The sequence below is a fragment of the Devosia marina genome (genome assembly GCF_009758415.1).
Classification (GTDB): Bacteria; Pseudomonadota; Alphaproteobacteria; order Rhizobiales; family Devosiaceae; genus Devosia; species Devosia marina.
In genome coordinates this window covers 1-56620 of record NZ_WQRF01000009.1, presented here as the reverse complement: position 1 = coordinate 56620, position 56620 = coordinate 1, and the positions used below count along the sequence as shown (strand labels likewise).

At 61.8% G+C, this 56620-nt stretch carries 51 protein-coding genes, 1 tRNA gene and 1 riboswitch (1 of these 53 cut by a window edge); of the genes, 20 read left to right on the top strand and 32 right to left on the bottom strand.

What is annotated here, in order from left to right:
* The 3 genes from GO014_RS17120 to GO014_RS17110 form a co-directional block, all read left to right on the top strand.
* Positions 1 to 687: the 3' portion of a peptidoglycan-binding protein gene (locus tag GO014_RS17120; protein ID WP_157291548.1), read on the top strand. It extends 2904 nt beyond the left edge of the window; 687 of the gene's 3591 nt are visible here — the last part of the coding sequence; the start codon falls outside the window, past its left edge; it ends in the stop codon at positions 685 to 687.
* A 142-nt stretch (positions 688 to 829) separates the two neighbouring features.
* On the top strand, positions 830 to 1756 hold the full coding sequence (locus tag GO014_RS17115; protein ID WP_104894755.1) for a sulfite exporter TauE/SafE family protein: 927 nt from the start codon (positions 830 to 832) through the stop codon (positions 1754 to 1756).
* Entirely contained in the window at positions 1753 to 2514 is a 762-nt protein-coding gene (locus GO014_RS17110; protein WP_116589457.1) for a TIGR02186 family protein, read from the top strand. Before GO014_RS17115 ends, GO014_RS17110 begins: the two co-directional genes overlap by 4 nt.
* Here GO014_RS17110 and pdeM read toward each other — a convergent pair.
* On the bottom strand, positions 2511 to 3218 hold the full coding sequence (gene pdeM / locus GO014_RS17105) for a ligase-associated DNA damage response endonuclease PdeM (RefSeq protein ID WP_157291547.1): 708 nt from the start codon (positions 3216 to 3218) through the stop codon (positions 2511 to 2513). The genes GO014_RS17110 and pdeM overlap by 4 nt on opposite strands.
* Positions 3219 to 3323: 105 nt before the next feature.
* The gene (locus GO014_RS17100; RefSeq protein WP_157291546.1) at positions 3324 to 5810 is read right to left on the bottom strand and encodes a ligase-associated DNA damage response DEXH box helicase; all 2487 of its coding nucleotides are present in this window, start codon (positions 5808 to 5810) and stop codon (positions 3324 to 3326) included.
* Between the two features lie 33 nt (positions 5811 to 5843).
* Here GO014_RS17100 and GO014_RS17095 point away from each other — a divergent pair, with 33 nt between their 5' ends.
* Both GO014_RS17095 and GO014_RS17090 read left to right on the top strand, forming a co-directional pair.
* Complete coding sequence (locus GO014_RS17095) at positions 5844 to 6551, top strand: nucleoside/nucleotide kinase family protein (protein WP_179953002.1); 708 nt, start codon at positions 5844 to 5846, stop codon at positions 6549 to 6551.
* Positions 6552 to 6652: 101 nt separating this feature from the next.
* Positions 6653 to 7996: an MATE family efflux transporter gene (locus tag GO014_RS17090; protein ID WP_157291544.1), complete on the top strand. Its 1344-nt coding sequence runs from the start codon at positions 6653 to 6655 to the stop codon at positions 7994 to 7996.
* Here the strand turns inward: GO014_RS17090 and GO014_RS17085 are convergent.
* A complete protein-coding gene (locus GO014_RS17085; protein ID WP_157291543.1) occupies positions 7979 to 9085 on the bottom strand; it encodes a quinone-dependent dihydroorotate dehydrogenase in 1107 nt (368 codons plus the stop codon). The genes GO014_RS17090 and GO014_RS17085 overlap by 18 nt on opposite strands.
* On the bottom strand, positions 9082 to 9441 hold the full coding sequence (locus GO014_RS17080; protein WP_157291542.1) for a DUF952 domain-containing protein: 360 nt from the start codon (positions 9439 to 9441) through the stop codon (positions 9082 to 9084). Before GO014_RS17080 ends, GO014_RS17085 begins: the two co-directional genes overlap by 4 nt.
* Before the next feature lie 118 nt (positions 9442 to 9559).
* Between GO014_RS17080 and GO014_RS17075 the strand changes: the two genes are divergently transcribed.
* The gene (locus tag GO014_RS17075) at positions 9560 to 10210 is read left to right on the top strand and encodes a S24 family peptidase (protein ID WP_157291541.1); all 651 of its coding nucleotides are present in this window, start codon (positions 9560 to 9562) and stop codon (positions 10208 to 10210) included.
* Positions 10207 to 10659 carry an aminoglycoside 6'-N-acetyltransferase gene (gene aac(6'), locus GO014_RS17070; RefSeq protein ID WP_343031000.1) on the top strand — a complete coding sequence of 151 codons (453 nt, stop codon included), beginning with the start codon at positions 10207 to 10209 and terminating at the stop codon, positions 10657 to 10659. Before GO014_RS17075 ends, aac(6') begins: the two co-directional genes overlap by 4 nt.
* Positions 10660 to 10669: 10 nt before the next feature.
* Here the strand turns inward: aac(6') and GO014_RS17065 are convergent, their stop codons facing one another.
* Entirely contained in the window at positions 10670 to 11050 is a 381-nt protein-coding gene (locus GO014_RS17065) for a chlorophyllide reductase (RefSeq protein ID WP_157291539.1), read from the bottom strand.
* Positions 11051 to 11154: 104 nt separating this feature from the next.
* Here GO014_RS17065 and GO014_RS17060 point away from each other — a divergent pair, with 104 nt between their 5' ends.
* The gene (locus GO014_RS17060; RefSeq protein ID WP_157291538.1) at positions 11155 to 11721 is read left to right on the top strand and encodes a DUF2975 domain-containing protein; all 567 of its coding nucleotides are present in this window, start codon (positions 11155 to 11157) and stop codon (positions 11719 to 11721) included.
* A 2-nt stretch (positions 11722 to 11723) separates the two neighbouring features.
* Positions 11724 to 11945, top strand: coding sequence for a helix-turn-helix domain-containing protein (locus GO014_RS17055; RefSeq protein WP_157291537.1), 222 nt, complete (start codon positions 11724 to 11726; stop codon positions 11943 to 11945).
* Between the two features lie 18 nt (positions 11946 to 11963).
* Here the strand turns inward: GO014_RS17055 and GO014_RS17050 are convergent, their stop codons facing one another.
* A complete protein-coding gene (locus GO014_RS17050) occupies positions 11964 to 13610 on the bottom strand; it encodes a lysine--tRNA ligase (RefSeq protein ID WP_343030999.1) in 1647 nt (548 codons plus the stop codon).
* Positions 13611 to 13758: 148 nt separating this feature from the next.
* Between GO014_RS17050 and GO014_RS17045 the strand changes: the two genes are divergently transcribed.
* On the top strand, positions 13759 to 14169 hold the full coding sequence (locus GO014_RS17045; RefSeq protein WP_157291536.1) for a tellurite resistance TerB family protein: 411 nt from the start codon (positions 13759 to 13761) through the stop codon (positions 14167 to 14169).
* On the opposite strand, the gene GO014_RS17040 is transcribed toward GO014_RS17045, so the two are convergent.
* The gene (locus GO014_RS17040) at positions 14166 to 14765 is read right to left on the bottom strand and encodes a TetR/AcrR family transcriptional regulator (RefSeq protein ID WP_157291535.1); all 600 of its coding nucleotides are present in this window, start codon (positions 14763 to 14765) and stop codon (positions 14166 to 14168) included. The genes GO014_RS17045 and GO014_RS17040 overlap by 4 nt on opposite strands.
* Before the next feature lie 80 nt (positions 14766 to 14845).
* Between GO014_RS17040 and GO014_RS17035 the strand changes: the two genes are divergently transcribed.
* On the top strand, positions 14846 to 15478 hold the full coding sequence (locus GO014_RS17035) for a DUF2306 domain-containing protein (protein WP_210252474.1): 633 nt from the start codon (positions 14846 to 14848) through the stop codon (positions 15476 to 15478).
* Here the strand turns inward: GO014_RS17035 and GO014_RS17030 are convergent.
* Together GO014_RS17030 and metZ are read right to left on the bottom strand one after the other, a co-directional pair.
* A complete protein-coding gene (locus tag GO014_RS17030) occupies positions 15475 to 16293 on the bottom strand; it encodes a transporter substrate-binding domain-containing protein (protein ID WP_157291534.1) in 819 nt (272 codons plus the stop codon). The genes GO014_RS17035 and GO014_RS17030 overlap by 4 nt on opposite strands.
* 61 nt (positions 16294 to 16354) lie before the next feature.
* On the bottom strand, positions 16355 to 17563 hold the full coding sequence (gene metZ, locus GO014_RS17025; protein WP_157291533.1) for an O-succinylhomoserine sulfhydrylase: 1209 nt from the start codon (positions 17561 to 17563) through the stop codon (positions 16355 to 16357).
* 39 nt (positions 17564 to 17602) lie between these two features.
* Positions 17603 to 17678, bottom strand: a riboswitch (SAM riboswitch).
* A 77-nt stretch (positions 17679 to 17755) separates the two neighbouring features.
* Here metZ and GO014_RS17020 point away from each other — a divergent pair.
* Positions 17756 to 18862 carry a 2'-deoxycytidine 5'-triphosphate deaminase gene (locus GO014_RS17020; protein WP_157291532.1) on the top strand — a complete coding sequence of 369 codons (1107 nt, stop codon included), beginning with the start codon at positions 17756 to 17758 and terminating at the stop codon, positions 18860 to 18862.
* Between the two features lie 68 nt (positions 18863 to 18930).
* On the opposite strand, the gene GO014_RS17015 is transcribed toward GO014_RS17020, so the two are convergent.
* The 3 genes from GO014_RS17015 to GO014_RS17005 form a co-directional block, all read right to left on the bottom strand.
* Entirely contained in the window at positions 18931 to 19710 is a 780-nt protein-coding gene (locus GO014_RS17015) for an ATP-binding cassette domain-containing protein (protein ID WP_157291531.1), read from the bottom strand.
* Positions 19710 to 20768, bottom strand: coding sequence for an ABC transporter permease (locus tag GO014_RS17010; RefSeq protein WP_157291530.1), 1059 nt, complete (start codon positions 20766 to 20768; stop codon positions 19710 to 19712). Before GO014_RS17010 ends, GO014_RS17015 begins: the two co-directional genes overlap by 1 nt.
* 80 nt (positions 20769 to 20848) lie before the next feature.
* A complete protein-coding gene (locus tag GO014_RS17005; protein WP_207785266.1) occupies positions 20849 to 21820 on the bottom strand; it encodes a sugar ABC transporter substrate-binding protein in 972 nt (323 codons plus the stop codon).
* 239 nt (positions 21821 to 22059) lie between these two features.
* Between GO014_RS17005 and GO014_RS17000 the strand changes: the two genes are divergently transcribed.
* The gene (locus GO014_RS17000; protein ID WP_157291528.1) at positions 22060 to 23256 is read left to right on the top strand and encodes an ROK family protein; all 1197 of its coding nucleotides are present in this window, start codon (positions 22060 to 22062) and stop codon (positions 23254 to 23256) included.
* Positions 23257 to 23283: 27 nt separating this feature from the next.
* On the opposite strand, the gene GO014_RS16995 is transcribed toward GO014_RS17000, so the two are convergent.
* The 7 genes from GO014_RS16995 to GO014_RS16965 all read right to left on the bottom strand — a co-directional run bounded on the left by GO014_RS16995 (position 23284) and on the right by GO014_RS16965 (position 33227).
* On the bottom strand, positions 23284 to 24342 hold the full coding sequence (locus GO014_RS16995) for an ABC transporter ATP-binding protein (RefSeq protein ID WP_157291527.1): 1059 nt from the start codon (positions 24340 to 24342) through the stop codon (positions 23284 to 23286).
* Between the two features lie 9 nt (positions 24343 to 24351).
* Complete coding sequence (locus GO014_RS16990; protein WP_157291526.1) at positions 24352 to 26553, bottom strand: glycoside hydrolase family 2 protein; 2202 nt, start codon at positions 26551 to 26553, stop codon at positions 24352 to 24354.
* 8 nt (positions 26554 to 26561) lie between these two features.
* On the bottom strand, positions 26562 to 27380 hold the full coding sequence (locus GO014_RS16985; RefSeq protein WP_157291525.1) for a carbohydrate ABC transporter permease: 819 nt from the start codon (positions 27378 to 27380) through the stop codon (positions 26562 to 26564).
* Positions 27377 to 28273 (bottom strand): carbohydrate ABC transporter permease, encoded by an 897-nt coding sequence (locus tag GO014_RS16980; protein WP_157291524.1) that lies wholly within the window; start codon positions 28271 to 28273, stop codon positions 27377 to 27379. The genes GO014_RS16985 and GO014_RS16980 overlap by 4 nt, the downstream gene beginning before the upstream one ends.
* Before the next feature lie 91 nt (positions 28274 to 28364).
* Positions 28365 to 29639 carry an ABC transporter substrate-binding protein gene (locus GO014_RS16975; protein WP_157291523.1) on the bottom strand — a complete coding sequence of 425 codons (1275 nt, stop codon included), beginning with the start codon at positions 29637 to 29639 and terminating at the stop codon, positions 28365 to 28367.
* A 103-nt stretch (positions 29640 to 29742) separates the two neighbouring features.
* A complete protein-coding gene (locus GO014_RS16970; RefSeq protein WP_157291522.1) occupies positions 29743 to 30735 on the bottom strand; it encodes a LacI family DNA-binding transcriptional regulator in 993 nt (330 codons plus the stop codon).
* 56 nt (positions 30736 to 30791) lie between these two features.
* On the bottom strand, positions 30792 to 33227 hold the full coding sequence (locus GO014_RS16965) for an EAL domain-containing protein (protein WP_343030998.1): 2436 nt from the start codon (positions 33225 to 33227) through the stop codon (positions 30792 to 30794).
* Between the two features lie 160 nt (positions 33228 to 33387).
* Between GO014_RS16965 and GO014_RS16960 the strand changes: the two genes are divergently transcribed.
* Positions 33388 to 34110 carry a class I SAM-dependent methyltransferase gene (locus GO014_RS16960; protein ID WP_157291521.1) on the top strand — a complete coding sequence of 241 codons (723 nt, stop codon included), beginning with the start codon at positions 33388 to 33390 and terminating at the stop codon, positions 34108 to 34110.
* 3 nt (positions 34111 to 34113) lie between these two features.
* Here GO014_RS16960 and GO014_RS16955 read toward each other — a convergent pair whose 3' ends face one another.
* From GO014_RS16955 to GO014_RS16910, 10 genes are all read right to left on the bottom strand, one after another.
* The gene (locus GO014_RS16955; protein WP_157291520.1) at positions 34114 to 34758 is read right to left on the bottom strand and encodes a ThuA domain-containing protein; all 645 of its coding nucleotides are present in this window, start codon (positions 34756 to 34758) and stop codon (positions 34114 to 34116) included.
* Entirely contained in the window at positions 34755 to 36365 is a 1611-nt protein-coding gene (locus GO014_RS16950) for an acyltransferase (protein ID WP_157291519.1), read from the bottom strand. Before GO014_RS16950 ends, GO014_RS16955 begins: the two co-directional genes overlap by 4 nt.
* Positions 36365 to 37375: a hydroxyacid dehydrogenase gene (locus tag GO014_RS16945; RefSeq protein ID WP_157291566.1), complete on the bottom strand. Its 1011-nt coding sequence runs from the start codon at positions 37373 to 37375 to the stop codon at positions 36365 to 36367. Before GO014_RS16945 ends, GO014_RS16950 begins: the two co-directional genes overlap by 1 nt.
* Positions 37372 to 39225: a DUF2264 domain-containing protein gene (locus tag GO014_RS16940; RefSeq protein WP_157291518.1), complete on the bottom strand. Its 1854-nt coding sequence runs from the start codon at positions 39223 to 39225 to the stop codon at positions 37372 to 37374. Before GO014_RS16940 ends, GO014_RS16945 begins: the two co-directional genes overlap by 4 nt.
* On the bottom strand, positions 39226 to 40257 hold the full coding sequence (locus GO014_RS16935) for an ABC transporter ATP-binding protein (protein WP_157291517.1): 1032 nt from the start codon (positions 40255 to 40257) through the stop codon (positions 39226 to 39228).
* Positions 40254 to 41279 (bottom strand): ABC transporter ATP-binding protein, encoded by a 1026-nt coding sequence (locus GO014_RS16930; RefSeq protein WP_425482096.1) that lies wholly within the window; start codon positions 41277 to 41279, stop codon positions 40254 to 40256. Before GO014_RS16930 ends, GO014_RS16935 begins: the two co-directional genes overlap by 4 nt.
* Positions 41263 to 42399 (bottom strand): ABC transporter permease, encoded by a 1137-nt coding sequence (locus tag GO014_RS16925; RefSeq protein WP_210252473.1) that lies wholly within the window; start codon positions 42397 to 42399, stop codon positions 41263 to 41265. The genes GO014_RS16930 and GO014_RS16925 overlap by 17 nt, the downstream gene beginning before the upstream one ends.
* A 1-nt stretch (position 42400) precedes the next feature.
* A complete protein-coding gene (locus tag GO014_RS16920; RefSeq protein ID WP_157291514.1) occupies positions 42401 to 43393 on the bottom strand; it encodes an ABC transporter permease in 993 nt (330 codons plus the stop codon).
* 239 nt (positions 43394 to 43632) lie between these two features.
* Entirely contained in the window at positions 43633 to 45534 is a 1902-nt protein-coding gene (locus tag GO014_RS16915; protein ID WP_157291513.1) for an ABC transporter substrate-binding protein, read from the bottom strand.
* A 360-nt stretch (positions 45535 to 45894) separates the two neighbouring features.
* Positions 45895 to 46902: a LacI family DNA-binding transcriptional regulator gene (locus tag GO014_RS16910; RefSeq protein WP_157291512.1), complete on the bottom strand. Its 1008-nt coding sequence runs from the start codon at positions 46900 to 46902 to the stop codon at positions 45895 to 45897.
* A 188-nt stretch (positions 46903 to 47090) separates the two neighbouring features.
* Here GO014_RS16910 and GO014_RS16905 point away from each other — a divergent pair.
* A tRNA-Gly gene (locus GO014_RS16905) sits at positions 47091 to 47164 on the top strand.
* 241 nt (positions 47165 to 47405) lie between these two features.
* Here GO014_RS16905 and mmsB read toward each other — a convergent pair.
* The 3 genes from mmsB to chvE form a co-directional block, all read right to left on the bottom strand.
* Complete coding sequence (gene mmsB / locus GO014_RS16900; RefSeq protein WP_157291511.1) at positions 47406 to 48689, bottom strand: multiple monosaccharide ABC transporter permease; 1284 nt, start codon at positions 48687 to 48689, stop codon at positions 47406 to 47408.
* Positions 48686 to 50218 carry a multiple monosaccharide ABC transporter ATP-binding protein gene (gene mmsA / locus GO014_RS16895; RefSeq protein ID WP_157291510.1) on the bottom strand — a complete coding sequence of 511 codons (1533 nt, stop codon included), beginning with the start codon at positions 50216 to 50218 and terminating at the stop codon, positions 48686 to 48688. The genes mmsB and mmsA overlap by 4 nt, the downstream gene beginning before the upstream one ends.
* A 156-nt stretch (positions 50219 to 50374) precedes the next feature.
* Positions 50375 to 51451, bottom strand: coding sequence for a multiple monosaccharide ABC transporter substrate-binding protein (gene chvE, locus GO014_RS16890; protein ID WP_343030997.1), 1077 nt, complete (start codon positions 51449 to 51451; stop codon positions 50375 to 50377).
* Positions 51452 to 51888: 437 nt separating this feature from the next.
* Here chvE and GO014_RS16885 point away from each other — a divergent pair, with 437 nt between their 5' ends.
* The 5 genes from GO014_RS16885 to GO014_RS16865 all read left to right on the top strand — a co-directional run bounded on the left by GO014_RS16885 (position 51889) and on the right by GO014_RS16865 (position 56475).
* Complete coding sequence (locus tag GO014_RS16885) at positions 51889 to 52650, top strand: FadR/GntR family transcriptional regulator (protein WP_157291509.1); 762 nt, start codon at positions 51889 to 51891, stop codon at positions 52648 to 52650.
* 182 nt (positions 52651 to 52832) lie between these two features.
* Positions 52833 to 53606, top strand: a complete 774-nt coding sequence (locus GO014_RS16880; protein WP_246204704.1) for an ABC transporter permease — start codon at positions 52833 to 52835, stop codon at positions 53604 to 53606.
* Between the two features lie 26 nt (positions 53607 to 53632).
* A complete protein-coding gene (locus GO014_RS16875; protein ID WP_210252472.1) occupies positions 53633 to 54661 on the top strand; it encodes an ABC transporter substrate-binding protein in 1029 nt (342 codons plus the stop codon).
* Positions 54658 to 55524 carry an ABC transporter ATP-binding protein gene (locus tag GO014_RS16870; RefSeq protein WP_157291508.1) on the top strand — a complete coding sequence of 289 codons (867 nt, stop codon included), beginning with the start codon at positions 54658 to 54660 and terminating at the stop codon, positions 55522 to 55524. The genes GO014_RS16875 and GO014_RS16870 overlap by 4 nt, the downstream gene beginning before the upstream one ends.
* 99 nt (positions 55525 to 55623) lie before the next feature.
* Positions 55624 to 56475 carry an HNH endonuclease gene (locus tag GO014_RS16865; RefSeq protein ID WP_157291507.1) on the top strand — a complete coding sequence of 284 codons (852 nt, stop codon included), beginning with the start codon at positions 55624 to 55626 and terminating at the stop codon, positions 56473 to 56475.
* Positions 56476 to 56620: the final 145 nt, after the last annotated feature.

The window sequence follows — 56620 nt, the reverse complement described above, 5'->3', positions numbered from 1 at the left end:
TTCGTGCCCGCCCAGTATCGGCTGGGCAATCTCTACGAGATGGGCAATGGCGTCGAGAAGGACCTCGAGCAGGCGCGGCTGTGGTATCAGCGCAGCGCCGAAGCGGGCAATCGCATGGCCATGCACAATCTTGCCGCGCTTTACGCCGGTGGCGCCATGGGCGAGCAGGAATTCGAGCTGGCGGCCGAATGGTTTGCCCAGGCGGCCGCGCGCGGCATGACCGACAGCCAGTTCAATCTGGGCATGCTTTATGCCCGCGGGCTGGGCGTGGAGCAGGATTTCGAGCAGTCTTACAAGTGGTTCTCGCTGGCAGCGCTGAATGGCGACCAGGATGCGGCCAGGGCTCGTGAGGATATCGCCAAGTCCCTAACGGCCGAGGCGGTCAACCGGATTGGCGCCGAAGTGGACGCCTGGGCGATCGAGAGCGTTGATCTGGCAGCCAATTTTGCACCCATCGGCACATGGAGCGATGCGTTCGATCCGGGCGAGGACATTGGCAGTGGCGAGGTGATCGCCAAGGTGCAGCAGGCGCTTGGCAAGCTGGGCTTTGACGTCGGTACGGCAGATGGCGTGGTCGGACCAAAGACGCGCGATGCGATCAGGGCCTTCGAGCGGGCCACCGGCATGAGCGAGAGCGGCGCCATCAATCCGCGCCTGCTGGCCGTTCTGGGTAGCCAGCCGGTTTAATTTGGTCTCATCATTTGACAGCGTCATGGCCCGGACGTAAGCCCGGGCCATAATGTTTTTGCCCGTTCGCGCCGGGCCTTACCACTTATTGACGGACCGTCCTGTACGATGGCCCGTAACACCTAATTACGGGACCCTGGTCTTGCAGATCTATCTGCCAATAGCCGAGCTTTCCGTGAACCTCTTCTTTCTCGTGGGGATCGGAGGGGCCGTCGGCTTTTTGTCGGGTCTGTTCGGCGTGGGCGGCGGGTTTCTGCTGACGCCGCTGCTGATCTTTTCGGGCGTACCGACGGCGGTGGCGGTGGCCTCGGTGACCGGACAGGTAGTGGCGGCATCGACCTCGGGGGCGCTCAGCCACTACCGGCGTGGCGGCGTTGATCTGCACCTGGCGATGTATCTGGTACTTTCGGGCATTGTGGGCGCGTTTGGCGGCGTGGCGGCCTTCGACCTGTTGCGCGAAGCGGGCCAACTCGACCTCGTCATCTCGCTGGGTTTCCTGGTGCTGCTCGGCTTTGTCGGCGTGCTGATGCTGCAAGAATCGGTGCGCGCGCTGCTCAAGCGCCGCCAGGGCGTGGTGGTGCGCGAGCGTCAGGCCAATCAGCACAACTGGATTCATGGCCTGCCCTGGCGTGTGCGCTTCAAGAAAAGCCGGCTCTATATCAGCGTGCTCCCGGTGCTGCTGATCGGGTTGTTCATCGGCTTTGTCGGGTCGCTGCTGGGCATTGGCGGCGGCTTCATCATGGTGCCGGCGCTGGTTTATCTGCTGCGCGTTCCCGGCTCTGTGGTGATCGGCACCTCGCTGGCGCAGGTGGTCGCCATGATGGCTGCAACCACTGTGCTGCATGCGGTACAGAGCCAGAGCGTGGATATCTTGCTGGCCTTCTGTCTGATGGTGGGCGGCGTGGCCGGGGCTCAGTTCGGCGCGGCGGCCGGCATGCATCTGCGCGGGGAGCAATTGCGTGGCCTGTTGGCGCTGCTGGTGCTGGCCGTGGCCATCCGCTTCGGGCTATCGCTGGTGCTGACGCCCGATGATGTGTTCTCCATGGCGGTGACGAGTGTGGCGCCATGATCCGGTTTGCACTCGCCCTTTTCGCCATTGTGTGCCTGGTCCTGCCGGCGGGAGCGGAGCGCCTGTTCTCGAGCGTTTCGACCGAAACGGTGCAGATCACATCCAGCTTTGATGGTGAGCGGCTGACCTTTTTCGGCACCATCGCTCCCGATGCGGGTGCAGAGCAAAAATTCGTCGAAGGCCCGTTTCATGTCGTGGTGGTCGTTGTCGGACCGACACAGGACCGGGTGGCGCGGAAGAAGACCAATAATTTCGGCGTCTGGCTCAATACCGAGCAGGTCGAGTTCAAGGGCTTTCCGAGTTATTTCCACGTGCTGGCCAGCACGAGGCTGCGCGACATTACCGATGTGAACACGCTGACCACCAACTATATCCTGCCCGAGTCCCACGCCATTTCGCCCAATCCGGCCGGGTGGTGGCAGACGCTGAACTTCGGGCATGAACTGATCCGCCTGATGAGCGAGCAAGACCTGTTCGGCGTGCAGGAGAACGGCGTGCTGTTCCATTCGGAGAGCTTTTATTCGGCACAATTGACCCTGCCGAGCAATGCGCCGCCGGGGCCCTATATCGCCCAGACTTATGTGTTCAAGGATGGCGAAATCGTCGCGCGCAAGTCAGACGGATTTGCCGTGCGCAAGATCGATTTCGAGCGCTTCGTAGCGCTTTCTGCCACACAATATCCGCTGCTCTATGGGCTGGCCTGCGTCGCCCTGGCGCTGTTCACCGGCTGGCTGGGCGGGGTATTGTTCCGGCGCTAGCCGCCCACCAGGCGCTTGACCGGCACGGGATAGGTACGGTCGCGGCCCAGCATGACCACTTCCAGAGCCGGCCAGTGGAAAAGACCGGCAAAGGCTGGCGAGAGGATATTGAGGGCGCCAGTGGAGGCGCCATAGGCGGGCAGGATCAGCAGGCGGTTGTCATGCACGAAACAGGGTTTTCGCGTGGCGCGGCCATTCATGGCGATGCGGGCGGCCGGATGCAGATGACCCGAAACAAGACCCGTGCGCCCTTTCCTGGGCTCGTGAGAGAATAGCAGACCTTCCAGCTCAAGCGCGGGCAGGCAGGTGCCGCCAATGACGTGGGGGATCGGATCGTGATTGCCGGACAGCCAGGTGCAGGCAACGGCCTCGGTGAGGGCGTCGAGCCGCACGCGATCGGCCGGCGTCAGCAGTGACGCGGAGTCCGGACGATGGAAACTGTCGCCCAATGAGAGAAGTTCACGCGCGCCGGTGCGTCGCAGATCGGCCTCCAGCCGCTTCAGCGTCATCGCCGTGTCGTAAGGCGGCAGCATCTGGCCGCGCCGGGCAAAGCTGGCCATCTTTTCGAAATGCAGGTCAGCCACAAGCAAAGTTTGCCGGGCGCGCCAGTACAGCGCGCCGGAGGGCAGAGGCTCGAAATTGTGGCCGGCAAAGCGAAGCACGGGCGTTTCCGGAATGGGATCGGCAAGGGCAGCGTTGTTCATATGGGTATGCAGTCCACGAAATTCATGCCGCCGGAGCGTTGTGAAGCATCCCTCTCATCCGGCACTACGCACAGCTTTCCCCCGAGTGGGAGAAGAACAAGAGGGTCATCGTTCACCCAAGGCTTCGCGGATCAATTCGTCCGCTGCATCAGACATAGCTGATTCCCGTGCTTCACCGAAAATGGGTTCCTTGCCGATATCGAGCATGACGGGCACGGCGAGCGGGGAGATCTGATGCAGCGGCTTGTGAACGATGTGGTGGCGGATGCGGGCGAGCATCTGGCCCAATCGTTCGATATCGAGCAGGCCGCGGGCGGCGTCGCGGCGGGTGGCCTCGATCAGGATATGGTCCGGTTCGTGCTGGTAGAGCACGTCGTAGATGATGTCCGAGCTCATGGTGATCTGGCGCCCGGTCTTTTCCTTGCCGGGATGACGCCGCTCGATCAGCCCTGCGATGATGGCGCAGTTGCGGAAAGTGCGCTTCATCAGCGCGCTTTCATCGAGCCAGGCTTCCAGATCATCGCCCAGCATGTCCTCGGAAAAGAGCTCGTCGAGGGAAAGCCGGTTGGTGCGGATCAGCGCGGATAGATCGCCCAGACCCCAGATGGCCAGCGCATATTCGGAGGCGACGAAGCCGAGTGGCCGGGCGCGCATGCGTTCAAGCCTTCGAGTGAGCAGCATACCAAGGGTCTGGTGGGCGAGGCGGCCTTCAAAGGGGTAACAGACCAGGAAGTTATTGGTGCCACGCGGGAAGGTTTCGACCAGCAGGCTATCGCGGCGCGGCAGCACTGACAGGTCACGCTGAAGGCGCAGCCAGTCGCTGACCTGATCGGGCAGTTTTGGCCACTCGCCGGGACTATCCATAATGCGGCGCACGCGCTCGGCCAAATAGGTCGAGAGCGGGAACTTGCCGCCCATGTAGGAGGGAATTTTCGGGTCCTTCGAGAAAGCGCGGGAGACAAAGGCCTCGTTGTCTTTCATGCCCTCAAAAGCGACGATTTCACCACCGAACATGAAGGTATCGCCCAAAGAGAGCGTGCCGAAGAAGTATTCCTCCATTTCACCCAGAACGCGCCCGCCAGCGCCGATGGGGCCGGTGGTGCGGCCGTGCTTCTGGCCACGGGCACGGACCAGGCGGACACGCACCATGGGCTCTTCGATGATGGTGCCGATATTGAGCCGATATTGCTGGGCGACCTGCGGATGGGAATGCCGCCATTTGCCGTCCGGGTTCTGCTTGAGGCGGGCATAGCGCTCATAGGCGCGCAGGGCGTAGCCACCGGTGGCGACGAAATCGAGCACCTTGTCGAATTTTTCGCGGGTGAGGTCGCGATAGGGCCAGGCGCAGGTGACTTCGGCATAGAGGTCGTTTGCCAGGAAGGGTTCGGCGCAGGCCATGCCCAGAACGTGCTGGGCCAGCACGTCATAGCCGCCGGGCATGGGGTCTTCGCTATCCTGATGGCCTTCGGCCACGGCTTCCACCGCCGCTTCGCATTCGAGCACTTCGAAACGATTGGAGGGCACCAGCAGGGCCCGCGAGGGATCATCAAGCCGGTGATTGGCGCGGCCGATGCGCTGCAGCATGCGCGAGGAGCCTTTTGGGGCGCCGACCTGCACAACGAGGTCGACGTCGCCCCAGTCGATGCCGAGGTCGAGCGTGGAGGTACAGACCACGGCCTTGAGCTTGCCCGACGCCATGGCGGCCTCCACCTTGCGCCGCTGTTCGACCGAGAGCGAGCCGTGATGCAGGGCGATGGGCAGCATGTCGTCATTGATGTCCCAGAGGCCCTGGAACAGCATTTCGGCCTGTGAGCGAGTATTGACGAACAGCAGCGTGGTCTTGTGCCGCTGGATTGTCTCGTAAAGCTCTCGATGGGCATAGACGGCGGAATGGCCAGCCCAAGGCAGCCGCTCCTGGGTCTGGAGAATGGAGAGCTCGGGTGGCGCACCACCGGCCATGTGTAGAAGATCGGTGCGACGCTGCGGCAGCGGCTGGGCGATCCAGTCACGCAACATCTCCGGTTGGGCGATGGTGGCCGAGAGCGCAGTGATCCGCATGTCCGGGGCCAGCCGGGCCAGGCGCGCCAGGCCGAGGGACAGCAACTCGCCACGCTTGGAGGTGACCAGCGCGTGGAGTTCGTCGAGCACAACGCGGCGCAGGGTGCCAAACATCAATTCGGCGTAGGGATGCGAGATCAGCAGTGCCAACTGCTCGGGCGTGGTCAGCAGCACCTGGGGTGGCTTGACCCGCTGGCGGGCGCGCTTGGCCGCGGAGGTGTCGCCGGTGCGGGTTTCGACGCGGATAGGCAGGCCCATTTCGGCGATGGGGGTGGACAGATTGCGCTGCACATCGACCGCCAGTGCCTTGAGCGGAGAGATATAGAGGGTGTGCAGGCCTTCGAACTGTCCATCGACCAGGTCGGTGAGGGTGGGCAGGAACCCGGCTAGCGTCTTGCCGGCGCCGGTCGGCGCGATCAGCAATTGACTGGCGCCGGCCTGATACGAGGCAAGCACGTCGCGCTGATGGGCACGCGGGGTCCAACCACGGGCGGTGAACCAGTCATCGATGATCAGTGGGAGGTGCGGCGCCAAGGATCACCTGCTGCAAATCAGTTCAAACCCTATATGATCGCAGTCGAAGTTACCAAGGAGGAAGCGGACGTGCCCGAAACCATCCGTCTCACACCGACAGAAATGCTGTCCCGGCTGATGCCACATATCCTGGAAATGGAAAGCCAGGCGGACGGCAAGCGCATCGCCATCGGCATTGCCGGCGGACCTGGCACGGGCAAATCGACTTTGGCCGCCGAGCTTGTCGCAATGCTCAACGCAGTCAGGCCCGGCAGTTCGGCGCTGGTGCCGATGGACGGCTTCCATATGAAGCATGCCAAGATCGAAGCCATGGGGCAGACCGAATTCAAGGGGGCGCCGCACACCTTTGAGGGGGCGGCGTTTGTCAGTTTCCTGCACCATCTCAAGCATGCGCGGGAGGCGGTGAATGGTCCGGGCTATAGCCGGAAGATCGAGGACACAGTGGACGATGCCTTTACCGTTGATCCGGAAGTGCGGGTGTTGGTGGTGGAGGGCAATTACCTGCTGTTGACCGAGGGGCCGTGGGCCGGGGTGAAGGCGCAACTGGACTATGCCGTGTTCGTCCATGTGCCGCGCGACACCGTGCGGGAGCGGCTGATGAAGCGCCATGGCGAGGAAGGGCTGTTTACCGCCGAGCGCAACAAGGCGCATATCGAGCGCAATGACCTGCCCAACTATGACCTCGTCGAAAGCTCACGGGAGCGGGCCGATGTCGTGTTCGAGCTGGAAGTGAGCGGATAGGTAGAGCGAGCGTAGGGCTGCCAGGCAGTCAGGACAAGCCGGGCTTTTCTTGGCCTCCCGGAATGCTATGAACTGAGTGTCGTTCACTCAGAGCCCATTCGATGACAACCCGTCTGCAGTTCCCCTTTGACGTGCGCAGCCGCGACGTCTGGTCCATTGCCCTGCCCGCTTCGATTGCCTTCATCACCGAACCGGTGGTGGGGCTGGTGGACATTACCGTCGTCGGACGGCTGGGCGATGCGGCGCTGCTGGGCGGGCTGGTGCTGGGCGCATTGGTGTTCGATTTCGTGTTCTCGATGGCCTACTTCCTGCGCATCGGCACGGCGGGGCTCGTGGCGCAATCGGTGGGCGCACGCGATCCGCGGGACGGATTACTGCATGTTTCTCGGGCCCTGATCATCGCCGTGGCGGTCGGGCTGGCCGTCATCGCGCTGGCCTTTCCGATCCTCTGGGCCGCCAATGCGCTGCTGGCCCCAGAGACCAGTGTTGCGAGCGCATTGGCCGATTACTTCTTCGTCCGGATCTGGTCAGCGCCATTTTCACTGGTCAATTTTGCCCTGCTGGGCTGGTTCTACGGGCGGGCAGCCGCCCGCACCGGCATGATGCTGCAATTGCTGCTGCACGGCATCAATATCATCTGCAGCATCGGCTTGGTCTATGGACTGGGCTGGGGCGTGGCAGGCGCTGCCGCCGGGACGCTATTGGGTCAGATCGTCTCGGCCCTTCTGGGACTGAGCATTATGGTGCGGCACTATGGCGGCGTAGCGAGCCTGTTCTCACGCATTGCGCCAGGCGAGCTTGGGGACGCCGCCGCTGTGCGGCGCATGTTCGGCCTCAGCCGGGACCTGATGATCCGCTCGATGGCGCTGATGGGCGCCTATGGCTGGTTCGCCGCCCAGGGCTCGCGCATGGGCGAAGTGGCGCTGGCGGCCAATGCCGTGCTGCTCAACCTATTGATGGTGGTCGGCTTCTTCCTTGATGGCATTGCGCAAGCTGCCGAGCAGTTGACCGGCAAGGCGGTGGGTGCCAATTGGCGGCCCGCCTATGACCAGGCCTACAGGCTCTCGATGATCTGGGGACTGTTCATTGCTCTAGGGCTGGGCGCGGCCTGGTATCTGGGCGGGCCTTGGGTCATCAATTTCATGACCACGAATGCAGAGGTGCGGGCCCAGGCATTGACCTTCCTGCCAGTGGCTGCGCTGTGTGCACTCAGCTTCATGCCGGCTTTTGTCTATGACGGCATCCTGATCGGGACGACGCAGAATGTGGTGATGCGCAATGGCATGATCGCGTCGCTGGTGGTGTTTGTCGGTGTGGCGCTCTTGCTGCGCGACTGGGGCAATTGGGGGTTGTGGGCCGCCATGCATAGCTGGTTTCTGGCGCGCGGGGCGATCTACTGGTGGGCGCTGGAGCGCAAGAAAGCCGGACTATTCAGCCCGGCCTGAGCTCCACTCGGTCGTCCGCGTTCCCACCAGTTCGGTAATGTTCTTCTTGCCGGCAGAGCGCACACCGGCGACGAGGCCGCGCTTGATGCGCTCAAGCAGATCGAGGCCGCCAAAGACCAGCGCCGAATAGAGCTGGATCGCGTTAGCGCCCGCTTCGAGCTTGGCCAGCGCCGATTGCGGCGAATGAATGCCGCCGACCCCGACGATGGGCAGCGCCCCCACGCGCTGGCGCATTTGGGCGAGGCGCTGGGTCGAGAGGGCGAAAAGCGGCTTGCCGGAAAGGCCGCCGGTTTCCTCGGCATGTTCCATGCCTGCGACGGGATCGCGGGAAATGGTGGTGTTGGAAACGATCAACCCGTCGAGATCGGTCTCGAGTATGACCCGGGCGATAGCGTCCATGCCGGCCTCGTCGAGATCAGGCGCGATCTTGAGCAGCACCGGCACGCGGGTCTTTGCCTTGGCGCGGGCGGCAAGCACTTCACCCAGCAGGCGGCGCAAGGCCTCGTCGGTCTGCAGGTTTCTCAGCCCCGGCGTATTGGGCGAGGAAATGTTGACGGTGAGGTAGTCGGCCAGATTGGCAAAGCGGTTCACGCCCAGCACATAGTCGGCAACGAAATCCTCGCTGTCCTTGTTGGCGCCGATATTGACGCCGAGTGCTGCGGGCACGCGCAGGCCCTTGAGGCGCGCAAAGGCGGCTTCATGGCCTTCATTGTTGAAACCCATGCGGTTGATGACACCCTCGGCGGCACCAACGCGGAACAGGCGCGGCTTGGCATTGCCCGATTGGGGGCGCGGCGTCACCGTGCCAATCTCGACCATGCCAAAGCCCATCAGCGCCAGGGGGCGTGGCACTTCGGCGTTCTTGTCAAAGCCGGCCGCCATGCCGATAGGGTTCTTCAGCTCGATGCCGCAAAGGGTGGTGGCCAATTCCGGCGGATCGGCATGTTCCTGTTGTGGGGCAAGGCCCATGCGGAGCGCGGTGATGGTGGCGGCGTGAGCGGTTTCGGGGTCCATGCGCAGCAAGGCATCGCGCGTCAGATTGGCCAGGCCAGCATTGCGCAGAAGGGGCGAAAAGGCGGAAAAGATCATCGAACAGCCTCCGGCAGCGTGCAGTTTCCGTTCGCATCGACGCTGATGGACGCTTCCCAAGCGACACAGGTCAGATTGAGCGGCCCGGCGTAGAGATGGGGAAAGAGCTGCCCACCGCGGGACGGTTCCCAAACCAGGTTTTCGTCAAGATCGGCCGTGCGCACCGCCAGCAGGACCAGGTCTGTCTCACCCTTGAAATGCAGGCGCAGGGTTTCGGACAGTTGCGCGGCGGTGGAAAAATGCATGTAGCCATCGGCCGCATCGATCGGCGTGCCCGCATAATGGCCCGTCTCGCGCGCCTGGGCATAGCTGGCGCTGGTGGCGATCTTGTAGATCAGGTCAGGCGAATGCGGCATGGGCACCTCGAGGCAGGGCGATCTGGATGTCGGGGTAATGCGGACGCGCCCTCTTTACAAGGTGAATGCGCGTGCCTAATATAGGATTGTTTTCCGTTATAAGACTGATTTCCTTGCCATGCTTTCACACCGCTCCATCTGGGATGGTATTGACGCGCTGGCGCGCCGCCAGGGTGTTTCCGTGTCTGCGCTGGCCAAGCTGGCCGGGCTGGATGCAACGGCATTCAATGTGTCCAAGCGGGTAAGCAAGGACGGGCGTGAGCGCTGGCCCTCGACCGAGAGCATTTCGAAGATTCTCGAAGCCACCGGGGAGAGTTTTGACAGTTTCCTGTCCGGCACCGGCGCCTATATGGCGATGCCGAGCGGGTTTGCCGAGCCGGATCTGCGCAATATTCCGCTGCTGGGTCTGGCGCAGGCCGGCCATGGCGGTTTTTTTGACAGTGCTGGGCATCCAGTGGGACATGGCTGGGACGAGGTAGCGCTGCCTACGCCTGATGAAGACGGCATCTATGCGTTGGAGATTTCCGGGGACAGCATGGAGCCGCTCTATCGCGAGGGCGACCGGATCGTGGTGTCGCCCACCGAACAGGTGCGGCGGGGCGACCGGGTAGTGGTCAAGACGCAGGAGGGCGAGGTGATGGCCAAGATCCTCCATCGTCAGAGTGCGCGGCAGATCGAACTGCATTCGGTCAACCCGGCCTACGAGCCGCGCATATTCGACATCGTCGATATTGAATGGATGGCCCGGATCATCTGGGCGAGCCAGTGAAAATCACGTCGGCTCAGCCAAAGGATGCCACCGACTGGGCGCAGATGCGCAATGCGCTCTGGCCGGGCGGCGGCGACAAAGGCACGCATGCCGACGATATCAATCGGCTGCTGGCCGATGCTGGCGACACAGTCAATCTGATCGCCAGAGACGGGACCGGACACGCGGTCGGGTTCGCCGAAGCCAGCTTGCGGCGCGACTATGTAAATGGCTGCAAGACGACGCCGGTGGCGTTCCTCGAAGGCATATATGTGGCGCCAGAGGCGCGGGGGCACGGCGTTGCACGGGCCCTAGTGGCGGCGGTGGAAGATTGGGCCCGAGCCTCGGGCGTTTCCGAACTGGGATCAGACGCTGCGCCCGACAACATGGCGAGCCTCAAGATGCACCACGCGCTCGGCTTCGACGAAACCGAGCGCGTGGTGTTTTTCAGGAAGCTACTCGGCCCTTGAGCTGACTTGGCTAGTCGCACCCTGCCCTTGCCAGCATGTCGGCGACGATGATCGGGGTCGCTGGTGTCGTCTGCCATTCACTGACATCGGGTGCACTGGCCCTGAGGGCGCTGGCGACGCCCTCCCAGCTCAGGCTCATCAATCCCTGGCAACCTGCGGGTGCAAGGCCGCTGTCCCGCGCCTGCCTGAACAAGACACCAGTGGTTTCCCCGATGCCCGAAAGGTAGGCGGTGAGAACCTGCCGGGCGTGATCGTGGCGCGGCGCGTTGTCCATGGCATCCATCACCTGGGCAATGGTGATGTTTCCCAAACTCTGCTGGGCCTGAACCGGCAATGGCGGCGCGGCCAGTGTCAGTGCGGCTGCGACCAGGATGTGTCGTTTGCATGTCATCGTGTCGATCTCCGTTTGCGGACAGTGCCATTTCGTGCTGCGAAAATTTCTTATTGGCAAACAATAATTGTTCTGTCATTTCTGGTTGCACGAACTGGAGACTGATGACGATGGAAGCCCTGTCCACTCACCCCACAGTGCTGCCTTCTCCAAAGGAGATGCGGCTTTTTCACATATTAGCGATCACCGCCGGAGCTATCGCTGCGCTGCTGCCAATCGGGCTGGCGGGATTCTGGATGGGCGTTGTTCCCGATGGCGTGTGGGGCAGCGCCGTGCCGGGTCTGCCAATCCATGCGGAGCTGGACCTGGGCAAGCGCGTGGGTGCAGTGATTCTGGGCCTGTTTCCAGTGGGACTGCTGGTCTGGGGCATTCTACGGGTGCGCCAGACATTCATGGCCTTCGCGACCGGCGAAGTGTTCTCGGCCCGGGCCATTTCCGGTCTGCGCGACTTCGCCATTGGCGTGGGAGCCAGCGCGCTGATCAAGCCGTTGATTACTGCCCTGCTCAGCCTTTTCCTTACGTGGGATGCGCCAGCGGGCAGCCGCCAGCTCGTGCTCCAGTTCGGCAGTGACACAGCGCTCTTCGTGTTGTTTGCCGGGGCGTTTCTGGCTGTGACCTGGAGCATGCAGCGCGCCGCATTGCTGGCCGAAGAAAACAGCCAGTTCGTCTAGCCATGCCCATCAAGGTCAATCTGGCGGTGGTGCTGGCGCAGCGTGGCGTCAAGTCCAAGGACCTCGCGCAGGCCATCGGCATTACCGAAGCCAATCTCAGCCTGCTCAAGCAGGGCAAGGTCAAGGGCATGCGATTTGAGACATTGGCGGCAATCTGTGCACAGTTGCGATGCCAGCCGGGCGACATTCTCAGCTTTGAAGACGAGCCGGTGGCGGGAGAATAATCCCGGCCACCGGGCGGATCAGTTTGCTAGCAGATCGCCAGCCAATGCCTTGCCGATCAGCTTGCGCGTGTTTTCAACGCCATAGAGCGCGGCGAAGGAGCCGAAGCGTGGACCACGCTCCTGGCCAATCAGCACCTGATAGAGCATCTGGAAGAAATCGCCGGAGACGCCAGGGCCACCCGTGGGGCTTTTTTTGGTGTGGTCCTGGTAGCGCTCGATCGTGCGCGCGACATCGAGCGCCGCGTTCTGAATGGTCTCGTTGGTTGCATCGGCGGGCAGTTCGCCAAAGGCTGCGGAGAGTTTCTCCAAAGCGTCGCGTTCGACATCGTCGGGTGCCCGATAGGACTTTTCAACGAAGTCACGGAAGTACCGCATGGCATAGCCAACCAGGGCATCCAGCTGCGGATGTGTCTCTGGCGAAACACCTGGCGCATAGGCAGAGATATAGCCCCACATGACTTCGGGGGTTTCCGGGTTCGACGCGGTCGCCAGGTTGAGCAGAAGGCCAAAGGTCACCGGCATATCCACCTTGGGCACGTTACCAAAGTGGACATGGAAAGCCGGGTTCTCGACGCGGGCGGCAGGCTCCTGCTTCTGGTAGGACGCGACATGGGCGAAGTACTCGTCCACGGCGCGCGGAATGACGTCGAAATGCAATCGCTTGGCCACCCGAGGCTTCTGGAACATGTAAAGCCCCAGGCTCTCGGTCGGCGCGTAGGTCAGCCATTCGTCGATGGTCAGGCCGTTACCCTTCGACTTGGAAATCTTCTGGCCTTCAGAATCAAGGAACAGTTCATAGACATAGTGCTCGGGCGGCGTGCCGCCGAGGATCGAACAGATCTTGTCGTAAAGCACCTGATTGGTCTGGTGGTCCTTGCCGAACATTTCAAAATCGACGCCCAGCGCGGCCCAACGCATGCCGAAATCGGGCTTCCATTGCAGCTTCACATGGCCGCCAGTGACCGGCACGGTGGTATCGCGCCCGTCCTCGTCGGTGAAGGTAATGGTGCCATCCTTGGCATTGACTTCCTTCATCGGCACGTAGAGCACGCGGCCGGACAGCGGCGATATCGGCAGGAAGGGCGAATAGGTTGCCTGGCGCTCGGCACCGAGCGTAGGCAACATCACCTTCATGATATCGTCATAGCGCTCGGCAGCGCGCCGCAGCACGGCGTCGAACTTGCCGGACTTGTAATAATCCGTGGCGCTGGCGAATTCGTAGTCGAAGCCGAAGGTATCCAGGAACCGACGCAGCATGGCGTTATTGTGCTCGCCGAAGCTGGCAAATTCGTTTGTCCAGGGATCCGGCACCGAAGTCAGCGGCTTTTGCAGATGCGGCTCCATCGCCTCCCTGGAGGGGACGGTTTCGGGGATCTTGCGCATGCCATCGAGGTCATCGGAAAAGCAGATGAGCCGGGTCGGAATCTCGTCGCGCGTCAGCAGCCGAAAGGCCGTACGCACCATGGTGGTCCGGGCCACTTCGCCAAACGTGCCAATATGGGGCAGGCCCGAGGGACCATAGCCGGTCTCGAACAGGGCCTCGCCCTTGCCCGACTTTTCCAGCCGTTTGACAAGCTTGCGCGCTTCCTCGAAGGGCCAGGCGCGCGCAGTCTGCGCAGGCGCAAAGAAATCGGGATCAAGGGCGGGCAAAGTGGCGGGCGACACTGGGTGGCAGCCTTTCGAATTTTTGTCGGGAGAAGACGGAGCCCGGTCAATGCACCGGAACCGGCCAGACGTCAATGTCGCAGGTGGTTGCGTGCGCCGATGGGAGCGCCTAGTTCTTGTAGCCAACGTCCCACTGGAAACGCCTCAAATGCACGCTGCTCAAGATGCCCTTATTCATCTGATGATCCTGGCCGCGTCGTCCGACAGCGCCATGACGGAGAAAGAGCTGGCTCGCATCACTGCACTGATCGACCGCTTGCCGGTGTTCGATGGGTTCGACCCGGAGCGCCTGGAAGAAGTGGCCAATGCCTGTGCCGACAAGCTCAACGGGCCGAACGGGCTGGACCGGGTGATCGAGGACGCCATTGCCGCCCTGCCCGAAAAACTGCAGGATACAGCCTATGCCGTGGCCGTCGAGGTCACCGCCGTAGACCTGCATCTCGAGCAAGAAGAACTGCGCTTCCTCGAGATGTTGCGTGACTCGCTGACGCTGGACCGGCTGACCACGGCCGCCATCGAAGTGGCGGCCCGCGCCCGGCATCGACGCCTGCCGGACTAATCGGCCAACGCCAGGCCGCCCAGCAAACCCAGCACATCGGTGACCGAGGCAATGGCCCGGTTGCGCCCGAGCTTGCCCACCAATACCAGCGTGGCGTAACCGTGGATGAGGCTCCAGACCTGGGTTTCCACCACGCCCGGCTCCTGCCCCGGCAGCACGAAGGGCGCGCACGTGTCGGCCAGAACGGTATAGGCGCGGGTGCCCGAGCGGCCCAGTTCCTCACTTGCACCGCCCAGAGACCAGATCTGGCGGAACATCAGGTCGTAAAGGGCCGGGTTGTCGCGGGCGAAGTCGAAATAGCCCAGGCAGATTGCCTCCAGTCGCGCCCGCGGCTCTTGCGGGGCTGCCTCCGCCCTGGCCTCCATCACATCGGCAAACATCTCGAAGCCTCGCGCCGCAATGGCGTCGAGCAGCCCCGGCAGGCCATCAAAATGATGGGCCGGCGCGGCGTGTGACACGCCGGCCAAGGCGGCGCATTTGCGCAAGGTCAGGCCAGACGTTCCATCGCGGGCGAGCAAGGTCAGCCCTGCATTGATCAGGCCCTCGCGCAAATCGCCATGGGCACCAGCGCGCGATTTTTCAAGTGAAGTGGTCATAGCCGCACTAAGCAAAGCCGCTTGACAGTGTCAAGTAAAAGTGCGCTTTACACTGTCAAGCTAGTGCGGAGGAGCGGAAAATGCTGACGACTGGATTGGAACGGACACGCATAGGCCTGCTGTGGTTCTTCACCCTTGGGGTGGCAGTGTTTTCATGGCGCTTCATGGTGGGCGGCGTCGAAGCCACCATGGAGTTCGTGGCCTATCATGCCCAGTTGCGGCCAATTGCCTTTTACGGGCATGTCGTCCTGGCGCCAGTCGCGCTGGCACTGGTGCCCCTCCAGCTTTGGCAGGGGCTGCGTGAAAAGCGACCCCAGGTTCATCGCTTGATGGGACGTGCCTATGGCATTGCCGTACTGCTCTCGGGCGCAAGCGGGCTCTGGCTGGCCGTCACCACCGAGGCCGGGCCGGTTGCCGCCTTTGGCTTTGGGCTCCTGGCCGTTCTGTGGCTTGGCACGACAATCACAGGTATCCGTCTCGCCATGAGCGGCGATCGCACTGCCCATCGCCGCTGGATGATCCGCTCCGTCGCCCTGACGCTGGCAGCGGTCACGCTGCGCATCCAGATCCCGGCCAGCATGATGCTCGATATTCCGTTCGACACCGCCTATCCAGCGATTGCCTGGCTGTGCTGGGTGCCGAACCTGATGGTGGCAGAACTTGTGCTCCGCTGGCCGCGTCGGTCAACGGTCAGGCTGCGCGCACCGGCCTAGTAAAAGCCTACCGGGAACCAGCGCAGGTAAAGCTCGTCCAGCGCGCCATTCTCCTTGAGGCGAACCAGCGCCCAGTCGATGGAATGACGGACAGGATCCTGACCGGCCGGCATGGCAATGGTGAGGCCTTCGCCAAAAAGATGCGGCCGGAAATAGGCCTCGCCGGCAAAGCCGCAGCAGGCCAGATTGTCATTGAGCCAGAATGACGCGCGCATGGCGTCACCGAACCAGGCGGACACAGTGCCGGACTTGACCGCTTCGAGTGCGGCGCTTTCGGTGTCGAAGGGCATGGCTTCGACATTGGGCAGATAGCGATCGAGGAACTCGGCGTGGGCGCTGTCGGCGCGCACGGCGACCGGTTCGCCGGACAGGGCGTCCGGACGAAAGCCCTCAATGTCCTGTGCGCGGGTGACGAAGCGGCCGGGCAGCGCCAGATAGGTAGAGGAAAAATCGAAAAGTTCGCCATTCTCCGGGGTCATGGCGAGGCCAGCAATCAAGGCATCGCCCAGATTGTCGGAAAGCGCTGTGGCGACCTGATCCCAGGGCCATACCTGAATGGTGCAGGCGACATCAACTTCGACGCAGATGCGCCTGGCCAGGTCGATATTGAACCCGACCAGTTCGCCGCTTTCATCGCGATAGTTGAAGGGCGGAAAATCGGCGGTGGTGAGAAAGCGGATGGCCGGCACAGGCGTGGGGCTGGGCAGCATTTCCCGCGCGTCGGGATCTGCATGATACGGCAAGGTCTGGGCCAATACCGGGGTGGCGAGGAGTATGCCGAAGACCCCTATCGCTTTCAATTCTGGCTTGCGCATTGCGCCCCCTCATCCGGCCTTCGGTGCTCTTCTCCCACAAGGGAGGAAGGGACACCAGAGACTACACCTGATCCAGCCCGTACATCAGGTCGGCGATCAGGTCATCGGCGTCTTCGAGCCCCACGGAGAGGCGCAGGAGGCCCGGAGTGACACCGGTTTCGAGACGCACTTCCTCGGTGAGACGTTGATGCGTCGTCGTGCGCGGATGGGTAATCAGCGATTTGGCATCGCCCAGATTGTTGGAAATCAGGATTACGGCCAACGAATCCGCCAGCGCAAAAGCCGCCTCCTGCCCACCCTTGACGTCGAGCGCCAAAAGCGTTGACCCACGCTTCATCTGCTTCTTGGCCAGCTCAATTTGCGGGTGGCTCTCATGGTGCGGGTAGATCACCCGGTTGACCTTGGGATGGCTGGACAGGGCCTCGGCGATCTTTTCGGCGCTGTTGGTCATCTGCTCGACGCGCAGGGCGAAGGTTTCGAGCCCCTTGGTCAGCACCCAGGCATTGAAGGGCGAGAGTGTCGCGCCGGTATGACGCAGGAAAGTATGCACATCGCCTTCGATGATTTCCCTGGAGCCCAGCACGATGCCGCCCATGACGCGGCCCTGGCCGTCAATATGCTTGGTGGCCGAATAGGTGACGATATCGGCGCCCAATTCGAGCGGCTTCTGATAGAGGGCGGTGGCAAAGACATTGTCGACGATCAGCCTGGCGCCATGGGCATGGGCGATTTCGGCGACAGCGGCAATGTCGACCAGTTCCAGGGTCGGATTGGTCGGGGTTTCGATGAACACCAGCTTGGTATTGGGCTGCATGGCGGAAGCAAAATTAGCCGGATCGCGCCCATCGACCAGGGTCGAGGCGACGCCAAAGCGGGGGGCAAAATCTTCCACGACGAAGCGGCACCCGCCAAACAATGCCTGGGAAGCAACGATATGATCGCCTGCCCTGACCTGGCTCATCACAGCATTGGTCACGGCAGACATGCCGGTGGCAAAGCAACGGGCCGCCTCGGCGCCTTCGATCAGGGCCATGCGGTCTTGCAGCATGTCGTAGTTGGGATTGGCGAAGCGCGAATAATTGTGCCCGCCCGGCACCTTGCCCTGAAACAGCAATTCGGCATGTTCGGACGACGGATAGGCATAGCCCGAATTGAGAAACAGGGCTTCGCTGGTCTCGTGGAACTGGCTCCGCTTGCCCCCACCATGCACCATCTGGGTGGCCGCCGAGAGTTTCTTAGGATCGCGGAGGGGGTTGTTCTGTTTGGACATGGTCAGCGCTTTCAAAACAAAAAACCGGCTCGCAAATGGCGGCCGGTTCCAACGGTCTTTAGCGATTTGTTTTAAGTGGCTGCAAGCGACCGGCCAAATCACCACTGGGTTGTGATGTAAGGCCAATTGGCAGTTGGCGTCAATTGCCCAGGTTGCTAGGGAAGAACAGTTGCAGGGATGGAAGCAAGCATCATGGTCGAGACCTGGCCGAAAGGCGTCTTTCCGGCGCGGTTGATCGAGAAGCTGCACGCTGAAGGCGCGATTATCGCCTCGCGGCCGTTGGACACCGACCAGGTGCAACCGGCCAGCCTGGACCTGCGGCTGGGCAAAACCGCTTTCCGTGTGCGCTCCAGCTTTCTGCCCGGTCCCTCGCACTCGGTGGCCGAGCGCATCGAAGCACTCAAGCTGCATGAAATCGACCTCAGCAAGGGCGCCGTCCTGGAGCGCGGCTGTGTCTATCTCGTGCCGCTGGAGGAGAACCTGGCGCTGCCCCCCGAGGTGAGTGCATCGGCCAACCCCAAAAGTTCGACCGGGCGGCTAGATGTGTTCACCCGCGTCATAGGCGACCGGGCGCGCGGCTTCGATCAATTGCCTGCAGGCTATACTGGCCCGCTCTATCTCGAAATCAGCCCGCGCACCTTTCCGGTGTTGGTGCGTACCGGCTCCCGCCTCAGCCAGATGCGGTTCCGCTGCGGGGATAGCCGGCTCAGCGTGGCCGAGCATCAGGCGCTGCACACCTCAGACACGCTGGTGACCGGCGGCGACGTGCCGGTGGGAGAAGGAATTGCCCTGTCCATCGATCTCAAGGGGCAGGGGCGCGACGGGCTGATCGGTTTCCGCTCCAAGCGGCATACTGCCGTCGTGGATGTGGACAAGAAAGCGGCGCTTGAGGTTCGCGATTTCTGGGATCCGCTTTATGCGCATGGGCAGAGCGAGCTGATCCTGGATCCGGATGAATTCTACATTCTGGTCAGCCTGGAAGCGGTGCATGTGCCGCCCACCCATGCAGCCGAGATGGTGCCATTCGATCCGCTAGTCGGCGAGTTCCGCGTGCATTATGCGGGATTTTTCGACCCCGGCTTCGGCCATTCGGCTGCGGGCGGCACCGGCAGCCGCGCCGTGCTGGAAGTGCGCAGCCGGGAGGTGCCGTTTCTGCTCGGCCATGGACAGACCATCGGCCGGTTGATTTATGAAGCACTGGCCGAACAGCCAGTCCGGCTCTATGGGACGGATCTGGGCTCGAACTATCAGGCCCAGACGCTCAAGCTTTCCAAACACTTCAAGGCGTTTGAAGGCTGAAGCCGGCGCCCCGGTAAGGATGCGCCGGCTTCAGTAGGCCCGACGGAGGAACGGTGCCGGGTTTTGTTCTATGCCGCGCTGGCGGTCGTCCCGGGGGCGGCTTTGGCCCCGGTCATGAAGGCAACAGCATCGGACATGGTGTAATCCTTGGGGTCGATGACGCAGAGGCGCTGGCCCAGCCGATGCACATGGATGCGGTCGGCCACCTCGAAGACATGGGGCATGTTGTGGCTGATCAGGATGATCGGGATGCCGCGCGCCCGCACATCCAGGATAAGATCGAGCACGCGTCGGGATTCCTTGACCCCCAGGGCCGCCGTCGGCTCATCGAGGATGATGACCTTCGAGCCAAAGGCCGCGGCCCGGGCCACCGCCACCCCCTGACGCTGACCGCCAGAGAGCGTCTCCACCGCCTGATTGATATTCTGGATGGTCATCAACCCCAGATCAGACAGCTTCTGGCGGGCGATGCGCTCCATGGCGGGGCGATCGAGTTGGCGCAGCACCTTGCCCATGAAGCCCGACTTGCGGAGTTCCCGGCCCATGAACATGTTGTCGGCAATCGACAGTGCCGGGGACATGGCCAGCGTCTGATAGACCGTTTCCACGCCTGCATTGCGTGCGTCTATAGGCGAGGAAAAGTTGACCTTTTTTCCATCGAGGAAGATGTCGCCGCTATCCACCTTGATGGCGCCCGAGAGGGCCTTGATCAGCGAGGATTTGCCGGCCCCGTTGTCGCCGATGACGGCTAGGATTTCGCCGGGCATGAGCTCGAAATCGCAATTGTCGAGGGCCGTGACTCGGCCATAGCGCTTGCACAGATTGCTTGCGGAAAGAATGGGTTGCATCAGGCAGATACCTTTCTGATCCACTGGTCCACGGCAACGGCGCCGATAATGAGCACGCCGATGAGCAGGTAGGTCCACTGCGCGTCGGCGCCCAGAAGCCGCAGGCCAAGCGAGAAGACGCCGACGATGAGGGCGCCGAAGAACATGCCCAGAATGGAACCGCGGCCGCCGAAAAGGGAAATGCCACCAATCACCACGGCGGTGATGGATTCGATGTTGGAGAATTGGCCGGAAGTGGGGGAGACCGAGCCGATGCGCCCGATCAGTGCCCAGCCGGCAAAGGCACAGATCAGGCCGGACAAGGCATAGACGGACATCAGGATGCGTTTGGTATTCACGCCCGAAAGCTCAGCAGCCTCCGGATCGTCGCCCACAGCATAGACATGGCGACCCCAGGCGGTGTGGCGCAGGATATAGGCCAACACCAGAACCAGCAGGATGAAGAAGATGACGCCATAGGTGAAGACGGCACCGCCCACGCTGATGGACTGGCCGAAAAACTGGAGGAGCGGCGCGCTCGCCTCGATATCCTGGGCGCGAATGGTTTCATTGCCCGAGTAGAGGAAATTGGAGGCCAGCGCGATCTGCCACATGCCCAGGGTGACGATGAAGGGTGGCAGCTTGATGCGGGCCACCAGCCAGCCGTTGACAAAGCCAATGAAGGTGCCAACGGCCAGCCCGCAGGCTACGGCAACCGCCGGCGGCAGGCCGAGGCGAAAGGTGAACTGACCCATGATGACGGAGCTCAGCACCATGATGGCGCCGACCGAAAGGTCGATCCCGGCAGTGAGGATGACGAGCGACTGCGCGGCACCGACGATGCCGACAATGGCTACCTGCTGCAGGATCAACGTCAGCGCGAAGGACGAGAAGAACTTGGTGCCCAGCAGGGCGCCGAACACGGCGACCGAGAGCACCAGTACGATCAGCGGGACCAGTGCGGGATTGGAATGCAGGGCATGCTGGATGCGCGACAGCATGGTGTGCTGATGCTCAAAACTGGCGATGGACTCGACGCGGGCGACGAGGCCTCCATCGGCCTCGGACTGGTTCGACATGGGTATCCTCCCCGGTTCCCAATTGATGACAGGGGCGGTTGACCTCCGGCCCCTGCCATCATTCTAGTGCAGATTGACGATCAGCCCCAGCAGAGGGCTTCACCCTCGGCAGTGTCGATGGATTCGACGCCCTCGACCGGCTCATCGGTGACAAGGCTTACGCCGGTGTCGAAGAAGTCCTTGCCAGGGGTCGGCTCGGGCTTGGTGCCGTTATCGGCCCAGGCTTTGATGGCCTCGACGCCCAGCGCCGCCATCTGCAGAGGATATTGCTGGGACGTTGCGCCAATGACGCCGTCCTTGACATTGGCGACGCCTGGGCAGCCGCCATCGACAGACACAATCAGCACATCGTTTTCGCGACCGAAAGATTTGAGCGCCTCATAGGCGCCAGCGGCCGAAGGTTCGTTGATGGTGTGGACCACATTGATGCTGGGATCCTTGACCAGCAGGTTTTCCATGGCTTCGCGGCCACCTTCTTCATTGCCGGCGGTCACATCGTGGCCGACGATGCGCGGATCGGTTTCGTCGCCCCATTTATTGGGATCGGCCAGATCGATGCCGAAGCCCTGCAGGAAGCCCTGATTGCGCAAGACGTCCACGGTCGGCTGGCTGATGCCCAGATTAAGCAGGGCAATTCTGGCATTGGCCGCCTCTGCGCCAAGCTTGCCGGCGGCCCATTTGCCGATCAGTTCGCCGGCCAGGAAATTGTCCGTGGCAAAAGTGGCATCGGCTGCATCGATGGGGTTGAGCGGGGTGTCGAGCGCAATCACGAGCAGCCCGGCATCGCGTGCCTGCTGCACCGCCTGCACAATGGCCGACGTATCCGAAGCGGTCAGCAGAATGCCGCTGGCCCCGTCGGCAATGCAGGTTTCGATGGCAGCAACCTGGGTCTCATGGTCCCCGTCGATGCGGCCGGCGAAGGACTTCAGCGTAATGCCCAATTCGGCCGCCTTGGCCTCGGCGCCTTCCTTCATCTTGACGAAGAAGGGATTGGTGTCGGTCTTGGTGATCAGGCAGGCCGAAACCTCCTGCGCCATTACGGCTGGGGTCATGGCCGGGGATATGGCGGCAAGGCATATAGCCGTGCCGATAAGCAGCTTGTTCACGATTCTCTCTCCCTTTGCAGACCTGCTGCGAGCAGGCTCCTCCCCTCGCAAATGCGTGTCTGCTTGTCTTGACACCCTCATCGTGGAGAGGAATCCTTGACCCGTCAATATGTAAATCTAATTTATTTATTTATTCAGGTCTGACCATCTTCCGCATCGCAAGAGCTGTCTCTATGGTGCCCGGCATGGATGAACCGATCATCAGAACCGTCAGTCGCGGCGTAAACCAGAGCGGGGTTCGCGACCACAATGTGCGCCTGCTGCTGACCCTGCTGCAGCGGCATGGGCCCATGGCGGGCAGTGATCTGGCGCGACTGGCAAACCTCTCTCCGCAAACAGTTTCCATCATCCTGCGGGAGATGGAGAGCGAAGGACTGCTAGCCCGGGGCGCCCCGGTCAAGGGCAAGGTGGGCAAGCCCTCGATACCGATGCGCCTGGCCGAAGGCGGCGTGCTTTCATTGGGTTGCAAGATCGGCCGGCGCAGCGCCGTTCTGCTGCTCGCCGATTTCCGCGGCACGGTCCGTCAGGAGCTGCGCCTGACCTATCATTATCCGATGCCAGAGCCGATCTTTGCATTTCTGCGCGACGGGATAAAAACCATTCTGTCCAAATGCAGTCCTGCTGAACGCTCGCGCATCTGCGGCATCGGCATCGGCACACCGTTTGAGCTGTGGAAATGGAGCGAACTGGTCGACGCACCGGCGAAAGACTTCGCTTCCTGGCGGCATGTAGATTATCAGGCCGAACTAGCCCGTTTCACAGACCTGCCGGTGCAAGTGGTCAACGACGCCACTGCCGGTTGCCAAGCCGAGCACATTTATGGGCGAGGAAAAGAATTTCGAGACTACGCCTATTTCTTTATCGGCGCCTTCGTCGGGGGCGGGATTGTGCTCAACCACTCGGTCTATCAGGGCCATTTGGGTAACGCCGGCGCCTTGGGATCATTGCGCAGTTTCGGACCGCAAGGGGAAAGCCAGCAGCTGATCGATACGGCCTCGATCCATCTGCTGGAAGCACGGTTGGCAGAGAACGGGCATGACCCGCGCGATCTCTGGACCCAACCACAGGACTGGAGCGGCTTCAGCCGGCTCGTCGACCCCTGGATTGGCCAAACGGCGCAGGAACTGGCGAAAGCGAGCCTGTCCGTCTGTGCCGTCATCGACTTTGAGGCCATCCTGATCGACGGCGCGTTTCCCGACGCGGTCAAGCACGAGCTGGTGGAGCGCACCCGGCGCTATCTCATCAACCAGGACATGCGCGGGCTGATTGCGCCGCAGATCGAAGCGGGCGTCGTGGGATTCAATGCCCGCGCCATCGGCGCTGCCACCAGCCCGCTGTTCGAGCGCTATTTCCTCAACGGGAACCTGCGGCTGCAGAGTTGAGGCAGCCCTGGGGCCCGTCGAACAGCGCTAGCGCAGCCGCTGGCCGTTTTTGCCGAAGACCAGCAAGGCGGCCGGATCGAACTTGGCTGAATAGTGGTCGCCGGTCTTGAGGGTGCGATTGTTGTCGGTAGCGATGGTGATGAGTTCAGCGCCCTTGTCGCGGGCATAGGCGTAGGTTTCCCCGCCCAGATGTTCGATGATCTCGACTGTCACGTCGAGGGCCGCGCTGCCTTCGGTGGCGAAATGCTCGGGGCGGATACCAACGGTGACCTCGGTGCCCGCGGCGAGCGCAACGGGCGACGGGATGACCTGGCCGGGGAAATCGACGAGCCGAACGCCGCCTGCTTCCGCCGTGCCGACGAGAAAATTCATCTTGGGCGAGCCGATGAAGCCAGCCACGAAGATATTGTCCGGGTCATCATAGAGCTCAAGCGGCGAACCCACCTGTTCGATACGGCCGTCGCGCAGCACCACAATCTTGTCGGCCAGGGTCATGGCCTCGACCTGATCGTGGGTCACGTAGATGATAGTGGTTTTCAGCTCCTGATGCAGCCGTGCCAGCTCGATGCGCATATGCACGCGCAGCTCGGCGTCGAGATTGGAGAGCGGCTCGTCGAAAAGGAACACGTCAGGGTGACGCACGATGGCGCGGCCGATGGCGACGCGCTGACGCTGGCCGCCGGAGAGTTGGCCGGGGCGGCGGTCGAGAAGCGGCTCAAGCTCGAGAATACGAGCAGCTTCGGCGACGCGGCCCTCGATTTCAGCCCTGTTGGCACCGGCAAATCGCAGCGCAAACCCCATATTCTCGCGCACGCTCATATGCGGATAAAGCGCATAGGTCTGGAACACCATGGCAATGCCGCGCTTGGACGGATCGACGTCGTTCATGCGTTCGTCGCCGATAAACAGGTCGCCACCGGAAATCTGTTCCAGCCCGGCGATCATGCGCAGCAGGGTGGACTTGCCGCAGCCCGAAGGGCCAACGAACACCACGAATTCCTTGTCGGCAATGTCGAGATCAACGCCACGGATCACCTCGACTGCGCCGAAGGACTTTTTCACATTGGTCAGCTTCAAACCGGACATGGGATTTCCTCAGCTCGCGGACAGGGTGAGTTCAGCGCGGCCAAGCCGTTCGCTGGTGACAGTGACGGTGATCGGGCCGGGGCCCGTCGAGCGCAGCCAGAAGCCGGTTGATCCGGCGCGCAGCGGCACAAGACCGGGACCGAGACGCTCGGCCGCGCCGGAGACGGTGATGGACACCGGCTCGGGGAAGAAGGGAAGCGTCCTGCCAGACTGGTCCAGCGCGCGGACCATGACGCGCGTGGTGTCGCCATCGGCGCCGATTTCGGTCGCATCGGGCGCGACCTCAAGCGCGTGTGCGACCGGGTCAGAGACGAAGTCGACGGACCTGGCGGGTTTGCCGTCGATAAAGCCGGTGATGGTGGCATCTTCCCAGCTCATGCCCCACAGGCCCAGTTCCTCATCGGTCAGGTGTTCGCGCTTGATGATGACGGGGGCGTGCGGAAGGTGGGGGAAAGCGTCGCGATCGGGCCGGAAGCGCTTGGGCGGGTTGTTGCCATAGCGCAGTTCGACCTCGTCGCAATTGGTGAGGATCATCAGGGGCAGCACGCCGCCAATATTGCGTTCGCCACGCGCCCAGAACGTCACCGGCTTCAGGATCACTTCGTCGGACGGGTCACACTGGCTGATATAGGCGTAGGCGGCGAATTTTGGTTCGCGGAACATGTCCATGACGCCATGATGGCAGATCCGGTCGCCAGAGCCGAAGTCCTTGTGCGTGTTGTAGTCGAAAGCGCACCAGCCGATGCAGCCGGCGATCTGCGGGTCGCCATAGGCAGCGTTGAGGACTTCGAGATGGCGTAGCACATGTTCGGCCTGGCGCTGCTCCTGGTCCCAGGACTTCGTCGGGTGCATGTGCCCGCCATACTCGGTAATCATATAGGGCACGACGCGGTCGAGACCGGTGACTTCCTGCTGCGGCCGAAGAGGCGTACGCGGACGGTTGCCGCCCCACTCCTCCTGCCCAAGGATGAAGTCATTCATGGTGTAAACGTCTTCGAGCAGTTCGCTGTCGGTAATGTACCGCACACCACCGGTCTGCCTTGTGCTGTCGAGTTCGTGTGCCAGTGCGTTGGTGCGCAGGTAGAATTCGTGATCGTCCTGGCTTTCGTTGATGCGCACGCCCCAGATGACGATGGAAGGATGGTTCCAGTCGCGGGTGATCATGCGCCGGACATTTTCGACGCTTTCGTCCTTCCAGCTCTCGCCGCCGATATGCTGCCAGCCCGGGATCTCCTCGAACACGAGCAAGCCGAGTTCGTCGCAGCGGTCGAGGAAGTAGTGGGACTGCGGGTAGTGGGAGGTGCGCACCATGTTGAGCTTGAGTTCGCGCTTCAAGATCTCGGCGTCCCGCTCCTGCGCCGACTTGCCCAGCGCATAGCCAACATAGGGGAAGGACTGGTGGCGGTTAAGGCCACGCAGTTTGAGCGCCTTGCCGTTTAGCTTGAAGCCTTCGGGGGTGAATTCGGCGGTGCGGAAGCCGAAGCGGATCTTCGCCTCGTCCTGCCCCGAGGCTGTGTCGATGGTGACGGCAAGGGTATAGAGCGCGGGATTGTCGATATCCCAGAGTTCAATATTGGTAAGACCATCGAAAGCCAGATCGACCATTGGGCCGGCAATGGCGGCATCGGTGGTCGCCAAGGTCCTGCCTGCGGCGTCACTGAGCGTGGCCAACAGCGTGCCCGAGAGCGGCAGGTTCTGCGGATTGGCGAGTTCGATGCGGGCGCGGACCGATTTTTGCGCGGCCAACGCATATGGGGTCTCAACCTTGCCATTGCCCACAAAGATGCCCGATGTTACCCGCAGCCAAGCTTCGCGATAGAGGCCGGCATAGGTGAGGTAGTCGATCTGCCCGCCGAAGGGCGGGATCTCAGGGTTCTCGCTGCCGTCTATGGTGACGGTCAGTTCGTTTTCTCCGTCAAGCAGCTTGCCGGTCAGGCGGGCTTCGAAGGGAGTATAGCCATCCTTGTGCGCCGCGATCTCCTCGCCATTGAGGCTGACCCTCGCATTGGCCATGGCCCCATCAAAGACGACCGCGACCTCACTGCCCTGCCAGGCCGGATTGGCAGTGAAGCGCTTCTCATAGGTGAAGATGCGCTGATAAGTCTTTTCGTCGAAATAGGAGAAGGGCAGCTCCACCGCATTGTGCGGCAGGCGGACGCTATCCGTGCCTTCGAACAGCCAGCCGGAATTGAAGTCGATCAGGGGACGCATGCAATACTCTATTTGACGGCGCCCAGCATGCCTTCGACGAAGCGACGCTGGAGCAGGAAGAAGATGACAAGGGTGGGCAGGGTGGCGAAGATGGCGCCGACCATGACCACGCCAAAATCGGGCGTATAGGCCGAGGTGAGGCCCGCAACCACCAGGGTCAGGGTCTTCATCTCATTGGTCTGCAGCACGATCAGCGGCCAGAGGTAATTGTTCCAGTTGGCCATGAACACAATGATGGTCGCCGCCGCATAGGTGGAGCGCATCACCGGCATGTAGACGAACAGGAAAATCTGCCATTCCTTGAGCCCGTCGATACGGGCGGCATCGCGCAATTCGTGCGGGAAGGCCTTGGTGGCCTGGCGGAAATAGAAGACGATGAAGATTGACGCCACGGTGGGCAGGATAATCGCCTGGTAGGTGTTAATCATCTTAAGGTTCGCCATCATGATGAAGAGCGGCACCATCAGGGCGGCGAAGGGGATGGACAGCATCAGCAGCAGGCTGCCGAAAATCTTTTCGCGGAAACGGCTGCGGAACATCTCGAAGCCATAGCCGGCCAAGGAAGAGACCAGCAGCGTCATCGCCGTGCCGAAGCCGGCGATGAAGAATGAGTTGAACAGGATGCGCGGCATATCCACCGAGGTGAAGAAGTTCACCATATTGGCCCAGAGGGCGCCGCCGGGCAGCGCCCTGCCCTTGATGATATCGGCGGAGGTATTGGTGGCGCCGATCATCATCCAGAAGAACGGGAAGACCGAGATGAAGGCGGCCAGTACGAGCAGAAGATAGGTGGCCGTGCGGCCGATCAGGGCGATTTGGTTGCTCATGCGCGGCGATCCCGTGCGGCCAGGAACTGGATGAAGGTCAGGATGCCCACCAGAACCACGATGACATAGGAGACGGTCGCGGCGTAGCCGAAGCTGGGCATGAAGCGGAAGCTCAGATTGTAGATATAGAGCGAGAGCGTCAGCGTGGAATCCGAGGGGCCACCCTGGGTGATCAGGTTCACCTCGTCGAACAATTGCAGCGTGCCGATGGTGGAGATGACCGTCGTGAACAGGATCACGGGCTTGAGCATGGGAATGGTGATGTACCAGAAGCGCGCCCAGGCCGGGACGCCATCGATCTTGGCTGCCTCATAGATGGAGCGATCAATGTTCTGCATGGCGGCGAGATAGAAAATCATGTTGTAGCCGGTCCAGCGCCAGGTGATGGCGCTGATGATGACGACCTTGGCCCAGAAGGGATCGGCCAGCCAGGGAATGGGCGCTTCGATGATCGAAAGCCCCATCAGCATCTGGTTCATGATGCCGTCCTGGGCAAACATGGAGCGGAAGACGACGGAATAGGCCACCAGCGAGGTGACGCAGGGCAGGAAGATGGCGGTGCGGAACCAAGACCGGCCCCAGAGCTTGCTGTCATTGAGCGCACTGGCAAACAGCAGCGCCAGGACCAGCATGATCGGCACCTGGATCGCCAGGAAAGTCAGGGTGTTGGTCAGCGCCCGCAGGAAGACCGGATCCTGGGTGAGGCGCATGATATTGGCGAAGCCGCCAAAGCTGAACGCCATGCCGCGGCCGACCTGGAAGCTCATCCAGAGCGACCACAGGATCGGATAGATCATGAAGACGCCGAGCAATACCAGAGCGGGCATGACAAACAGCCAGCCGCTCACCTGCTCTTTTCGCGCCAAGCCAGATTGCGCCACGCCAACCCCCATCCGCTTGTTTCCGTAACCGCCGATGACCCTCACCTTGCGGCAAGGGCCTCGGGGAGGCCGGGGCAGCAAGCCGCCCCGGTATTCCGTCAGCTTATTGAATCTGCTGACGCACCTGGGCGTCAACGGCCGCAGCGATCTCGTCGATATTGCCACCGCTGGTCAGGGCCGGGATCTGCGCCACGACAGCCGCGTCGGCCTCGTTGGTGAAGATGCCGTAATTGACGGACGGGATCTGACCCAGCCAGGTGGAGAAGTTCTGCCAGACCGGGGCACCGCCGAAAAACTCGTCGCTGGCCGAATAGGCTTCGCCTTCACGCGCGACCATGAGCGAGCCGAGAGCACCCTGATTGACCAGGATTTCCTGGTAAAAATCGGCATCCTCGCCCCAGACGGTCTTGAGGAAGTCGATGGCTTCGGCCTTGTTGGGGGCCGAGGACATGACATACCAGCTCGAACCGCCGAGGTTGGAGGCATTGGTCGCGCCTTCCACGCCGTCAAGCGCCGGGATGGGTGCGATACCCCACTGGCCGGACTGGTCGGGATTGGCCTTGATGGTGCCAACCATCCACACGCCGGTCACCGTGGCGAGCGTGTCGCCGGAGGTGAACGAACCGGTATATTCGGTCCAGCCGGCAACCGGCTTGGTGATGCCCGAGGCAATCAGGTCCTGATAGGTCTTGAGGGCTGCCTTGAAGACCGGATTGTCGGCAATGGTCGGGTTGCCATCGGCATCGAAATACCAGGAGCCGGCGGACTGCATCATGATGCGGAAGATACCGGCGTCATTGGGATCGATCGGCATCAGGATCTGGCCGGTCTTTTCCTTGACGTCGGTGCCGATCTCTATGAGGCGGCTCCAGGTGATGCCTTCGAGGTCGGCAGCAGTGTAGCCGGCATCAGCAAGAATGTCGGAGCGGTAGAACATGCCCGTGACGCCCGAGTCGAAGGGCAGCGAATAGCCCTGGCCGTTCAGCGCGGCCAGTTCGACCTTGTAGGGAGCGAAACCCGAGAGATCGACAGCGCCCGAAAGCGGCTCGAAGGCACCGGGGAAGGACTGCAGATACTTTTGGGCACCGTAGTCCTCGACCAGGACGATGTCGGGTAGGCCGTCGGTGGTGCCGGAGGCCAGCTGGGCCTGCAGCTTGGTTTCGAGGTCGGCCTTGGCGAAGTCGACGACCGTCACGGTGACGTCCGGATTGGCGGCCGAGTAGATCTCGGCGGCCTTATTCATGGTCGCGCCGTTGAAGTTCGGGTCCCAAGCCCAGACGGTGATCTCACCGGCGGAAGCCGCGGTCACGCTGAACATGGAGACGCCGGCTAGGGCGATGGCGAGCGAGCGCTTGAGGCCCGCAGAAAAGCTGGTCATTGATAATCCTCCCAATTGGGTGTTTCCTCTTCACCCAGGGCACAGACTAATATGACTTTTGACCCGCGCGCAAGAATTTCAGTAAATTTTTACCTCGAAAAATTTACTGCGTGCTTTCGCCGGGCAGAGCGCGGGTGCTGGCGCGCCAGACGATGCGCGATGCCAGACTGATCTGCTTGGCCAGTTCGCGCCCGCCGACCCGCTCAAGCAGCAGCTCTACGGCGGTTTCGCCAATCTCCTCGGCAGGCAGGTGCACTGTTGTAAGCGGCGGATTGAGAAACTGCGCCACAGAGATGTCGTTGAAGCTGGCCACCCCGATATCATCGGGAATTGAGAGGCCCGCTTCGTGCAGGGCACGATAGGTGCCAATGGCCATTGAATCGTTGAACGTGATAATGGCATCGACCGGCCGACGCTCTGCGAGAATTTCGCGCGTCAGACGATAGCCGCCCTCCTCGGTGTTGTCCCCATTGCGGAACAGACGGTCGTCGAACCAGCCGGCAGCGGTCATCCATTGCACGAAAGCCTGGGCACGCCGGTCACTCCAGCCGATATAGGCCATACGTCGATAGCCGCGCTGCGCGAGCGCTGAGAGCAGCTTTTCCATGGCTGCCCGCAGATCGGCAGAGACCGAGTCGATCTGGTCGTCGTGTGGCACATGGTCAGCGAAGACGATCTGGCGGGAATGACGGGCCAACCATTCGGTCTCTTCCTCGTCGTGCCGACCGATGACGATGGTGCCGGACGCGTCCTGGAGCAGTTTGGCGTCTGGCCGCGCATCGGTGTGGTAAACTTTTACCGTCTCGATCTTGAGGGCGGCGCAGCGCCGCTCGATGCCCAGGCGCAGGGCTACGTAGTAGGGATCGACCAGTTCGCGCTCCGGCGCCAGGAAGTGAACAAGCGCCAGCTTGTTCAGACCCTGCTGAATGGCGCGGTTACGATTACGAGGGGTTGCGTAGTTGAGGGCTTCGGCGGTCTCGATGATGGCCTGCCGTTTCCGGTTGGAAATGGACAGGGTGGAATCATAGTTGAGAACGCGCGACACGGTGGCGCTGGATACGCCGACTGTCGCGGCGATTTCTTTGATCGTGACCATGGCGCGCACGCTATCCCTGGGCCAACGATCCGGTCAATCTATTTACTGGGATCGCATTAGGCCGAAGAGCTCGCTTCCAGCAGGTCTTCCCAATTGATGGCACCAGGGCGTCCGAGCAGAAAGCCTTGTGCTTCAGTGCAGCCTTCCTTGCGCAGGACATCGAGCTGCTCGTGGGTTTCCACCCCCTCAGCCAGCACCGGCACAGAAAGGCTGTGGCCAAGGGCCAGGATGGCCCGCACGATGGCCTTGGACTGTTCATCGCTTTCCACCTCGCTCATGAAAGAGCGGTCGAGCTTGATCTTGTCGAAGGGAAAACTGCGCAGCGTATCAAGCGAAGAATAGCCGGTGCCAAAATCGTCGATTGCGATAGACACGCCCATGGCCTTGATCTGGCGCAGAATGTGCAGTGCCCGCTGCTTGTCACCGATAATCGCGGTCTCGGTCACTTCCAGTTCCAGCCGGCCGGGCGTCAGGCCCGTCACAAGCAAGGTGTTGCGAACCGTGTCGATCAGGTCGACCTGCGCAAGCTGGATGCCAGACACGTTGACCGCAATCTTATAGGGTTCGGGCCAGGAGGCGGCATCTTCACAAGCGGTCCTGAGGACCCAGAGGCCGATGGCATTGATCGCGCCGCATTCTTCTGCCACCGGGATGAAGTCGGCGGGTGATACATCGCCATGTCCGGGCCGTTTCCAGCGCAGCAGGACCTCGTAACCTGTCACCTTGCCGGTCGAAACGGACCGCTGCACCTGATAGGCGAGATAGAAGCCGCCCCGTTCGACCGCAGTCCATAGATCGCGTGCCATGTCACGCCGATGGCGGGCATGCTCGTCCATATCCTGCTCGTAATAGCAGATGGCCCGGTCATATTCGGCCTTGGCGCGATACATGGCCAGATCGGCATTGCTCAACAGCTTGGACAGGTCGACTCCATCATCGGGATAGACAGCGACGCCGATGCTGCCCCCGGTCGAAACCGTCAACTCGTCGTTCTCGATACGCAATGTGAGCGCTTCTTCAAGACGCGCGAGAAACTCGCGCAGGGCGTCCATCGAGGTGAACTCCTTGAGTGCGGCAAATTCGTCGCCACCGAGCCTGGCAATCACTTCACCCTCGCGCAGCAAGGCATTGAAGCGGGATGCTATGGTCTTGAGCACCAGGTCACCGGCAGCGTGACCATGGCTGTCATTGACCTCCTTGAAGTGATCGAGATCAATGGCAACCATGGCGATCTTGCCGCCGTTTTCCCTGACCTTGGACAAGGACCACTCGAAGGCTTCATTGAACCGCGCCCGGTTGGGCAATCCGGTCAGACCATCGTGCCGCGCCAAGTGGGCTATGGCGCGCTGGGAGCGGTGGCGCTCGGTTATGTCATCTATCGTGGTCACCCAGGAGCCGTCGCCCACAGGGTTATGGCTGATCTGGACGACCCGGTCTTCGCTGAACTTGTGGACGATCTCGCCGCCGTGCCGGATCAGGCTGTCGTGGCTGTCCAGAATTTCGGCCAGCCGCACATCGATATCCTGGAAATCGGCATCCACCCCCAGCAAGGTCCTGCGGCAGACCTGAGGGAAGGTGATGCCCGTCAGGCCCTGGGTACTATCGATACCAAGCAGGTTGGGAAAGCGCTGGTTATAGAGCTGCAAGGTGCCATCGGCGTCAAACAGGGCCAGGCCCTGCGCCATGTTGGTCAGCGCCAGTTCAAGCCGCGTTGACACTTCGCTGAGCCGACGTGCGTCGCGCAATTGCCGGTCGCGCTCGCGTTCGGTGCGGCGGCGATCGGCTTCGTCCAGCACGGTGCTGCCCAGGGCCAGGGCAAGCAGCAGCACGGAGATGAAGGCCAGGGCCACCGAAAGCCAGAACCCATCAATGCTGCCATTTGCGGACAAAGGGAAGCAGAGCGAAAAATCGGCCGCAGCCATGGCCGTAAAGTGCATGGCGCAGATCGCGCCGGTCAGCAGTAATGCACCGCCAAACAGGCCCCGCAACGAACGGCCCATGCCCGTGCGGAAGGCCAGGCCACCCAGCACGATGCCGGACGGGATCGAAACAGCGACCAGAACGGAGTTCCATTGCAGATTGCCGCCCATGATCAAGGCTGCAATGCCGGTATAGTGCATCGAGGAGATGGCGACGCCGACAACGGCCCCACCCAGCACATGGTCCCAGACGCTGGTGCCGCGCACCGCCACGGCGATGCCCGCGCCGCACACCAAAATGGCGATAAGCATGGAAAGGGTGGTTAGGCCCAGATCATAGTCAAGCGTGAAGCCGGGCCGGAAAGCGAGCACCGCGACGAAATGGGTCGCCCAGATGCCGAAGCCGACCGCCAGGGCGGCAACACCGGTCCAGACCATGCGCATATGGTCGATGGACCTTTGAGCGTGGCGCAGCAGACCAATGCAGGCGTAAGAGGAAATCAGGCAGATGGTTGCCGCCAGCAGGATCAATCCCGGCTCATGGGCCTTGAAGAAGAAATCAATAATCGGCACCGGCGGACCTATGCAAAAACACCAAGATTGACGGACTTTCTGTCCCAGAAGCCCTTACCGAACCGTGACTTCGACGGCACAATGTCACCGATGTGATCAAGTTCTGGGCAATGTCCGTAGTGACCTGTAGCATCGCAGCGAACCGGAAGAGCACATCACAATGAGCACGGGCCTTTATCCCGCAGATTTCTATGCTGAACGGCGGCGGCATACGTTGCATGCGGCGCGGCGCGTTCTGGGGGCGTTGCCGCCGGGACTGTTGCGCCGCCGTATTGCCGATATCGGGTGCGGAACCGGCACTTTTCTGGCCGCCGCGCTGGAGATGGGTGCCGAGGCGGCATTCGGCTTCGAGGGCGACTGGGTGACCCACGACATGCTGGATGAACAGCGCATCACCTTCGCGCCGCGCGACCTGGAACAGGGATTTTCCGGACCCAAGGTCGATCTGGTGATGAGCCTGGAAGTGGCCGAGCATCTCTCACCGGAACGGGCGCCGGGGTTTGTTGCCGATCTGTGTGCGATGGCGCCGGCGGTGCTATTTGGCGCCGCCATTCCCGGTCAGGGCGGGGTAGGCCACAGCAACGAACAATGGCCGAGCTATTGGGCCGGATTGTTCGCGCAACATGGTCTTGGCGCCCATGACGTGCTCAGACCCGTGATCTGGAACGATGAGGCCATCCCGGCCTGGTACCGGCAAAACACGATCCTCTATCTGCGCCCGGAACTGGCCGAGCAACTGGGGCTGGTGCCGAGTGAGATTGCCCAATTGGACCGGGTGCACCCGGCCTTCTGGAACCGCGCCAATCGCGAACTGAAATATGCCAATGCGCTGCCCGAGTCCGAAGTGCTGCGCCGGCAGGCCGAACAGCAACAACAGCAATAGGCGTCAGCGTGCTGCCCAGACCAGGCCGCGCTTGAGAATAGTGCGGATCTGGGGGATTTCCAGTTCGTCTGCCGTATGCCCGAGGGAGGAGTAAAACACCCGCCCCTTGTCATGCGTGGTGGTGAAAACCACCGGCATGACCACATCCTTGCGCCAGGGATGGTGCTCACCTGAAAACGTGGTGGTCGCCAGCACGTCAACGGCGGGGTCGTAATTGAGATAATATTGCTCGGAGGTGTGCTCGAAGCTCTCGATACCCGCCATGATGGGATGATCGGAGCGGGTGACATCTACCCTATAGGTCATGATATTGCCCGGGTGCTGCACCCAATAGACGCTGGCCGCATAGCGGAAGGGAACGCTGGCACGGAATGTGGTGGCCAAGCCCATATGGTAACCGGCCAGGCCCGTCCCGGCGCGGATGGCGGCGATCAGATTGTTCATCCTTTCGGGCGCCAGCGCGCCATCGGTGATGACCGGGACGACAAGGTCGTTGCTGCCGACGTCCTCGGCGCCCAGTGCGTCATAGTCCGGCGTGACCGTGACAGTGAAGCCTTCTTCTTCGAGCAGTTGCCGCACAACATGGGCACCGCGTTCGGGTGTGTGCAATTCCATGCCACCCCAGACCACGAGGGCTTTTTTCGTCATAGTCCCAATCCTACAGCTTGTGTTCGATGGACACCTCTGGGCACGAAACTGAAAGCATCGTCCTCACCAAGCAGCCTGGCTGCCAGGTGCACGACGGAGAGCCACATTTCGGTGCCCTGCAATCCAGGTTGCTGGCCATCGGCGAAGGCAAAGCCTTGCTCGTCCACCCAGCGCTGGCCGGCCCGCGCAATGACGGCACGCGCGATCTGTTCGGCCTCGGCGCGGCGATGATCGGTCTGGCCAAGGCAGAGCAGGAGTGGGTGGATGGTGTCGAGCAGATTGCAGGCCGTGTAGGTGGGCCCCGAGAACCCTTCATAGTTGCGGTAGTTGAGCAGCACGCTGTCGATGGCCGCTTCCGGGCGCGGCACGGCCACACCAAACTGGGCATAGGTGCCACGCGTCAGCCGGTAGAAACCGTTGACCGGCTGCAACAGACCCTCGCCCCTAGTGGGTGAACCCCAGAGGCCGGAGGCGCGATCCTGATTGAGCGCCAGCCAGCCGAAAAGCGTATCGCGCGCGTGGCCGGTGGTGAAATAGCGGGCGTTGAAATAGAGCGCGGTGCCGATGGCATCGACGCCGGCGCCAGCGCCCCAGGCGCGGCTGCGCCAGGGCAAGTTTTCCAGCCATTGGCAAAGATAGGGCGCAGAGAGTTCGACCGACGGGATCGGGTGTTGCGGTTGGCTGCCGAGTACTTCTAGCGCATAGCCGACCGCCAGGACATTATAGAGCGCAAGCCCGTCATCGCGCATAGCCATGTCCGGCTTTGGGGGCTGATAGGGATCGGGAAAGAGGCCGGTGTCAGGATCTTGCACGGCCTGCAGGCGGGCAATGGCGGCCGGAACATCCAGCCCATCAGGCACGCCGCCGAAGCCGGCGGCGATCTCGATGGCATCGCAGAGGTGGCGAATGCTTCTGCGGCTCTCGCCATGGTTTTCGCGGGATAGATAGTCTCCATCCGTCCTGTTGCGCTTGAGGATGCCTTGAAATTGCGCAGCGGCGCGCTCGCCCAGCGCCTGCAGTTGCGCAGGGGTCTCGTCGCGCCGACCGCGCCCGCGAAAGCGCAGCACCTTGGCCGGGACGCCGCCGACTATGGCTAGGTCTGGAACGTCCCTGCTGACCACGGCGCCCGCGGCAATCACCGCGCCCCGACCAATCGTGACGCCATCAACAACCACGGCGTTGGCGCCAATCCAGACATCATCGCCAATGGTGATGCCTAGGGCCTCGTGTTTTTGGCGGTAGATAGGCGTATCGGGGTCGTCATAGCCATGATTGAATCCGACCAGCGACACATGGCTGGCGATGCGGACCCCGTCCCCGCAGGTCACCTTGCCAGAAATCATGGCATAGGGATTGACCGTGCAGTGGGCACCAAACGTAACCTCCCCGCGCACCAGCGCATGGCCGGCGATCCAGCTCTGCTCACCCAGCACCAGCCTTGTAGTGAAAATGGCGGCATCGGCGGCGACATAGGCGGAAGGGTGGAACCGGGCCCCTGCCCGCTCGCCAAGTTCGGCCTGCCGGGCGCGGTGTTCGGGGTTGTCGATGTCCTGAGGTGTCCGGTCCCAGGTAAGGTATTGCAGGCGTTGGTGCTGCCAGTCCTTCATCAGGCCAGCCGCTCCAGCAACTCCGGCGCAATCTCGTAGAGCATGGGCTCGCCGCGCACGAAGCGTTCAATCTCTTCGACTGCCATCAGGCCCAAACGCGCCCGCTCGGTGCCGATAGCGCCGGCAACATGGGGCGTGAGAAAGACATTGGGCAGGCTGAAGAAAGGCGAACTGGCCGGCGGCACTTCAGGATCGGTCACGTCGATAACGGCATGGATGCGCCCGGTCTGCAATTCAGCCAGCAGGGCATCCTCTTCGACCAGCGCGCCGCGGGCCGTATTGATGAAAGCCGCTCCATCCTGCATCAATTTGAGCTGGCGCGACCCAATCATGCCCCTGGTGGAGGGTAACGAGGGCGCGTGCACCGAGACCAGATCGGAACGGGCCATGAGCGTGTCGAGATCGACAAGTTCGGCCTGCTGCGCGATCGGATCCTCGGGGCGAACGAAGGGATCGTAGAGCAACACGTTGAGATCAAAACCGGCGAGCAGGGCGGCTACGCGGCGGCCGATGCGCGAAGCGCCAACCAGTCCCACAGTGCGGCGATAGTTACCGATTGGTTGGTCCATCAAGCGATAGGCACTGCGGCGGGTGGGATCGTCGCGGTACAGATCGCGCAGTTCGAACACACGCTTATTGGCAAACAGGATCGCTGCGAGGGTGAACTCGGCCACCGGCACCGCATTGGCTTCGGCGGCATGGGTGACGCGAATGCCCGACGTGTAGGCTGTGGGGTCGACGGTATATTTGACCGTGCCGGCGGCATGGGCAATCAGCTTGAGGCGGGACGCGGCGCGCAGCACATCGGGGGTCAGCATGGGGCATCCCCAGCCGGTCACCAATATGTCGGCCTCTGCCAGCAGCGCTTTGTCCTGCGACGCGGAAAAGCCGGATAGCGGCGTGTGCGAGAGGATTTCGCAGCTCCGCCCAAGCCGATCCAAGGCGTCGGCTTCGAAGACATGGGCGGTCTTTTTCGGATCCAACGCAAAGATGAGTTTTGGTCGCATCAGAACCGCTCCGGCACCAATATGGCGCTGACATCGATGCCCTCGCGTGCGAACAGGGCCTCAAGCGCGGCAAGATCTGGGGCGTGAGGCGGGTTGGCCAGTGCCTTGTCGGCCTCTTCGCCGGCTGGCAGCGCCATGGCAGCGGTCACTAGTACTGTCGTTCCGGCCGGAATGTCGCCACGCAGCTGAGGCACGATGGTTTTCGAGACGACAAGATTGGAGTTGGGCAAAGCGCGGAAGGCCCGCCCCTCGCGCTGACCGCGGAGATCGAGGATAGCGCTGACATCGGTGGCCGAACGCGCCTCGCCGCGGCCCGGCGCATCGAGATAGGTGTCGGCATTGAGGTCCGCCCGGGCAATCGCAAATCCGCCCTCGGTGCCATGCAGGGCACGCGGCGTGGTAATGCGGTGGACGCGGATATGCCAGTGATGGGCTGGCACCAGCCAGGTTTCGACCGTCACGTCGCTCCAGGGTTTCCAGCACGCAAACAGGCAGTTTTCTGCAATCTGCGCGGTCTCGTTGGTTTCGCGCACCCGGTAATGACGGCCATCATCGCTCAGTGCCAGCGCCCCGTCGAACGCTCCCTGGTGATAGCTGCGCTCATCGACCTCGACCGAAAAGCCGTAGCGTGAGGAATAAGCGAACTTGGCATATTTCTCGGTGCCGTGCCGCATCTGCCAATTCTGCTGGCCACTCGAAAGCGCCACGACATTGCCGGGGGAGTGCTGCATGACCATGCCGGGATGCTTGAGAGGGACGGGTTTTGCGTCAAACCCGGCCGCTTCCTCCTCTGCTGTCCAGAACGGATGGTCGGCCGGCAAGGCCAATGGCAGAAACGCCTTGAGCGCCCAATAGGGCGAGCCGGCAGAGTTGTAGCTCTCGGACATGAAGAGGTTGGGATAGCCGTAGCCGATGGACAGCACACCATTGCCATGGGCGATGGGCTTGTCGGCCCACCAGCGCAGATGGCGCAGAAAGTAGCCCTTGATCTTGCCCCAGGGCAAAGCCTCGAGGTCGGCGAAAGCCAGAGCGCCCCAGAAGCCGCCGCAGGCGAAGCGATAGGTCAGGCTTCGCCCGAAGGCCAGTGTGCCACCATCTTCATCGAACCAGTGCTGGATGTCCTTGGCGAACAGGGCCGCGCGCTCCTTGTAGGCAGCAGCGCGCTTTTCGTCGCCACGGGCGAGCTTGGCGTAGATCAGGCCATAGAAGTGCATGGCAAAGGGAATGTAGTGGTCGATGCGGCGCACATTGCCGTCGCGATACCAGCCATCGCCCAGATAGAAGCCATCCAGCTCCTCAAGATATTGTTCAGTCAGGCTGCGATCGAAGTCGACGCCGCATTCTGCCAGGCCCAGATCGACCAGGATGCGGAAGAACTTCCAGTTATTGTGGGCATAATCGAACTGGCGGGCGTGCTTGAGATAGGCCGCCATATTGTCCTTGGCTTCTTGCGGGAGCGGCTCCCAGACGAGATGGGGCACCATGCGCATGGTGAAACCGATGGCCGCCAGCTCGACCATGCGCTGGTCGGTTGAGTTGACCTGTCCCCAATATTCGGGATGCTCGGGATCGGTGCCATTGGCGAGGCCCTGGCGGTAGAGTTCCCAATGTTCGAAATCAGCACCGCCGGCAGCCAGCGGGGTCAGGCCCCAGAGTGGACGGGCGAAGCCTTCCAGGTCGGCGGCGGCACGGTCGAAATGAGCCCCTGCCCCATCAAGCCGGACGCGGGCGCCACCTTGCGAGAAATAGGGCAGCAAGGGATCGAACAGATCGCGCAGGCCCTTTTCGACGTCGGCGCGGGAATGGAGCGGGTTGCCAAACAGCGGATTGGCGGTGGCCGGATCATAGGTCATTTATGCAATAGCCTTTTGCGGCGCGTCATAGGCACCGGTCAGTTCGAGTGTTTCGGCAAAATGGCAGGCCGCCTGCTGGGCCGTGCCGTTGATGGTACGCAGAGCCGGCTTTTCGCTGCGGCAGCGGTCCTGGGCATATTTGCAGCGGGTGTGGAACGGACAGCCCTGCGGGCGATTGCCGAGATAGGGAATTTCGCCCTTGAGTTCGGTGCGCCGGCCTTTGCGCCGGGTCGGGTCGGCAATGGGCAGGGCCTCGAGCAGCATTTCTGTGTAAGGATGGCGCGGTCGCTCGAACAGCATTTCGGTGGGCGCATTCTCCACCACATGGCCAAGATACATCACGACCACCCGGTCGGCGATGTAGTTCACCACGCCCAGATCGTGGCTGATGAAGATGTAGGTGAGGCCGAAATCTGCCTTGAGATCGTCAAGCAGATTCAGCACCTGGGCCTGGATCGACACGTCAAGCGCCGAGACGGCTTCATCGGCAATGACCAGCCTTGGGTCGAGCACCAGGGCGCGGGCAATGCCGATGCGTTGGCGCTGGCCACCGGAGAACGCATGCGGATAGCGACCGGCGGCGTCGGACGCAATGCCGACCTTGGCCAGCGTATCATAGACGCGCGCTTCCAATTCCTTGCCGCGCATGAGCTTGTGGATCCGGAGCGGCTCGGCGACGATGTCGAAGACCCGCATATTGGGATTTAGCGAACTCATCGGGTCCTGGAAGATCATCCGGATATCGCGGCGAAGAGGCTTGATCTCCCGCTTGTTCAGCGTGGTGAGATCAACCGCCTCGCCGCCCTCGGGATGGTACCGGACATGACCCGAGGTCACCGACAGAGCCTTGATGATGCAGCGTCCTAGCGTAGTTTTGCCGCAGCCGCTTTCGCCCACGATGGCGAGGGTTTCCCCCTGTTCTACGGTCAGATTGATATCGTTGAGGGCGACGAGGTCACGGCCCTTGCCGAACAGGCCGCCGCCGAGGGTGAACACCTTGGAGAGATTTTCGACGGAAAGCAGCGTGGTCATGCGAGGGCCTCCGCCGGTTCATGGGCAAGGAGATGGCAGCGCGCCACATGGCCGGCGCTGACCTGGGTGCGTTCGGGCCGCTGAGCTGGGCACGGCGCGAAGGCATGCGGACATCGGCTGGTAAAGGCGCAGCCCGAAGGGCGGTCCCTCGGCGAGGGCACAGTGCCCTTGATGGGGGAGAGCCGCTTTCGGTCGGCCTTGCGCGAGAGGCGCGGCACCGAGTTCATCAGCGCCTGGGTGTAGGGGTGTTTAGGGCGGCGGAACACTTCATAGACGTCGCCCTGCTCCACCACATCGCCCAGATACATCACGGCAATTTCGTCTGCCACTTCGGCCACCACGCCCAGATCGTGGGTGATGAACAGCATGGCCATGCCGTAGTCGTCCTGGAGCTGGCGCAGCAGGTCGAGGATCTGGGCCTGGGTGGTGACGTCGAGCGCGGTGGTCGGCTCATCGGCGATGAGCAGCTTGGGGGTGCAGGCCAGTGCCATGGCAATCATGGCGCGTTGCCGGAGGCCGCCGGAAAGCTCGAAGGGATAGGCATTGGCCCGGTCGCGCGCACCGGGCACGCCGACCTGGTCGAGCAAAGCGACGGTACGTTCGCGGGCCTGCTTTGGCGACAGGCGCTCATGCAGGATGATGAATTCGTCGATCTGGTCGCCAATGGTGTGGACGGGCGAGAGCGAACTCATCGGCTCCTGGAAGATCATCGAGATTTCGGCGCCGCGAATGGAGCGCATGGCGAGGCTATCGGGCTTGAGCCGGGCAATATCAACGGCGCCCTGGCCGGTATCGAACAGGATCTCGCCGGATGGGATGATCGCATTCTTGTCGAGCAGGCGGAGAACGGCGCGGGCGGTGACGGACTTGCCGCAGCCGCTTTCGCCGACCAGGGCCAGCGTCTTGCCGGGGGTCAGGGAGAGATCGACCTGCCGGACAGCTTCGATATCGGCCTCGTCGGGTGACGAGAAGCTGATCGACATGTTTCTTACGGTTAGGAGCGGTTTATCGGCCATGGGGATCTGCGGCATCACGAAGGCCGTCTCCGAAGAAGTTGAGGGCAAGAATGATAACCACCACGCAAATGCCGGGGGCGAGAAGCCAGGGCGCCGTGGCCAGGGTACGGATGTTCTGGGCTTCCTGGAGCAGCGTGCCCCAGGAGACGATGGGCGCCTGCAGGCCGAGGCCGAGGAAACTCAACGCGGTTTCGGCCAGGATCATGCCGGGAATGGCGAGCGTCGCTGCTGCAATGATGTGGCTGGTGAAGCTGGGCACCATGTGGCGGGTGATGATGCGCCAGTCGCTGGCGCCGTCCAGTTGGGCGGCAGTGACGAAATCCTCGGTGCGCAGTGAGAGGAACCTGCCGCGCACCACGCGGGCCAGTTCGGTCCATCCGATCAGCGAGAGAATGATGGTGATGGCGAAATAGGTCTGCAGCGCGGTCCAATCCTTGGGCAGAGCCGCTGCAAGGCCGAGCCAGAGCGGGATGGTGGGCATGGAGCGGATGAATTCGACGATGCGCATGACGGCACTGTCGAACCAGCCACCGTAGAAGCCGGCAAAGCCGCCAATGATGATGCCGAACAACAGGCTGAGCGTGACGCCGGCCAGACCAATCGACAGCGAGATGCGGGTGCCGTGGATAAGGCGGCTCAGCAGGTCGCGTCCGAGCCGGTCAGCGCCCAGAATGTAGAAGGGATCGCGGGGGCCTTCGACGCCCATAAGCTTGACCGACATGGGGATGAATCCAGCCAGCTGGTAGGGCTCGGACGGAGCGAAGAAGCGGACCGGGATGACCACTTCGGGATCGACCACGAAGGTGCGCCGCATGGCTTGGGGGTCGACCTCGGATTTGTAACCATTGACGTGGGGCTGAAAGGACCAGCCGCCATCCTCGTTCTGGAGGAACAAGTGCAAGCCCTGTGGCGGCGCATAGGTGAACCGGGCGCTATAGGCAGACGGATCGGTCGGCGCCAGAAACTCGGCCAGGGCGGCGATAAGGTAGAAAGTGATAACCAGCCAGAGGCTGACCACGGCCAGCTGGTGCTGGCGAAAACGCCGCCACATCAGGGCAAGCTGGGACTCGCGGCGTATTTTGCGGGGGGCAGCGGCCTCTGCCGGGGAAATCGTCTCGACGGCCATGTTATTTGCTCCCATAGCGGATGCGCGGATCAATCCAGGCCAGCAGCAGATCTGAAACCAGCGTGCCGATGACGGTGAGTACCCCGAGCAACATTATGAGCGCGCCGGCCAGATACATGTCCTGGCTGGTCAGCGAGCGCAGCAATAGCGGGCCGGCGGTCGGCAGGTTGAGCACCACCGAAACGATGACCGAGCTTGAAACCAGGGTGGGCAGCAGCCAGCCAATGGTGGAGACCAAGGGGTTGAGCGCCACGCGCACGGGATATTTGAGGATTACCTTCCACTCCGGCAGGCCCTTGGCCCGGGCAGTGGTGACATAGGGCTTTTTCAGCTCATCGAGCAGGTTGGCGCGCAGGATGCGGATCAGCTCTGCGGTTCCCGCGGTGGCCAGAACAAGCACAGGGGCCCAGGCACGGGACAGGAAGTCCCAGATGCGCGGCAGGCTCCAATGGGCGTTCTCGAACTCGGGCGAGAACAGACCGCCAATGGTGGTGCCGAACCAGACGAAGCTGAGGTACATCAGGACCAGCGCCATCAAGAAATTGGGCACGGCCAGGCCAATGAAGCCGCCAATGGTGGCCAGGTAATCGCCCAGTGAATATTTACGCACCGCAGCATAGATGCCGATGGGCAGCGCGATGGTCCACATGGCAAAGACGGCCAGGCCTTCGATCAGGATGGAGTTGCCCAAACGTCCCCAGATCAGGGTGGTGACCGGCGCCTTCCATTCAAAACTCTGCCCGAAATCACCCCTGCCGACAATGCCGGAAATCCACTTCCAGTACTGTACGAGGAAAGGTTCGCCGAAGCCATATTGCTGGCGCAGCGCCTCGATGGTGGAGGGATCCACCCGGTCGCCGTTTGAATTGAGTGTGGCCACATAGGTGGTCAGGTAATCGCCTGGCGGCAGCTGAATGATGGCGAAGGCGACGACGCTGACTGCCCAAAGGGTGAGGACCATGGCGATGAGGCGATTGATGATGAAACGCAGCATGGGCGTCTTCCTGGAATAACGAACTGGATGCGCCCTCGCCCCTTGCGAGAGACGGACCGATTTTCTGCGGCCGATAGAACTTCGGTGTGAGGACTTCCTGCAAGCGCCTGGCCGTCATGCCCGGGCGACCTCTCACCTGCCCATGTGGGGCACCGTCTCCCCAAAGGGAGAAGGAAAACTCTCAAGCTCTCAGCCACCCCGCGACCTCTGGGGAGGGGCCGCGGGAGGCCGGGAGGGACCTATTCAGCAGCGAAGTACCACTGGAACGGGTCGTAGGGACCTGGGGTCGGGAACAGATAAGCGTGCAGCATCGGCTCGGCGATGTTCCGCATGTTGTTCTTGGCGATGTAGTAGCCATTGCCAGGCAGGCTGACGCCGATGACCGGGAAGTTCTCCTTGGAGATTTCCAGGATCTGCTTCATCAGGTCGGATCGGACTTCCGGATCACCCTCGGCGCGGAGCTGGGTGTAGAGGTCCATCTGGTTCCTGGCCCATTCAGCCGGCTCTTCGGCAATCTCGGGGTTGGCGCCGTTGTACCAGGCCTGCCAGCGGAAGGCCCAGACGCTCTCGCCATTGGCCGGGAAGTAGTAGCGGGGCTCCTGCACCACATCGAGGCCGCCATCTCCCTGCCAGATCTGGGCGTCATAGTCACCCAGCGGACGCTTGTCGTAATAAAGCGTGCGGTCGATGTTGTTGAGTTCGATATCCAGGCCACCGGCCTCAAGCTGCAACTGCATCAGCTCCATCATGTCGACCCATTCCGAACGGAAGGACGCGATCAGGTCAATGGTGATCTGCAGCGGCGTGCCGTCGGCGAAGGTGTAGACGTCCCCAGACTTGACCAGGCCTGCAGCCTCGAAGGCGGCGGCGGCGGCATCGGGATCGAACTCGGTGTACTGCTTGGCGAATTCCTCATCATAGAAGGGGCTTTCCGGGCGTGGTGCGACTTGGAAGGGTTCGCCCTGGCCAGTAAAGACCACATCGATGATTTCCTGGCGATCGAGCAGATGGCTGACGCCGATGCGGAAGTCCTTGTTCTGGAACAGTTCGCGACGCTTCTCGTCAACGTGGTTCATGTTGAACTGGAGCACCAGGGTATTGGACGTCGAAGGAACGTTGGCGCCGAGGCGATAGTCGCCCGCTTCCTGGCCATCAAAGAACAGCGGCTGATTGGCAACGGTGGCGATGTGGCGGTCCTGGAAGTCGATCTCGCCATTGAGCGCCATCAGCGTGATCTCTTCGAGCGAGTCCGAAACGCGCATGCTGAGCCGGTCGATGTAAGGAAGCTGGTTCCCCTCGGTGTCGACCTTCCAATAATAGGGATTGCGCACAAAGGTGGTGCGCGTTGCATCGCCCGTCAGCGGCTCCTCGATCATCCACGGGTTCATCATGGGCAGATCGGGATTGGCCCAGCGGATGGTTTCGGTAGCCCAGGAGCAGCGATCCTGCATGTGCAGTTCCCAGGTCTGGAAACCGGCTGCCTGGGCATTGGCCTCGGCATCCGGATTATACTTGGGGTAGAACTGGCTGCAGTATTCCTTGTTGAGCGAGACGACGGTGAAGCCGTTGACGCTGGCCAGATCGTCCATGATCAGGCCATTGGGGTTCTCAAAGACGAAGCTGAAAGTCGTCTCGTCGATGACCTCGACGGTCACCGGGTTGTTGGGGTTCTTGATGAAGGTGCCGGCGCCATAGCTGGGTTCGCTCATCAGCTCGACAGCGAAAGCGATATCAGCACTGGTAAAGGGGGTGCCGTTGTTCCACTTCAGCCCTTCGCGCAGCTTGAAGGTGTAGGTGCGCGAATCTTCGCTGACTTCCCAGCTTTCGGCCAGGTTGGGAATGATTTCGTCCCACTCGCGGTTGTAGCGCACCAAGCCATCATAGGCGACGGTGCGGGCAATCCAGGCGTTATCGAGACCGCCGCGCAGGGCGCTGCGCCAGGTGCCGCCATAGGTGCCGATGCTCTCTACAGGCTCGACGACCAGCGGATTGGCAGGCAGGCGCTCCTCAACAGGCGGCAGCTCGCCGCTTTCCACCAGCGCATCAAGCATGGGCGCCTGTTGCTGGGCCCAGGACGGCCCGGCCGCGGCCACAATGGCTGTCAGGGCCACTGCCCCGGCCAAACCAGACAAATGGTTCATTCTCATTCTTGTCCTCCCTCAGTCGACGCCGGTTGGCATCGACGCAAATTCAGGTCCGGCTTTCCTCTGGGCCGGTCCGTCAGATCCTCACGCTGGGGTGAGGTGCTCAGTGCCGTTCAGCTTCCCTCCCGGAAGCGAAAATTCGCCCTGCGTTCAGCTTTGTTTGGGCTAAGCGCGCTGATGCGGCACACGCAAAGCTACGCATGAAATTGCGCAATTTCAAGCTTTTTGCGTGTTTCACGCAATTTCTGCAATTTTGCGGAAATTGCATCGCAAAGCCAGCCCGATAGGACCGCTTCCGAAGTGGCCAAACGGGGGTATTTCAACATTCGAGCTAAGAAAATTTGCGCTGACCGCCGATCAGAGCGGCTGATGCACCGTTTCGCCATCGATCAGCGACAGGCCGATTTCGAGCTGCTGCACGGCCAACTCACCATCGAGCCGATTGGCCAGCAAACGCACCACTCCGCGGCCGAGTGCCTCGCGATCCACCCGAACCGTGCTGAGGCGCGGACTGGCCATGCCGGCAATGGGCAGATCATCGAAACCCATAATGGAAAAGCCGGCCCGCATTGGCGAATCCTGACCAAGCAGAGACTCGACCATGGTGACGGCAACGCTGTCATTCCAGCAGAAGACCGCGGTCACATCGTATTTGCCGTCAAGCAGAGCTGCGAGCAGATCCTTGCTGGTGTGCTCGTTGGAGATCACCACGACCCCTTCGGTGCCGGTGTTGGCGGCCACCGCCGCTTCAAACCCGCGCCGGCGCTGCAGGATGGTTGGGCGGTGACAGTAAGTGTAGTGCAGGATCTTGCGGTGCCCGGCATCAATAAGGTGCTGGGTGGCCATATAAGCGCCGTAAAAATTGGCCGGACACACGGAGCTGAAGCGCATCAGCGGATCGCTGCCGTTGGCCAGGACCAGCGCCAGATCGTTGTCCAGGACCCATTGCGCGAGGGCCTTATCGGGATCGATACCGGCCAGGATGAGGCCATTTGCGCCTGTCTTGGAGACCTGGCGGCGAACAAAGTCGAGCGTCACGAGATCTTCATTGACCAGCCGGACGTCCAGCACCAGACCCAGTGCCTCGGCCTGGGCCCGCATGCCCTCGACAATGTCATAATAGAAGCTGGCCAGACTGCCTACGGCACTGTTGATCGGCACCAGCGCCAGGGCCCGCTTGTCGAGGCGAATACCGTTCGGCGGATGCTTGCTCTTATAGCCCATCATCCGGGCAACCCGCTGCACCTCGCCGCGCACGGCATCGCTGATGCCGATTTCATTGGCCAGCGCCCGCGATACGGTGGACACCGAGACGCCCAGCTTTTCTGCGATATCGGCCTGGCTGGCGCGCTTGCCCGGTGCCATTGCGGTCCCTCTCCTGCTCCCTTACGCAATATTTGCGTTTCTTGAGTAAATCAAGGGCCAATTCTCAGGGGCATACCGGTCCAGGCCCCTTTTGATGAACAGAGTGTGTGGACAGCGCTTCCCAACAGGTCCGCCGTTCGATAGCACCGCTTGACGCTTGTCACGAATTCCCGCATTTAAGGCGCGTTGCGGGTGTAGCTCAATGGTAGAGCAGAAGCTTCCCAAGCTTACGACGAGGGTTCGATTCCCTTCACCCGCTCCATTTCCCCGACATCGCCGCTAATTTTGATGGCTACCGACACTGCCTGGCGGCGGTTTGCCGGCTGGCGCCGCGCGTCTAGCTCGCGGCGGCATGCAGGATAGCCATAAGCGATCTTGTAGGGTGCAGAGACGTTCTGCGAGGGTGCGGGGTGATAGCGTTGGCCCGCACATGGCCCTATTCGATACGCTGGCAGATGCCGCCGGGATCAATCCGGCGACATCGTGTTTCGGTTTGAACGGGGTCAGGCCGACCGGTTCTTGTTGTAGAGATCGAAGAACACGGCTGCGAGCAGCACCACGCCCTTGATCATCTGCTGCCAGTCGATGTTGACGCCCATGATCGACATGCCGTTGTTCATCACGCCCATGATGAAGGCACCAATCACCGCGCCGGCCACCTGCCCCACACCACCCAGCGCCGATGCGCCGCCGATGAAGACGGCCGCGATGACGTCGAGTTCGAGACCCTGCCCGGCCTTGGGCGTCGCCGAATTGAGGCGGGCTGCATAGATCATGCCAGCCAGCGCCGCCAGGGCGCCCATGATGGCGAAGATGTAGAAGGTGGTGCGTTCGGTCTTGATGCCCGACAGCGCCGCCGCCTTGAGATTGCCGCCAAGGGCGTAAATGCGGCGGCCGAAGGTCAGGCGCTTGGTCATAAACACGAAGAAGGCGATGAGAACCCCCATCACCACCAGCACATTGGGCAGGCCGCGATAGGAGGCGAGCATATAGGCGAAGAACAGCACCAGCGCCGCGATCACCACATTCTTGATGATGAACAGGCTGAACGGCTCAACGTCGTAGCCGCGCGCCAGACGACGGCCGCGCCCGCGGATCGAGAAGAACACCATGCCGACAATGGCCAGGATAGCGATGACCATGGTGGTGGAGTGCAGCACCACGTTCTGGCCGTTTTCGGCCAGCCAGGGCATGGTGATCGGGCCAACGATATCGGGGATAAAGCCGGCCGAAAGCATCTGGAACTCAGCCGGGAACGGACCAACCGACTTGCCGGCCAGGATGGCCAGCGACAGCCCCTTGAAGATCAGCATGCCGGCCAGCGTGACGATGAAGGCCGGAACCCGGTGATAGGCAATGATATAGCCCTGCGCGGCCCCGATGGCCGCACCGGCCACAAGACAGATGGCGCCAGCGACCAGCGGATGGGCCAGGAAAGCCAGCTCGGGCGGGAAATTCCAGCCCACCATGAGCATGGCTGCCAGTGCGCCGATGAAGCCAGAGACCGAGCCGACCGAAAGGTCGATGTGACCGGCCACGATGACCAGAAGCATGCCCAGCGCCATCACGATGATGTAGCTGTTCTGCAGAATGATGTTGGTCAGGTTCACCGGCTTGAACAGCACGCCATTGGTGAAATACTGGAAGAACAGCATGATGAGGATCAGTGCCAGCAGCAGCCCGTAATCGCGCATATTGGCGCGCAGGGCACCCATCAGCGTCATTTCATGGGCCTGAGCCGGCTGGGCCGCGGAACCGGTTCCGGTCGGTGCAGTTTCGGTGGTCATGATGCCTTTCCTTCGGCGCGCACGATGGAGCGCATGATCTTTTCCTGGCTCGCCTCGCTGGTGGGCATTTCGCCCACGATGCGGCCTTCATTCATAACATAGAGACGGTCGGTGATGCCCAGGAGCTCGGGCATTTCGGAGGAGATCACCAGGATCGCCTTCCCCTGGGCGGCGAGCTGATTGATGATGGTGTAGATTTCGTATTTGGCCCCGACGTCGATGCCGCGGGTCGGCTCGTCGAGAATGAGCACATCAGGGTTGGCGTAGAGCCATTTGCTCAGCACCACCTTTTGCTGATTGCCGCCAGAGAGGTTGCCCACGACCTGATAGACGCTGGAGGAGCGGATATTGGTCTTCTTGCGGTAATCATTGGCCGCGTCGAGTTCGGCCAGATCGTCGATCACGCCCCAGCGCGACACCCCCATCAAATTGGCGATGGTCGTGTTGTGCTTGATGTGGTCGATCAGATTGAGGCCATAGGTCTTGCGGTCCTCGGTGGCATAGGCAATGCCATTGCGGATCGACTTGTCGACGCTTGAAGTATCCACCTTCTGGCCATTGACGAAGACCTCACCCGAAATCTTCTGGCCGTAGGACTTGCCGAAGACGCTCATGGCAAATTCGGTGCGGCCCGAACCCATCAGGCCGGCAATGCCGACGACCTCTCCCTTGCGGAGCGAGATGTTCACATCGCGAATGATCTGGCGCTCGCGATGCTGGGGATGAAAGACGTTCCAGTTGCGCACCTCGAGCACCACTTCGCCCACATTCGGCGTACGGGACGGATAGCGATCATTAAGCGCGCGGCCCACCATCGAGGTGATGATCCGATCCTCGGTGATGTCCTCGGTGTTCATCGTCTCGATCGACTTGCCGTCGCGAATGACCGTCACACGGTCGGCAATGCGGGAAATCTCGTTGAGCTTGTGGCTGATGATGATCGAGGTGATGCCCCGCTTCTTGAATTCGAGCAGCAGGTCGAGCAGTGCCTGGCTGTCCTTTTCGGAGAGCGATGCGGTGGGCTCGTCCAGAATGAGCAATTGCACCTGCTTGGAGAGCGCCTTGGCGATCTCGACGAGCTGCTGCTTGCCCACACCGATATTGGTGATCAGGGTGTCGGGATCTTCCTTGAGCCCGACCATCTTGAGCAGCTTGCGTGCGCCGTCACGGGTTTCGTCCCAATCAATGATGCCGCCCTTGGCCTGCTCATTGCCCAGAAAGATATTCTCGGCAATCGACAGCAATGGCACCAGCGCCAACTCCTGATGGATGATGACGATGCCCTTGTGCTCGCTGTCGCTGATCGATTTGAAGTGCTGTTCTTCGCCCTGATAGATGATCTGCCCGTCATACGAGCCTGTGGGATAGACCCCGCTCAGCACTTTCATCAGCGTGGACTTGCCCGCGCCGTTCTCGCCGCAAATGGCGTGAATCTCGCCCTCGCGCACGTCCAGGTTGACGTCGGAAAGCGCCTTGACGCCGGGGAAGGTCTTGGTGATGCCGCGCATCTCCAGAATGGTCTTGGTCATGCTGACCCTGTCATTTCAGTGACCGACAATGGGCTCACTAGGTCTTGCTCCTTGTGAACCCGGCCTTCCGCTCGCCCATGGGGACCGCCGGAAAGCCCGGTGAAATAGCCTGAATAGGGACCCCGAATAAACGGGATCCCTTGTTTGTAAAGCCGCTTACTGCAGCTCTTCGGCCTTGATGTAGCCCGAAGCGATCACGCGTTCTTCGTAGTTGGTGACATCGACTTCATACGGGGTGAGCAGGATCGAGGGCACAACCTTGACGCCATTGTCATAGGTCGAGGTGTCCAGGCCGGTCGGCTCTTCGCCCGAGAGCACGGTGTTGATGAGCTGGGCGGTGTACTGGGCCAGTTCGCGGGTGTCCTTGAACACGGTCGAGTACTGCTCGCCGGCGATGATCGCCTTGACCGACGGGGTTTCCGCATCCTGGCCGGTGATGATCGGCCAAGACAGGTCGCCCGAGCCATAGCCAACGCCGCGCAGCGAAGAGATGATGCCGCGGCTCAGGCCATCATAGGGGGCCAGCACGCCATGCACGCGGCTGCCGTCCGAATAGTTGGCCGAGAGGATGTTATCCATGCGTGCCTGGGCGACGGCGCCGTCCCAACGCAGCGTACCGACCTGCTCCATGCCCTGCTGGCCCGACTTGATCACGATGTCACCAGCGTCGATCATCGGCTGCAGCACGGCCATGGCGCCGTCGTAGAAGAAGAAGGCGTTGTTGTCGTCCGGCGAACCGCCGAACAGCTCGACATTCCAGGGCTTGTCGTCGCCGAAACGGGCCTCGAGACCCTTGACCAGGCTGTTGGCCTGAAGCACGCCCACCTGGAAGTTGTCGAAGGTGGTGTAGTAATCAACATTGGGGCTTTCGAGGATCAGACGGTCATAGGCAATGACCTTGACACCCTGGTCGGCAGCGTTCTGCAGCACGGCCGAGAGCGTGGTGCCATCGATGGAGGCCACCACGAGAGCCTTGACGCCCTTGGTCACCATGTTCTCGATCTGAGCGAGCTGGTTGGGAATGTCGTCTTCCGCATATTGCAGGTCGACGGTGTAACCCATGCCTTCGAGCGCGGTCTTGAGCTCGTTGCCGTCCGAGATCCAGCGCAGCGACGACTGGGTCGGCATGGCAATGCCGATCTGACCCTTGTCCTGGGCAAAGGCGCCGGTAACTGCAGTAGCGGCCAGCGCGCCCGCAGCGAACAGCGTCGCAATTGATTTGAGAACCTTCACGTCTCGACTCCCTAAAAACTTTCGAGATTGGTTGATTATGGTCTTGTGGGATCGGGGACGTCACGCAGCCCTGGCCCGACCAGCGCTGACGCAGCCGCAAGGCCGCACCATCGATTGCCGGCTGACGCCGCATCTGGAACAGGCCAATACCCTGAGGGGCATGACTTGACGATCTGCTTGAAATCCTCCGGTACAGACGGCGGTCCGCCGCCATGGACTCTCCCAAGCCCACGCATTCGAAGCTAGAATAATCAGATAGGCATGTAAAGCGTCGCCTTGCACCCCAATGTGTATTTTTCGACTATCGCAAAAAAATCCAGAGCATATGGCGCAACGGACACCTGAATTATCGGAATGACAGGCGGGGCATGATCGTGGGTTGTCTTGGCTCGAAAAAACGGTCAAAAATGTTCAAAGTTATCTGATATGTTTGGGAGTTGAGAATTTCCAGAAGTGGTTCCATATCCGGGCGGGGAAGCGCTGTCGGCGATGTTGCAGACGATCTTGCCCACGAAATCCTCACCGCACTGACCCCGGGCGCAAGCCTGCCCAGCGAAGCCGAGCTTGCCAGCCGATATGCGGTGAGCCGCCTGACCATTCGCGAGGCGGTCAAGCTACTTGCCGGACGCGGCCTGCTGGACATTGCGCGGGGCCGGAAAGCTGTAGTGCGGGTGCCAGACGGCACGGCCTTTTCAGATTTTCTGACATCGCTGTTACACAATGACTCCAAGAGCCTGTTCGACCTGATCGAAGTGCGGCTCTCGCTCGAAGTGCAAAGCGCGACCCTGGCCGCCAAACGTGCGAACCGCGCCGGGATTGCGGCCATCGAAAGCGCGTTGCGCGGCATGCAGGACAATGCCGACGCGGCCATAAAGGGGGACCCGGCAGCAGACCGCCGTTTCCACGATTTCGATGTAGGGTTCCACGAGGCGATTGCCCTGGCCAGTGGCAATCGTATCCTGGGCTATCTGTTCGAGGCCATGTCGACGCAACTCAGGCATGGCATTCAGATCAGCCGGCGCGGTCACGCCAATCGCGGGCACACGCTGTACGACACCATCGCCTGGCATGAACGCATTCTAGAGGCCATCCGGGCGGGCAATGCCCGGGCGGCCGGCGAGGCCATGCGCCAGCATCTCAAGGATACCGAGAACGATATTCGCAATGCACTCTCAAACGTGGCCGACCAGGCGACCTGATTGATTGGTTGGCCCACAGGCACAGCGGCAAAATACAATGCCAGTTGACGCGCATGCCGGTGCACGCTTATCGCCAATGGTGCAGATTTGCCTGGCCCTTGCCGAACAGGTGCGTATCGATCTGTACCTGGCTGACCGCGATCCCGCAGCGGGACAACTGCCCAATTCACGGAGGCCCGGCATTGGCTAGACGCTCAGAACATGCTTCGGCCTCGCCCTGGCTGATCGCGGCCATGCGGCTGGGCGTTCTGGCACTGCTCATGCTGCTTTGGGCGGTGGCCGCCGACAATGTCAGCCGCAATATCATCCCCTCGCCGCTGGAAACGTTTGAGGCCGCCAGGCGGCTCTGGGCTGATGGCCGGTTGCCGACAGCGCTCGGGGCTAGCCTGGTCACCTATCTGGGCGGCTTTGCGCTGGCCGTCGCGTTTGCCCTGCCACTGGGCATTGTCATGGGCGCGTTTGGCCTGTTGGGCCGAACCATTGAGATCTATGTCTATGCACTTGCGGCGACGCCCCGAGTGGCGTTCATTCCGCTCATCATCCTCACGCTGGGGCTGGGCATAGAGGCCAAGCTGTTCGTGGTGTTTCTCGGCGCGGTCATGCCGATCATCATCAACACCTATGCCGGAGTGCGCCAGGCAGACCCGGATCTGGTCGAAATGGCCCGCAGCGCCGGCGCGTCACGCAGCCGCATCTTCAGGGCCATCGTGCTGCCCGGCGCGGTGCCCTATGTGCTGGCAGGCCTGCGCATCGGGGCAACGATCGGGCTGATCAACACGGTTGTCGCCGAGCTCTACACCGCCGTGACCGGCCTGGGCGGGCTGCTGGCCCTTTATGGCAATACTTTCCGTATGGCCGAATATTTTGTCATCGTCCTCACGCTGGCCGCGATCGGTGTCGTCGTCACCGAAGTGCTGCGCCTGCTCGAACTCCGCCTGACCCGTTGGTCGAATTGAATACCGAAGAAAACGAGACTTTTCCAATGCCATCCATGCTCATCCGCCGTCTTGCGCCATTGGTTCTTCTGGGCGCGTTCGCCACTAGCGCATTGGCCCAGTCGGATGCGCCATTTCGCCTGATCGTCACCCATCTCGAGCCACCTTTGGTGCCCAATTCGGTGATGGATCTGGCTGAAACGCTCGGCTATTTCGACCAGGAAGGCGTCAATGTCGAACTGGTCCGCGTGCAGCAGACTCCCTCGGCGCTGGCTGCCCTGCAGGCAGGCGAAGGCGAAATGGCCAATATCGGGGTAGATGCCCTGCTGCAGGCCATTGCCGCCGGGGCGACCGACCTGCGCGCGGTGACATCACCCAACAAGGCGCTGCCGTTTCTGATTGCCGCCAATGACGAGATCCTCACCGTGGGAGACCTGGCCGGTGCCAGCTTTGGTGTCGGCCGGATCGGGAGCCTTGATCATTCCCTGTCCAGTCTGGTGCTCGACAGCATGGGCGCCGATATCGAACAGTCCCAGATCGTGACTCTGGGCCAGCCCAGTGTGCGTGCCCAGGCCCTGGCCGCAGGGCAAATTGACGCCACCACCATGTCGATCGGCACCTGGCTGAGCCTGCCCGACACCTCCGGCCTACATGTGCTGGTCGACCAGGACGCCTATTTTGCCGCGGCGCCGCTGGTCAACAAGGTCAATGCCGTACCAGGCGAGGTACTGGCGGAACGCCCCGACGACGTGGCCGCCGTCATCCGGGCCCTGATCCGCATCAGCCGCGATGTTGCGGCCGATCCGCAGCTCTGGGTGGACGGCATGGCCGAAGCGCTGCCCGATGCCGACACCGCCGTGCTGGATATGTTGGTGACAAGCTTTGCCACAAGCTGGAGCGTCAATGGCGGGATGAGCGCCGATGAACTGACCTATACGGCAGACTGGCTTTATGGCACCGAGGATTTCTCCGCAGTCCCTCCCCTGGCGCTAGAAGACTGGGTGAGCTTTGCGGCGGTCGATGCGGCACTGGCCTCCCTCGGGGCCGCCGCCGGCATGGACCCTGCGGATCGATGAGCCATTCCCCGTCCGTGCCCGATGCTATCCATAGATCCACGTCGCGCGGACGGGGCATTCGTTTTTCTGGCGTCAGCAAGGCGTTCACCGTGGGCAATGGCGCGCGGACCAGTGCGGTGCGGGAAGTCGATCTCGAGATTGCCGAACGGCAGTTCGTCGCCCTGATCGGCCCTTCGGGCTGTGGCAAGAGCACTTTGCTGCGTCTGGCGGACGGGCTGCTGGAACCGGACACCGGCCGTATCGAGATCGGCGATGCACCGCCGCGGCCCGGTCCGGCCATCGGCATGGTCTTCCAGAACTTTCGCCTCATCCCCTGGCGCAGCGTTGCGGGAAATGTGGGCTTTGCCCTCGAAGGGCAGAGCCTTGATAGGACAGAGTTGAATCATCGGGTTCAGGCGCAGCTTGAGCAGGTTGGACTGGCGGGATGGGCCGGTCACTATCCAGCCCAGTTGTCGGGTGGCATGAGACAACGCGTGGCGCTGGCACGCGCCCTGATTGGCCGGCCGAGCGTGCTGCTGATGGATGAACCCTTTGCGAGCCTGGACGCCCAGACGCGTGAGTTGATGCAGGATGACCTGCTAGCGCTGTGGGAGCGCCAACACCCCACAGTGCTGTTTGTTACCCATAGCGTGGATGAGGCCCTGCTGCTGGCCGACCGGGTGATCGTGATGGGCGGGGGCGCCGTGCTCGAAGACCTGCGGGTCGACCTACCGCGGCCGCGCCGTAGTACCGATGCCCGGAGGGCCACCGAATATGGCCGATTGCGCGAGCATTTGTGGTCGCGAATCCGGGACCTGGTGCTGGCCGATCCGACATCGGCGTTTTTTGGCCGGCATGTCCAAGCAGATAGGGAACGCGGCTGATCTGGACCAGGCAAGTCGTCAGCCCGGACCGCGATACTCAGTTAAGGTACTGTTTCCAATAGACCTTCTACGTAGCTCTCCGTGCAAGGAGAACTTCGTATGCCTGTGGCCGTACTCAATGTCCGTCCCACTCGTCAAAGATCACTCAACCGCGTCCGCATGGATAATCGCAACAGGGAACTGGCACTGAACAGCATCGGTGAACGCGTGCTGCTCTATGCGCCGCGAGACGAACCGCGCCATGGCTATTTCGCCACGGCAATGCTGGCAGATGTTGCTCCCGACATGACGCAACGCCGTTTCATGTTTCTGATGCTGGATGATGTCGTCCATTTCACGCGCTGTGTTTCGCTTGAAGCGCTTGCGGCCCCGCTGGAGAGCCGGGCATATCGAGAGGATGGCAGCCTGGATTTCAGCTATTTCTCGCCCAACATCCGGGCGCTGCTGCCAGAGGACCAACGAGCAGCAGCTGCGCTTGCCAGCCAGAATCGTGCCATGGACGGATTCGATATGCCGCCGGCACCGCGGTTTCGCCATTTGGACGGACCGGCCCCCCTACGTCGCGCCAAGGACACCATATTGCGCAATGTGCGCTTGCGCTGGTCAGTATTACAGGCTTACGGAACCGCCTGTGCTGTCTGCGGGGACGACAACTCCATTCACGCGATTGGTGCCCATGAGGTGGAAGTCTGCCACTTGCGAGCGCTTGCGCATGGCGGTCCGGACGAACTGACCAATGCCATGCCCATGTGCCGCACGCATCACTGGTTCTATGACCGCGGCGGATTCACGCTGGCCGATGCCGACGGGATCATACTGAGCACTCTGGCCCCGGCATCGCTTCGCCGACACCTGCATGGGCGGCAGGTCGCCCGCTTCCCCAATGCGGTGCAGGCCTGGCCACGGGCCGAGCATTTGCAGTTTCACCGGGAGCATGTGTTTCTGGGATAGGTCAGGGGTCTTTGAACGCAAAACGCCCCCGCGATTTATTGCGGGGGCGTTTTGAGATTTTGGTTTTGTGAAGAGAGTGTGTGTTTTTTGCAGACCTTGCAGTGACCTACTCTCCCAAGTCTTGAGACTTAGTACCATTGGCGCG

What these genes read in the sequence shown, in the direction of transcription:
- GO014_RS17110 (WP_116589457.1), top strand. Translation starts at nt 1,753, where the DNA reads ATGATCCGGTTTGCACTCGCCCTTTTCGCCATTGTGTGCCTGGTCCTG.
- pdeM (WP_157291547.1), bottom strand. Translation starts at nt 3,218, where the DNA reads ATGAACAACGCTGCCCTTGCCGATCCCATTCCGGAAACGCCCGTGCTT.
- GO014_RS17095 (WP_179953002.1), top strand. Translation starts at nt 5,844, where the DNA reads ATGATCGCAGTCGAAGTTACCAAGGAGGAAGCGGACGTGCCCGAAACC.
- GO014_RS17090 (WP_157291544.1), top strand. Translation starts at nt 6,653, where the DNA reads ATGACAACCCGTCTGCAGTTCCCCTTTGACGTGCGCAGCCGCGACGTC.
- GO014_RS17085 (WP_157291543.1), bottom strand. Translation starts at nt 9,085, where the DNA reads ATGATCTTTTCCGCCTTTTCGCCCCTTCTGCGCAATGCTGGCCTGGCC.
- GO014_RS17080 (WP_157291542.1), bottom strand. Translation starts at nt 9,441, where the DNA reads ATGCCGCATTCGCCTGACCTGATCTACAAGATCGCCACCAGCGCCAGC.
- GO014_RS17075 (WP_157291541.1), top strand. Translation starts at nt 9,560, where the DNA reads ATGCTTTCACACCGCTCCATCTGGGATGGTATTGACGCGCTGGCGCGC.
- GO014_RS17065 (WP_157291539.1), bottom strand. Translation starts at nt 11,050, where the DNA reads ATGACATGCAAACGACACATCCTGGTCGCAGCCGCACTGACACTGGCC.
- GO014_RS17060 (WP_157291538.1), top strand. Translation starts at nt 11,155, where the DNA reads ATGACGATGGAAGCCCTGTCCACTCACCCCACAGTGCTGCCTTCTCCA.
- GO014_RS17055 (WP_157291537.1), top strand. Translation starts at nt 11,724, where the DNA reads ATGCCCATCAAGGTCAATCTGGCGGTGGTGCTGGCGCAGCGTGGCGTC.
- GO014_RS17045 (WP_157291536.1), top strand. Translation starts at nt 13,759, where the DNA reads ATGCACGCTGCTCAAGATGCCCTTATTCATCTGATGATCCTGGCCGCG.
- GO014_RS17040 (WP_157291535.1), bottom strand. Translation starts at nt 14,765, where the DNA reads ATGACCACTTCACTTGAAAAATCGCGCGCTGGTGCCCATGGCGATTTG.
- GO014_RS17035 (WP_210252474.1), top strand. Translation starts at nt 14,846, where the DNA reads ATGCTGACGACTGGATTGGAACGGACACGCATAGGCCTGCTGTGGTTC.
- GO014_RS17030 (WP_157291534.1), bottom strand. Translation starts at nt 16,293, where the DNA reads ATGCGCAAGCCAGAATTGAAAGCGATAGGGGTCTTCGGCATACTCCTC.
- metZ (WP_157291533.1), bottom strand. Translation starts at nt 17,563, where the DNA reads ATGTCCAAACAGAACAACCCCCTCCGCGATCCTAAGAAACTCTCGGCG.
- GO014_RS17020 (WP_157291532.1), top strand. Translation starts at nt 17,756, where the DNA reads ATGGTCGAGACCTGGCCGAAAGGCGTCTTTCCGGCGCGGTTGATCGAG.
- GO014_RS17015 (WP_157291531.1), bottom strand. Translation starts at nt 19,710, where the DNA reads ATGCAACCCATTCTTTCCGCAAGCAATCTGTGCAAGCGCTATGGCCGA.
- GO014_RS17010 (WP_157291530.1), bottom strand. Translation starts at nt 20,768, where the DNA reads ATGTCGAACCAGTCCGAGGCCGATGGAGGCCTCGTCGCCCGCGTCGAG.
- GO014_RS17005 (WP_207785266.1), bottom strand. Translation starts at nt 21,820, where the DNA reads ATGACCCCAGCCGTAATGGCGCAGGAGGTTTCGGCCTGCCTGATCACC.
- GO014_RS17000 (WP_157291528.1), top strand. Translation starts at nt 22,060, where the DNA reads ATGGATGAACCGATCATCAGAACCGTCAGTCGCGGCGTAAACCAGAGC.
- GO014_RS16995 (WP_157291527.1), bottom strand. Translation starts at nt 24,342, where the DNA reads ATGTCCGGTTTGAAGCTGACCAATGTGAAAAAGTCCTTCGGCGCAGTC.
- GO014_RS16990 (WP_157291526.1), bottom strand. Translation starts at nt 26,553, where the DNA reads ATGCGTCCCCTGATCGACTTCAATTCCGGCTGGCTGTTCGAAGGCACG.
- GO014_RS16985 (WP_157291525.1), bottom strand. Translation starts at nt 27,380, where the DNA reads ATGAGCAACCAAATCGCCCTGATCGGCCGCACGGCCACCTATCTTCTG.
- GO014_RS16980 (WP_157291524.1), bottom strand. Translation starts at nt 28,273, where the DNA reads ATGGGGGTTGGCGTGGCGCAATCTGGCTTGGCGCGAAAAGAGCAGGTG.
- GO014_RS16975 (WP_157291523.1), bottom strand. Translation starts at nt 29,639, where the DNA reads ATGACCAGCTTTTCTGCGGGCCTCAAGCGCTCGCTCGCCATCGCCCTA.
- GO014_RS16970 (WP_157291522.1), bottom strand. Translation starts at nt 30,735, where the DNA reads ATGGTCACGATCAAAGAAATCGCCGCGACAGTCGGCGTATCCAGCGCC.
- GO014_RS16960 (WP_157291521.1), top strand. Translation starts at nt 33,388, where the DNA reads ATGAGCACGGGCCTTTATCCCGCAGATTTCTATGCTGAACGGCGGCGG.
- GO014_RS16955 (WP_157291520.1), bottom strand. Translation starts at nt 34,758, where the DNA reads ATGACGAAAAAAGCCCTCGTGGTCTGGGGTGGCATGGAATTGCACACA.
- GO014_RS16950 (WP_157291519.1), bottom strand. Translation starts at nt 36,365, where the DNA reads ATGAAGGACTGGCAGCACCAACGCCTGCAATACCTTACCTGGGACCGG.
- GO014_RS16940 (WP_157291518.1), bottom strand. Translation starts at nt 39,225, where the DNA reads ATGACCTATGATCCGGCCACCGCCAATCCGCTGTTTGGCAACCCGCTC.
- GO014_RS16935 (WP_157291517.1), bottom strand. Translation starts at nt 40,257, where the DNA reads ATGACCACGCTGCTTTCCGTCGAAAATCTCTCCAAGGTGTTCACCCTC.
- GO014_RS16925 (WP_210252473.1), bottom strand. Translation starts at nt 42,399, where the DNA reads ATGGCCGTCGAGACGATTTCCCCGGCAGAGGCCGCTGCCCCCCGCAAA.
- GO014_RS16920 (WP_157291514.1), bottom strand. Translation starts at nt 43,393, where the DNA reads ATGCTGCGTTTCATCATCAATCGCCTCATCGCCATGGTCCTCACCCTT.
- GO014_RS16915 (WP_157291513.1), bottom strand. Translation starts at nt 45,534, where the DNA reads ATGAACCATTTGTCTGGTTTGGCCGGGGCAGTGGCCCTGACAGCCATT.
- GO014_RS16910 (WP_157291512.1), bottom strand. Translation starts at nt 46,902, where the DNA reads ATGGCACCGGGCAAGCGCGCCAGCCAGGCCGATATCGCAGAAAAGCTG.
- mmsB (WP_157291511.1), bottom strand. Translation starts at nt 48,689, where the DNA reads ATGACCACCGAAACTGCACCGACCGGAACCGGTTCCGCGGCCCAGCCG.
- mmsA (WP_157291510.1), bottom strand. Translation starts at nt 50,218, where the DNA reads ATGACCAAGACCATTCTGGAGATGCGCGGCATCACCAAGACCTTCCCC.
- GO014_RS16875 (WP_210252472.1), top strand. Translation starts at nt 53,633, where the DNA reads ATGCCATCCATGCTCATCCGCCGTCTTGCGCCATTGGTTCTTCTGGGC.
- GO014_RS16870 (WP_157291508.1), top strand. Translation starts at nt 54,658, where the DNA reads ATGAGCCATTCCCCGTCCGTGCCCGATGCTATCCATAGATCCACGTCG.
- GO014_RS16865 (WP_157291507.1), top strand. Translation starts at nt 55,624, where the DNA reads ATGCCTGTGGCCGTACTCAATGTCCGTCCCACTCGTCAAAGATCACTC.